The organism is Enterobacter sp. Ap-1006 (assembly GCF_011752835.1).
Lineage (GTDB): Bacteria > Pseudomonadota > Gammaproteobacteria > Enterobacterales > Enterobacteriaceae > Cedecea.
Genome location: NZ_VWWU01000005.1, coordinates 57,672 through 112,714, shown reverse-complemented (window position 1 = coordinate 112,714; position 55,043 = coordinate 57,672). Strand labels below are relative to the sequence as shown.

The 55,043-nt window shown below is 53.2% G+C and carries 62 protein-coding genes and 2 tRNA genes (1 of these 64 only partly in view); 26 read left to right on the top strand and 38 right to left on the bottom strand.

All coding sequences use genetic code 11. The features are described from left to right. Positions 1-104 precede the first annotated feature (104 nt). Entirely contained in the window at positions 105-635 is a 531-nt protein-coding gene (locus tag F3J28_RS16405; protein ID WP_008454730.1) for an NAD(P)H-dependent oxidoreductase, read from the bottom strand. A gap of 100 nt (positions 636-735) precedes the next feature. Between F3J28_RS16405 and F3J28_RS16400 the strand changes: the two genes are divergently transcribed. The 3 genes from F3J28_RS16400 (at position 736) to nrdG (ending at position 4,778) form a co-directional block, all read left to right on the top strand. After that, a complete protein-coding gene (locus F3J28_RS16400) occupies positions 736-1,617 on the top strand; it encodes a LysR family transcriptional regulator (RefSeq protein WP_166877821.1) in 882 nt (293 codons plus the stop codon). Positions 1,618-1,912: 295 nt separating this feature from the next. Next, a complete protein-coding gene (gene nrdD, locus F3J28_RS16395; RefSeq protein ID WP_166877819.1) occupies positions 1,913-4,048 on the top strand; it encodes an anaerobic ribonucleoside-triphosphate reductase in 2,136 nt (711 codons plus the stop codon). A 265-nt stretch (positions 4,049-4,313) separates the two neighbouring features. Further along, positions 4,314-4,778: an anaerobic ribonucleoside-triphosphate reductase-activating protein gene (gene nrdG / locus F3J28_RS16390; protein ID WP_166877817.1), complete on the top strand. Its 465-nt coding sequence runs from the start codon at positions 4,314-4,316 to the stop codon at positions 4,776-4,778. Positions 4,779-4,808: 30 nt separating this feature from the next. On the opposite strand, the gene F3J28_RS16385 is transcribed toward nrdG, so the two are convergent. Beyond that, entirely contained in the window at positions 4,809-5,162 is a 354-nt protein-coding gene (locus tag F3J28_RS16385; protein ID WP_166877814.1) for a winged helix-turn-helix transcriptional regulator, read from the bottom strand. 120 nt (positions 5,163-5,282) lie between these two features. Between F3J28_RS16385 and F3J28_RS16380 the strand changes: the two genes are divergently transcribed. After that, positions 5,283-5,813, top strand: a complete 531-nt coding sequence (locus tag F3J28_RS16380; RefSeq protein ID WP_166877812.1) for an NAD(P)H-dependent oxidoreductase — start codon at positions 5,283-5,285, stop codon at positions 5,811-5,813. A gap of 141 nt (positions 5,814-5,954) precedes the next feature. Here the strand turns inward: F3J28_RS16380 and F3J28_RS16375 are convergent, their stop codons facing one another. Further along, on the bottom strand, positions 5,955-6,608 hold the full coding sequence (locus tag F3J28_RS16375) for an NAD(P)H-binding protein (RefSeq protein WP_166877809.1): 654 nt from the start codon (positions 6,606-6,608) through the stop codon (positions 5,955-5,957). A 20-nt stretch (positions 6,609-6,628) separates the two neighbouring features. After that, positions 6,629-7,057: a YhbP family protein gene (locus F3J28_RS16370; protein ID WP_039298129.1), complete on the bottom strand. Its 429-nt coding sequence runs from the start codon at positions 7,055-7,057 to the stop codon at positions 6,629-6,631. Positions 7,058-7,110: 53 nt separating this feature from the next. On the opposite strand from F3J28_RS16370, the gene F3J28_RS16365 reads away from it, so the two are divergent. After that, the gene (locus F3J28_RS16365; protein WP_166877804.1) at positions 7,111-7,404 is read left to right on the top strand and encodes a GIY-YIG nuclease family protein; all 294 of its coding nucleotides are present in this window, start codon (positions 7,111-7,113) and stop codon (positions 7,402-7,404) included. Here F3J28_RS16365 and F3J28_RS16360 read toward each other — a convergent pair. Both F3J28_RS16360 and ubiT read right to left on the bottom strand, forming a co-directional pair. Continuing rightward, positions 7,401-7,904 (bottom strand): GNAT family N-acetyltransferase, encoded by a 504-nt coding sequence (locus F3J28_RS16360; RefSeq protein ID WP_008454760.1) that lies wholly within the window; start codon positions 7,902-7,904, stop codon positions 7,401-7,403. The two genes, F3J28_RS16365 and F3J28_RS16360, sit on opposite strands and share 4 nt — an antisense overlap. After that, positions 7,898-8,422 carry a ubiquinone anaerobic biosynthesis accessory factor UbiT gene (gene ubiT / locus F3J28_RS16355; RefSeq protein WP_039288056.1) on the bottom strand — a complete coding sequence of 175 codons (525 nt, stop codon included), beginning with the start codon at positions 8,420-8,422 and terminating at the stop codon, positions 7,898-7,900. Before ubiT ends, F3J28_RS16360 begins: the two co-directional genes overlap by 7 nt. A gap of 255 nt (positions 8,423-8,677) precedes the next feature. Here ubiT and ubiU point away from each other — a divergent pair, with 255 nt between their 5' ends. The 3 genes from ubiU to F3J28_RS16340 all read left to right on the top strand — a co-directional run bounded on the left by ubiU (position 8,678) and on the right by F3J28_RS16340 (position 11,711). Further along, on the top strand, positions 8,678-9,673 hold the full coding sequence (gene ubiU / locus F3J28_RS16350) for a ubiquinone anaerobic biosynthesis protein UbiU (protein WP_008454763.1): 996 nt from the start codon (positions 8,678-8,680) through the stop codon (positions 9,671-9,673). 8 nt (positions 9,674-9,681) lie between these two features. Continuing rightward, on the top strand, positions 9,682-10,560 hold the full coding sequence (locus tag F3J28_RS16345; RefSeq protein WP_502706910.1) for a U32 family peptidase: 879 nt from the start codon (positions 9,682-9,684) through the stop codon (positions 10,558-10,560). A gap of 143 nt (positions 10,561-10,703) precedes the next feature. Beyond that, positions 10,704-11,711, top strand: coding sequence for a luciferase-like monooxygenase (locus F3J28_RS16340; RefSeq protein ID WP_008454765.1), 1,008 nt, complete (start codon positions 10,704-10,706; stop codon positions 11,709-11,711). 41 nt (positions 11,712-11,752) lie between these two features. Here F3J28_RS16340 and mtr read toward each other — a convergent pair whose 3' ends face one another. The 14 genes from mtr to secG all read right to left on the bottom strand — a co-directional run bounded on the left by mtr (position 11,753) and on the right by secG (position 25,986). After that, positions 11,753-12,997: a tryptophan permease gene (mtr, locus tag F3J28_RS16335; protein WP_166877798.1), complete on the bottom strand. Its 1,245-nt coding sequence runs from the start codon at positions 12,995-12,997 to the stop codon at positions 11,753-11,755. Between the two features lie 153 nt (positions 12,998-13,150). Continuing rightward, complete coding sequence (locus tag F3J28_RS16330) at positions 13,151-15,079, bottom strand: DEAD/DEAH family ATP-dependent RNA helicase (RefSeq protein WP_008454769.1); 1,929 nt, start codon at positions 15,077-15,079, stop codon at positions 13,151-13,153. Then, the gene (gene yrbN, locus F3J28_RS16325; RefSeq protein ID WP_099458804.1) at positions 15,072-15,149 is read right to left on the bottom strand and encodes a protein YrbN; all 78 of its coding nucleotides are present in this window, start codon (positions 15,147-15,149) and stop codon (positions 15,072-15,074) included. The genes F3J28_RS16330 and yrbN overlap by 8 nt, the downstream gene beginning before the upstream one ends. Positions 15,150-15,259: 110 nt before the next feature. Continuing rightward, a complete protein-coding gene (nlpI, locus tag F3J28_RS16320; RefSeq protein ID WP_008454770.1) occupies positions 15,260-16,144 on the bottom strand; it encodes a lipoprotein NlpI in 885 nt (294 codons plus the stop codon). Between the two features lie 117 nt (positions 16,145-16,261). Then, complete coding sequence (gene pnp, locus F3J28_RS16315) at positions 16,262-18,391, bottom strand: polyribonucleotide nucleotidyltransferase (protein ID WP_008454773.1); 2,130 nt, start codon at positions 18,389-18,391, stop codon at positions 16,262-16,264. 247 nt (positions 18,392-18,638) lie between these two features. After that, a complete protein-coding gene (gene rpsO, locus F3J28_RS16310) occupies positions 18,639-18,908 on the bottom strand; it encodes a 30S ribosomal protein S15 (RefSeq protein ID WP_008454776.1) in 270 nt (89 codons plus the stop codon). Between the two features lie 154 nt (positions 18,909-19,062). After that, positions 19,063-20,007 carry a tRNA pseudouridine(55) synthase TruB gene (truB, locus tag F3J28_RS16305; RefSeq protein ID WP_008454781.1) on the bottom strand — a complete coding sequence of 315 codons (945 nt, stop codon included), beginning with the start codon at positions 20,005-20,007 and terminating at the stop codon, positions 19,063-19,065. Then, positions 20,007-20,408, bottom strand: coding sequence for a 30S ribosome-binding factor RbfA (gene rbfA, locus F3J28_RS16300; protein ID WP_008454782.1), 402 nt, complete (start codon positions 20,406-20,408; stop codon positions 20,007-20,009). Before rbfA ends, truB begins: the two co-directional genes overlap by 1 nt. A 65-nt stretch (positions 20,409-20,473) precedes the next feature. Continuing rightward, positions 20,474-23,161, bottom strand: coding sequence for a translation initiation factor IF-2 (gene infB, locus F3J28_RS16295; protein ID WP_166877795.1), 2,688 nt, complete (start codon positions 23,159-23,161; stop codon positions 20,474-20,476). A 24-nt stretch (positions 23,162-23,185) separates the two neighbouring features. After that, positions 23,186-24,688: a transcription termination factor NusA gene (gene nusA, locus F3J28_RS16290; RefSeq protein ID WP_008454785.1), complete on the bottom strand. Its 1,503-nt coding sequence runs from the start codon at positions 24,686-24,688 to the stop codon at positions 23,186-23,188. Between the two features lie 27 nt (positions 24,689-24,715). Further along, entirely contained in the window at positions 24,716-25,168 is a 453-nt protein-coding gene (rimP, locus tag F3J28_RS16285) for a ribosome maturation factor RimP (protein WP_008454786.1), read from the bottom strand. A 213-nt stretch (positions 25,169-25,381) separates the two neighbouring features. Next, positions 25,382-25,458, bottom strand: a tRNA-Met gene (locus F3J28_RS16280). Positions 25,459-25,517: 59 nt separating this feature from the next. After that, a tRNA-Leu gene (locus F3J28_RS16275) sits at positions 25,518-25,604 on the bottom strand. Positions 25,605-25,653: 49 nt separating this feature from the next. Next, positions 25,654-25,986: a preprotein translocase subunit SecG gene (gene secG / locus F3J28_RS16270; RefSeq protein WP_038478508.1), complete on the bottom strand. Its 333-nt coding sequence runs from the start codon at positions 25,984-25,986 to the stop codon at positions 25,654-25,656. Positions 25,987-26,050: 64 nt separating this feature from the next. Between secG and F3J28_RS16265 the strand changes: the two genes are divergently transcribed. Further along, the gene (locus F3J28_RS16265) at positions 26,051-26,224 is read left to right on the top strand and encodes a hypothetical protein (protein ID WP_166877791.1); all 174 of its coding nucleotides are present in this window, start codon (positions 26,051-26,053) and stop codon (positions 26,222-26,224) included. Here the strand turns inward: F3J28_RS16265 and glmM are convergent. The 4 genes from glmM to rlmE form a co-directional block, all read right to left on the bottom strand. Then, entirely contained in the window at positions 26,221-27,558 is a 1,338-nt protein-coding gene (gene glmM / locus F3J28_RS16260) for a phosphoglucosamine mutase (RefSeq protein WP_008454789.1), read from the bottom strand. The two genes, F3J28_RS16265 and glmM, sit on opposite strands and share 4 nt — an antisense overlap. Beyond that, positions 27,551-28,399 carry a dihydropteroate synthase gene (folP, locus tag F3J28_RS16255; RefSeq protein ID WP_166877787.1) on the bottom strand — a complete coding sequence of 283 codons (849 nt, stop codon included), beginning with the start codon at positions 28,397-28,399 and terminating at the stop codon, positions 27,551-27,553. The genes glmM and folP overlap by 8 nt, the downstream gene beginning before the upstream one ends. Positions 28,400-28,497: 98 nt before the next feature. After that, a complete protein-coding gene (ftsH, locus tag F3J28_RS16250; RefSeq protein WP_166877784.1) occupies positions 28,498-30,435 on the bottom strand; it encodes an ATP-dependent zinc metalloprotease FtsH in 1,938 nt (645 codons plus the stop codon). A gap of 56 nt (positions 30,436-30,491) precedes the next feature. Further along, on the bottom strand, positions 30,492-31,121 hold the full coding sequence (rlmE, locus tag F3J28_RS16245) for a 23S rRNA (uridine(2552)-2'-O)-methyltransferase RlmE (RefSeq protein WP_008454794.1): 630 nt from the start codon (positions 31,119-31,121) through the stop codon (positions 30,492-30,494). A 126-nt stretch (positions 31,122-31,247) separates the two neighbouring features. Between rlmE and yhbY the strand changes: the two genes are divergently transcribed. Continuing rightward, positions 31,248-31,541, top strand: a complete 294-nt coding sequence (gene yhbY / locus F3J28_RS16240; protein WP_008454796.1) for a ribosome assembly RNA-binding protein YhbY — start codon at positions 31,248-31,250, stop codon at positions 31,539-31,541. A gap of 105 nt (positions 31,542-31,646) precedes the next feature. Here yhbY and greA read toward each other — a convergent pair whose 3' ends face one another. Next, positions 31,647-32,123: a transcription elongation factor GreA gene (gene greA / locus F3J28_RS16235; protein WP_008454799.1), complete on the bottom strand. Its 477-nt coding sequence runs from the start codon at positions 32,121-32,123 to the stop codon at positions 31,647-31,649. Between the two features lie 250 nt (positions 32,124-32,373). Here greA and dacB point away from each other — a divergent pair, with 250 nt between their 5' ends. The 3 genes from dacB to pmrB are packed head-to-tail and all read left to right on the top strand — an operon-like array spanning position 32,374 to position 35,524. Continuing rightward, positions 32,374-33,807, top strand: coding sequence for a serine-type D-Ala-D-Ala carboxypeptidase (dacB, locus tag F3J28_RS16230; protein ID WP_039305873.1), 1,434 nt, complete (start codon positions 32,374-32,376; stop codon positions 33,805-33,807). Positions 33,808-33,809: 2 nt separating this feature from the next. Beyond that, complete coding sequence (gene pmrA / locus F3J28_RS16225) at positions 33,810-34,472, top strand: two-component system response regulator PmrA (protein WP_008454804.1); 663 nt, start codon at positions 33,810-33,812, stop codon at positions 34,470-34,472. Beyond that, the gene (pmrB, locus tag F3J28_RS16220) at positions 34,469-35,524 is read left to right on the top strand and encodes a two-component system sensor histidine kinase PmrB (protein ID WP_166877781.1); all 1,056 of its coding nucleotides are present in this window, start codon (positions 34,469-34,471) and stop codon (positions 35,522-35,524) included. The genes pmrA and pmrB overlap by 4 nt, the downstream gene beginning before the upstream one ends. A 35-nt stretch (positions 35,525-35,559) precedes the next feature. Here pmrB and cgtA read toward each other — a convergent pair whose 3' ends face one another. The 4 genes from cgtA to rplU form a co-directional block, all read right to left on the bottom strand. Next, positions 35,560-36,732 (bottom strand): Obg family GTPase CgtA, encoded by a 1,173-nt coding sequence (gene cgtA, locus F3J28_RS16215; RefSeq protein ID WP_039298163.1) that lies wholly within the window; start codon positions 36,730-36,732, stop codon positions 35,560-35,562. 16 nt (positions 36,733-36,748) lie between these two features. Continuing rightward, on the bottom strand, positions 36,749-37,714 hold the full coding sequence (locus tag F3J28_RS16210) for a DMT family transporter (RefSeq protein WP_166877779.1): 966 nt from the start codon (positions 37,712-37,714) through the stop codon (positions 36,749-36,751). Positions 37,715-37,805: 91 nt separating this feature from the next. Beyond that, complete coding sequence (gene rpmA / locus F3J28_RS16205) at positions 37,806-38,063, bottom strand: 50S ribosomal protein L27 (protein WP_007673187.1); 258 nt, start codon at positions 38,061-38,063, stop codon at positions 37,806-37,808. Between the two features lie 19 nt (positions 38,064-38,082). After that, positions 38,083-38,394: a 50S ribosomal protein L21 gene (rplU, locus tag F3J28_RS16200; protein ID WP_008454812.1), complete on the bottom strand. Its 312-nt coding sequence runs from the start codon at positions 38,392-38,394 to the stop codon at positions 38,083-38,085. A 260-nt stretch (positions 38,395-38,654) separates the two neighbouring features. Between rplU and ispB the strand changes: the two genes are divergently transcribed. Together ispB and sfsB are read left to right on the top strand one after the other, a co-directional pair. Beyond that, positions 38,655-39,626, top strand: a complete 972-nt coding sequence (ispB, locus tag F3J28_RS16195; RefSeq protein ID WP_166877776.1) for an octaprenyl diphosphate synthase — start codon at positions 38,655-38,657, stop codon at positions 39,624-39,626. A gap of 233 nt (positions 39,627-39,859) precedes the next feature. Continuing rightward, positions 39,860-40,123, top strand: a complete 264-nt coding sequence (gene sfsB, locus F3J28_RS16190; protein WP_166877773.1) for a DNA-binding transcriptional regulator SfsB — start codon at positions 39,860-39,862, stop codon at positions 40,121-40,123. Positions 40,124-40,168: 45 nt separating this feature from the next. Here sfsB and murA read toward each other — a convergent pair whose 3' ends face one another. The 7 genes from murA to mlaF form a co-directional block, all read right to left on the bottom strand. Continuing rightward, on the bottom strand, positions 40,169-41,431 hold the full coding sequence (gene murA, locus F3J28_RS16185) for a UDP-N-acetylglucosamine 1-carboxyvinyltransferase (RefSeq protein ID WP_166877771.1): 1,263 nt from the start codon (positions 41,429-41,431) through the stop codon (positions 40,169-40,171). Positions 41,432-41,484: 53 nt separating this feature from the next. Beyond that, on the bottom strand, positions 41,485-41,739 hold the full coding sequence (ibaG, locus tag F3J28_RS16180; RefSeq protein ID WP_008454819.1) for a BolA family iron metabolism protein IbaG: 255 nt from the start codon (positions 41,737-41,739) through the stop codon (positions 41,485-41,487). A gap of 133 nt (positions 41,740-41,872) precedes the next feature. Next, positions 41,873-42,175 (bottom strand): lipid asymmetry maintenance protein MlaB, encoded by a 303-nt coding sequence (gene mlaB / locus F3J28_RS16175; RefSeq protein WP_166877769.1) that lies wholly within the window; start codon positions 42,173-42,175, stop codon positions 41,873-41,875. Continuing rightward, entirely contained in the window at positions 42,175-42,804 is a 630-nt protein-coding gene (mlaC, locus tag F3J28_RS16170) for a phospholipid-binding protein MlaC (protein WP_166877767.1), read from the bottom strand. The genes mlaB and mlaC overlap by 1 nt, the downstream gene beginning before the upstream one ends. A 17-nt stretch (positions 42,805-42,821) precedes the next feature. Beyond that, entirely contained in the window at positions 42,822-43,373 is a 552-nt protein-coding gene (gene mlaD, locus F3J28_RS16165; RefSeq protein ID WP_039305875.1) for an outer membrane lipid asymmetry maintenance protein MlaD, read from the bottom strand. Between the two features lie 4 nt (positions 43,374-43,377). Next, positions 43,378-44,160, bottom strand: coding sequence for a lipid asymmetry maintenance ABC transporter permease subunit MlaE (mlaE, locus tag F3J28_RS16160; RefSeq protein WP_008454823.1), 783 nt, complete (start codon positions 44,158-44,160; stop codon positions 43,378-43,380). Positions 44,161-44,167: 7 nt separating this feature from the next. Next, the gene (mlaF, locus tag F3J28_RS16155; RefSeq protein ID WP_008454824.1) at positions 44,168-44,983 is read right to left on the bottom strand and encodes a phospholipid ABC transporter ATP-binding protein MlaF; all 816 of its coding nucleotides are present in this window, start codon (positions 44,981-44,983) and stop codon (positions 44,168-44,170) included. Positions 44,984-45,212: 229 nt separating this feature from the next. On the opposite strand from mlaF, the gene F3J28_RS16150 reads away from it, so the two are divergent. From F3J28_RS16150 to npr, 11 genes are all read left to right on the top strand, one after another. Beyond that, positions 45,213-46,190 (top strand): calcium/sodium antiporter, encoded by a 978-nt coding sequence (locus tag F3J28_RS16150; protein WP_166877765.1) that lies wholly within the window; start codon positions 45,213-45,215, stop codon positions 46,188-46,190. A gap of 16 nt (positions 46,191-46,206) precedes the next feature. Beyond that, complete coding sequence (gene kdsD, locus F3J28_RS16145) at positions 46,207-47,193, top strand: arabinose-5-phosphate isomerase KdsD (RefSeq protein WP_008454826.1); 987 nt, start codon at positions 46,207-46,209, stop codon at positions 47,191-47,193. Between the two features lie 16 nt (positions 47,194-47,209). After that, a complete protein-coding gene (gene kdsC / locus F3J28_RS16140) occupies positions 47,210-47,776 on the top strand; it encodes a 3-deoxy-manno-octulosonate-8-phosphatase KdsC (protein WP_166877763.1) in 567 nt (188 codons plus the stop codon). Beyond that, positions 47,773-48,345: an LPS export ABC transporter periplasmic protein LptC gene (gene lptC, locus F3J28_RS16135; RefSeq protein ID WP_166877761.1), complete on the top strand. Its 573-nt coding sequence runs from the start codon at positions 47,773-47,775 to the stop codon at positions 48,343-48,345. The genes kdsC and lptC overlap by 4 nt, the downstream gene beginning before the upstream one ends. Beyond that, positions 48,314-48,865, top strand: coding sequence for a lipopolysaccharide ABC transporter substrate-binding protein LptA (gene lptA / locus F3J28_RS16130; protein ID WP_008454829.1), 552 nt, complete (start codon positions 48,314-48,316; stop codon positions 48,863-48,865). The genes lptC and lptA overlap by 32 nt, the downstream gene beginning before the upstream one ends. A gap of 6 nt (positions 48,866-48,871) precedes the next feature. Continuing rightward, a complete protein-coding gene (lptB, locus tag F3J28_RS16125; RefSeq protein ID WP_045784120.1) occupies positions 48,872-49,597 on the top strand; it encodes an LPS export ABC transporter ATP-binding protein in 726 nt (241 codons plus the stop codon). 48 nt (positions 49,598-49,645) lie between these two features. Then, positions 49,646-51,079 (top strand): RNA polymerase factor sigma-54, encoded by a 1,434-nt coding sequence (gene rpoN / locus F3J28_RS16120; RefSeq protein WP_166877759.1) that lies wholly within the window; start codon positions 49,646-49,648, stop codon positions 51,077-51,079. Positions 51,080-51,101: 22 nt separating this feature from the next. Further along, complete coding sequence (gene hpf, locus F3J28_RS16115; protein WP_008454833.1) at positions 51,102-51,389, top strand: ribosome hibernation promoting factor; 288 nt, start codon at positions 51,102-51,104, stop codon at positions 51,387-51,389. An 81-nt stretch (positions 51,390-51,470) separates the two neighbouring features. Beyond that, entirely contained in the window at positions 51,471-51,968 is a 498-nt protein-coding gene (gene ptsN, locus F3J28_RS16110; RefSeq protein WP_008454834.1) for a PTS IIA-like nitrogen regulatory protein PtsN, read from the top strand. 46 nt (positions 51,969-52,014) lie between these two features. Then, positions 52,015-52,869: an RNase adapter RapZ gene (gene rapZ, locus F3J28_RS16105; protein ID WP_008454836.1), complete on the top strand. Its 855-nt coding sequence runs from the start codon at positions 52,015-52,017 to the stop codon at positions 52,867-52,869. Further along, on the top strand, positions 52,866-53,138 hold the full coding sequence (npr, locus tag F3J28_RS16100) for a PTS phosphocarrier protein NPr (RefSeq protein ID WP_008454837.1): 273 nt from the start codon (positions 52,866-52,868) through the stop codon (positions 53,136-53,138). Before rapZ ends, npr begins: the two co-directional genes overlap by 4 nt. 15 nt (positions 53,139-53,153) lie before the next feature. On the opposite strand, the gene F3J28_RS16095 is transcribed toward npr, so the two are convergent. Next, complete coding sequence (locus tag F3J28_RS16095) at positions 53,154-54,290, bottom strand: glycerate kinase (protein WP_166877757.1); 1,137 nt, start codon at positions 54,288-54,290, stop codon at positions 53,154-53,156. Positions 54,291-54,300: 10 nt separating this feature from the next. After that, positions 54,301-55,043, bottom strand: partial view of a GntP family permease gene (locus tag F3J28_RS16090; protein ID WP_166877755.1) — the 3' portion only. Its footprint extends 526 nt past the window's final position; the window shows 743 of its 1,269 coding nt (coding positions 527-1,269); its start codon lies off the right edge, out of view; its stop codon occupies positions 54,301-54,303.

The following is a 55,043-nucleotide window of genomic DNA, read 5'->3' as shown; positions in this document are numbered from 1 at the left end:
ACCCTACCCCTCTCCCTGAAAGGGAGAGGGGATAGATTGAATACTGCTTTACCCCGTTGTTTGCCCCCTCGCCCCTTTGGGGAGAGGGCCGGGGTGAGGGGAAATCACCCTTTTAGCGCCTGAACCCGGCTCAGCCAGCCGTTAACGCCTTCGTCGATCAGCGCTTCCGTAATCGTATTCGCCCCCTGAATAAGCGCAGGTGCCTGCCAGATCATACCGGTCTTATTCGCCATCGCGTGGAACGGCAGCAGCAGCTCTTCCACCGTGTAGCGGTTAGCACCTTCTGCACGATAAGCCTCCGCCTGGCCGCCCGTCGACGTCATGACCATCAGCTTTTTGCCGTGCAGCGCGGTGCCGTTAGTCCCGTAGGCAAAGCCAAAGGTTAGCACCTGATCCTGCCAGTCTTTGAGGATCGCCGGGGAGCTGTACCACCAGAACGGGAACATCAGCACAATCGCGTCATGTTCCACCAGCAGCGCCTGTTCACGCTCAACGTCAATCTGGTGATCCGGGTACTCACGCTTAAGTTCGTGCACGGTGACGCCTGCGATGCTTTTCAGGGCCGTAACACCAGCGCGGTTAATACGAGATTCTTCAGGGGCACGATGTGCCGCCAGCACTAATATTTTATTCATCTTTCAGACCTCATTTTTGGGATGAGGCTATCTTTTCAGATGACAGGGCTTACCTGTAGTCCATAACATGGCACATCTGTTTCAACCAAAGGTTACAAGTATGATGCTTTCCGCAGACGTTCATCGGCTCATTCCCGCTTTTTTGGCGGCGGCAGACTGCCAGAGTTTTTCCGAGGCAGCTCGTCAGCTGGGTATTACGCCCGCGGCGGTGAGCAAAAGCATACGTCAGCTTGAACTGCGGCTGGGCATCGTGCTCTTTGTGCGCAATACGCACTTTGTGGTGCTGACCGAAGAAGGGACTGCGCTGCGTGAAGAGGTCGCTCCGCTGTGGCAGGCGCTGAACCAGGCGCTGGTTAATCCGGGGGCGGAACCTTCGGGGCTGCTGCGCGTCAGCGTGATCCCTGGCTTTGGCCGCCACTGCCTGATGCCGATCCTGGCCGAATTCCAGCGGCGCTATCCGCTGATTCGCTTTGAGATGTCGATGGAAGCCCGCAGCGTCAACCTCATTGGCGAGCGCATTGACGTGGCCATCGGCCACCGCACGGTAAGAGATAGCCGCGTGGTGGCGCGCGAGCTGTATACCTCGAAAATGATTACGGCGGCGTCACCGGCCTATTTAGCTCAACACGGAACGCCACAAACGCCGGAAGATCTCGCGAAGCATCGCTGCCTCATCCACCGCAACTCCGGCACCGGGCGCCTTCAGCAATGGATGAATAACGAAACACTGTTTGATGAGCCTTCAGCCTGGTTTATCTCCACCTCGCCGGATTCTCTGATGGATGCCGCGCTGTCCGGCATGGGGATCGTTTATCTCGCCGACTGGTATCTCACCCGTCCCATCACCGAAGGCAAGTTAGTGCCGATTTTGCAGGGTTCAGCCCCCGAGCCGCAGCAGCTCTGGGTGAAGTATGCCGGAGGAAAAATCCCGCCAAAGACTCGGGTGTTTGTAGAATATTTATACGAAAAATTAATCGGATAATTTCCCTCCCATAGACAACGCCCGCCGTTTCTACCGCCCCCGATTTACTTTGTTCTGAATCAATAAAATCGCAAACATGTTTGATGCAAATCACTATATATAGAACTTAGAATGCATCCCGGCCCTACATGTTGTATTCATCGACTATTATAACGACAACGCCCTCAGGATAAGTTTGGGGATTATCTGTGGATAAAAAGGGCCAACTTTCGGGAAATTTTGACAGGACAACTGGCTACGAGCTCCCGGAGATCCCCCTACATTTGTGGATAACCTAAAAATAAACGGAGAAATCATGACACCGCATGTGATGAAAAGAGACGGGTGCAAGGTACCTTTCACTTCAGAGCGCATCAGAGAAGCCATTCTGCGTGCAGCTAAAGCAGCGGGAGTCGATGACGCGGGCTATTGCGCCACCGTCGCAGATATCGTCAGTCAGCAGATGGCCGGTCGCAGCCAGGTCGACATCGGCGAGATCCAGGTCGCCGTGGAAAACCAGCTCATGGCCGGAAACTACAAGCAGCTGGCGCGCGCCTATATTGAGTATCGCCATGACCGCGATATTGAGCGCGAGAAGCGTGGCCGCCTGAACCAGGAAATTCGTGGCCTGGTTGAGCAGACTAATTCCGCCCTGCTCAACGAAAACGCCAACAAAGACAGTAAAGTGATCCCCACCCAGCGCGACCTGCTGGCCGGGATCGTCGCCAAGCACTACGCCAAGCAGCACCTGCTGCCGCGCGACGTGGTGCTCGCGCACGAGCGCGGCGATATTCACTATCACGATCTAGACTACTCTCCGTTTTTCCCGATGTTCAACTGCATGCTTATCGATCTCAAAGGTATGCTGACCCACGGCTTTAAAATGGGTAACGCCGAGATCGAACCGCCAAAATCCATTTCTACCGCAACGGCGGTTACCGCGCAGATCATCGCCCAGGTTGCCAGCCATATTTACGGCGGAACCACCATCAACCGCATCGACGAAGTGCTGGCCCCGTTTGTGACCGAAAGCTTTAACAAGCACCGTAAAATTGCTGAAGAGTGGCAGATCCCTGACGCGGAGGGATATGCTCACTCCCGCACCGAGAAAGAGTGCTACGATGCCTTCCAGTCCCTTGAATACGAAGTGAATACCCTGCATACCGCCAACGGGCAGACGCCGTTTGTCACCTTTGGTTTTGGCCTCGGTACCAGCTGGGAGTCCCGCCTGATCCAGAAGTCTATTCTGCGCAATCGTATCGCCGGGCTGGGCAAAAACCGTAAAACCGCGGTGTTCCCAAAACTGGTCTTTGCGATCCGGGACGGCCTGAACCATAAGTTCGGCGACGCCAACTACGACATTAAGCAACTGGCGCTGGAATGCGCGTCCAAACGCATGTACCCGGACATTCTTAACTACGATCAGGTGGTGAAAGTCACCGGCTCGTTTAAAACGCCAATGGGCTGCCGCAGCTTCCTCGGCGTATACGAAGAAAACGGCGAGCAGATCCACGACGGGCGTAACAACCTCGGCGTGATCAGCCTGAACCTGCCGCGCATTGCGCTGGAAGCCAAAGGGGATGAAGCCACCTTCTGGAAACTGCTGGACGATCGCCTCCTGCTGGCACGTAAAGCGCTGATGACCCGCATTGCCCGCCTGGAAGGCGTCAAAGCCCGAGTGGCCCCGATCCTCTATATGGAAGGCGCCTGCGGCGTGCGCCTGAAGGCCGACGATGACGTGTCTGAGATCTTTAAAAATGGCCGGGCGTCTATTTCCCTGGGCTACATCGGCATCCACGAAACGGTGAACGCCCTGTTCGGTAACCAGCATGTGTACGACAGCGAAGCCCTGCGAGAAAAAGCCGTTGCTATCGTGGCTCGTCTGCGCGAGGCCACCGACAGCTGGAAGGCAGAAACCGGCTACGGCTTTAGCCTTTACAGCACGCCAAGTGAGAACCTGTGCGACCGCTTCTGTCGTCTGGATACCGCTGAGTTCGGCGTCGTGCCTGGCGTTACCGACAAAGGCTACTACACCAACAGCTTCCACCTGGACGTGGAGAAAAAGGTGAATCCTTACGACAAAATCGACTTCGAAGCACCTTACCCACCTCTGGCTAACGGCGGCTTCATTTGCTACGGCGAGTACCCGAACATCCAGCACAACCTGCGGGCGCTGGAAGATGTGTGGGATTACAGCTACAAGCACGTGCCTTACTACGGCACCAATACGCCAATCGATGAATGCTACGAGTGCGGCTACACCGGCGAGTTCGAATGTACCAGCAAGGGCTTTACCTGCCCGAAATGCGGTAACCACGATGCGGCGCGCGTGTCGGTTACCCGCCGCGTATGCGGTTATCTCGGCAGCCCGGACGCACGTCCGTTTAACGCCGGCAAGCAGGAAGAAGTTAAGCGTCGCGTTAAGCACCTGGGTAACGGGCAGATCGGTTAAGCCATAAAGCGAACTCCCCTCACCCTAACCCTCTCCCCTAAGGGGAGAAGGAACTGTCTGTGTAAATACTTAGGCCGCGCGCTGGTTTTCTCCCTTTCCCCTTAGGGGAGAGGGGACTGTCTATGTAAATACTTACGCCGCGAGCTGGTTTTCTCCCTCTCCCCTTAGGGGAGAGGGGACTGTCTATGTAAATACTTACGCCGCGAGCTGGTTTTCTCCCTCTCCTGTGGGAGAGGGCCGGGGTGAGGGCAATCAGGTCAGGCTTATGAATTATCATCAATACTACCCCGTCGACATCGTCAATGGCCCCGGCACTCGCTGCACGCTGTTTGTCTCAGGCTGCGTGCATGAATGCCCCGGCTGCTACAACAAAAGCACCTGGCGCGTGAATTCGGGCATGCCGTTTACCGCAGAAATGGCCGATCGCATTATTGCCGACCTGAACGACACCCGCGTTAAGCGCCAGGGAATCTCGCTTTCGGGCGGCGATCCGCTGCATCCGCAGAACGTGCCCGAGATTCTAAAGCTGGTGCAGCGCGTGCGTGCCGAATGCCCGGGCAAGGACATCTGGGTGTGGACGGGATATAAGATTGATGAACTGAACGCCGCACAGCAGGAAGTGGTAGCGTTAATCAACGTGCTGGTGGACGGCAAGTTTGTTCAGGATTTAAAAGACCCGGCGCTTATCTGGCGAGGCAGCAGTAACCAGGTCGTTCATCATCTGCGTTAAATCAGGCTTCCCGATAGCCGGCGGGAAGCTTCACTGCAGCACATCATAGCGGTGCACGTTTCCCCATTCACACATCATATCCAACACCGGGATCAGCGACTTACCACGCTCTGAAAGGCTGTACTCTACCTTGGGTGGAATTTGCGGATATTCGTTCCGGATAATCAACCCGTCATTCTCCAGTTCTTTCAGCGTCAGGCTCAGGGTTCTGAACGAAATAGTCTCAATGCTGCGCTTGAGCTCGTTGAAGCGAATCACCGGCTTATGCTCAGCCAGCGCATAGAGAATGATCATTTTATATTTCCCATTCACCAGCGACAGCGTGTAGGCAAAGCCCGTGTCGCCCATAAATGCGCAAGAATCCGGCACAGCCTTTTCGCTCATGACACTATCCTTTTGTATAGTACATATCAACAATGACAGTATTGTACTTTAATTTAAAGCTCCCTATGATGCAAACATCAAACAAACGATATTGGACAGCGACCTCAAGAGGAATTAACCATGAAGACGTTAATTGTTGTTATTCATCCGAATATTAATGAGTCTAAAATTAATAATCGCTGGGTAAGTGAATTAGAAAATCATCCAGCGTTATATACCGTCCACAATCTTTATCAGGCTTATCCAGATGGCGTTATTGATGTGGAGAGCGAGCAGAAACTGATTGAACAACACGATAAAATTATTCTGCAATTTCCGCTGTACTGGTTTAACAGCCCACCGTTGTTAAAGCAGTGGCTGGATGAGGTCTTTACCTATGGCTGGGCCTACGGCTCTACCAGCGGGCATAAGCTCAGAGGCCGTAAGTTCGCACTGGCGGTGAGTGCAGGCATCAAAGAGGAGGATTTTTCCCCTGACGGGCGTTATCAGCATTCGTTACAGGAAATACTTCTGCCGTTTGAAATGACCGCGAAATATGTCGAGGCGGATTATCAGCCCTTCTACGCATTTTATGGGGCTGAATATGAAGTTTCCGCGCAGCAGCTGGAAAATAGCGCCAAAGGATATATTGATTACCTGCAGTCCTTTTAATATTTAGCCTTTAATCCCTGGCAGTTATCTTCTCAAAAATTGTATTGAGCGGCATGCTTTAGCTATTAAAAAGCCACGTTACTACGTGGCTTTTATTTATAACAGCAACGTAAATAATGCCACATAAGCTGTCTGGAAAAATTACTCCACAGCAAAGTGCTGAGCCCGTTCTCGAAGTTCGGCAGAATTAACAATCGTTACTCCTTCACGAGCAGGGTTGAACGCTTCAAAAAGCAGGGCTTTTGCCACGTCCAGCGATTCAATGGCTTTGAGATTGCCGGGCAGCATTTTAAAAATCGGCAGCATGACGACTTCGTTTAAGCGACGGGTTTGGCGATGTCCCAGCAGCATTGAGGGGCGGGCAATAGTCAGACGCGGCCAGGTTTGCGCTATCAGCGTATCTTCCATTTCCCCCTTCACGCGGTTGTAGAAGTACGGCGAGCGGCTGTTCGCGCCCAGCGCGCTGACCACCAGCATCTGTTTTGCCCCAAGCCGCTGGCCCGTAAGAGCGGCGTCCACGACAAGTGTGTAATCGACCAGGATAAACGCCTCTTTGCTGCCGGCCTCGCGAAGCGTTGTACCCAGGCAGCAAAAGACCGTATCAACCGGTTCCGTGACCTGCGCGAACGCGTCTGACAGCTGTGGATCGTGTGGATTAACAACCTTGTTCAGCACTACCGGAAGCGGACGGCGGGTGGGTGCCACAATCGAGGTAACGCGCGAGTCCTGACTAAGCAGGCGGAGTAAATGGCCGCCCACAAGCCCCGTGGCGCCGACGATCAGAACACGACTCATACTGCCTCCTGAGAATGAATTTACTCGTCACGTAGCCAGTGTAGCTTTTTCCCGAAGCCGAGCGTGTTGTCCGTCATTTTTAGCTCATCCAGCCGAATTTCCCACATCGGGGCCGACATGACTTTGGCTATCGGGAAACGCTTCAGGTAGCGAATACGAAAGTCAGCCGCTTCTTCTGCCGCCAGCAGACGAATTTCCCCCCGGAACTGTACGCCCCGGATAAGCGCCACGGTTTTGGGCTGGCCGTTTATCGTCCCGGCGACCGGGGCCTGCTCCCCAATCAGCTCACCGTGGCGGGATGAAGTCTCGCTCAACAGATAAAAGGCCACGCGTTCAGGGTCGAAAATGTAAAACGCGTTCGCGCACCAAAGCGAGTGCCCACTGCCCACGCAGTAGCTGAGAACATGTTGTTTTGTCAGCCAGCGGCTGATGGCATTGAGTGATTCCATCGTCATCCTGAACAGTGTTACTCTGCGACAAATGTTAATTATGCGCCCGCCCTATGACTCCCTGGTATCTCTATTTAATTCGCTGCCCCGATAACCGCCTTTATACCGGCATCACCACCGACGTAGCTCGCCGCTTTGCCCAGCATCAGTCAGGGAAAGGAGCCAAGGCGCTGCGAGGCAAGGGGGAGCTGGATCTGGTATTTAGCCAGGTGGTGGGCAACCGGTCACTGGCGCTGCGGGCCGAATACCGAATTAAACAGTTGAGCAAGGCCGAGAAAGAGCGGCTGGTCGTGGGCAAGATAGCCCTTGAAGACCTGCTGACAAGCCTTCAAGGGGAAACTCGCTAAACGGTGTTGAAGTGGTCAGAATATTCTACCAGGCCACTGACGCCGTTCAGGGCATCATCCGCCAGCGGATGAACCTGGAATGCCGCTTCGGTGCCAGGCCAGCGGCAGCGCAGATCGTAACGGGCCGCAGGCTGGAAGCCAAGATGACCATACATCTCCGGCGAACCCAGCGTGACCACGGCGGCATAGCCAAACTCATTCAGAGAATCCAGCCCTTCGTATACCAGCTGTTTGGCAATGCCCTGCCCGCGAACCGACTCATCTACCGCCAGCGGTGCAAGCCCCACCCACTGCAGCTCTTCGCCTTCTACAGCGACCGGGCTAAAGGCCACGTAGCCAATCACCTGCCCTTCATCGTCGGTGGCGACGAGACCCAGCGTTAACAGCCCGTCTTCCCGCAGTGCTTTCACCAGCTCAGCTTCACCCTCACCTTCAAAGGAACGGCGCAGCAGCGCGTCGATGCCGGGTGCGTCAATGGGAATTTCTACACGAATTAACATGGCTCACCTATCGAATTACCTTCAGGGGCGGCGTTGTGTTTCAAACCCGCCTCAACAAAATCAGCCAGCTGTAATAGCAGGATGCGCAGCGGTTTAGGCATGGCGTCCAGCTCAATGGCATCCATTAGATTCTTCACATATAACCCGAGTTCCGTGTCGCCTTCAATGACCAGACGACGCTGGAAAAACAGGGTATCAGGATCCTGCTTGCGAGCGGCGATCAGCAACAGATCGTTGGCCTCAGCGCTAAAGCTCACATCTGCAGGTGCATCGTCGCACACCAGCAGCTTATTGTCCTCAACGGAAGTAAACCACTTCAGGCCCAGATCGCGCACTTCAATACTTAGCCAGCGGCCTGCCAGAAAGTCCAGCTCGCCATCCTGCAGCGCCTGACGGAACTGCCAGCCCAGCACCTGCTCCAGGACCTGACGCTTAACGGCAAAAGGGGTTAGCTTGACCGGAACCCGCAGCAAAGAAGGACCAGCCTGAACCAGGCGAGAACGCAGTTTATCGAACACGGGTTTAACTCCTTTAAAAGATTTGTCGCTATTTTGCCATAACGACAATTCCCGATGGCGCGCCAAATCAACAATTCCGCAGGTTGCTGCAGGGCCGAATTGGCGGCGGCTACACTAAGCAATACGCCTTTCTCTGCCCCAAATCAAAAATTGTCGCCGACAGGTTAACTAAAATCCCGGTTCGTTAACAATTATGCTGCCCGTCCCTGTGCAGCGCGGGCACGTATTCATGCCCCCTATGATTCAGGATAAAATATGGAGTTGCTTTGCCCGGCCGGAAACCTTCCGGCGTTGAAAGCGGCCATCGATAACGGTGCAGATGCGGTGTACATCGGCCTGAAAGATGATACCAATGCGCGTCATTTTGCCGGTCTTAATTTCACCGAGAAAAAGCTGCAGGAAGCCGTCAGCTACGTGCATCTTCGCGGCCGTAAGCTGCATATTGCCATCAATACTTTTGCCCACCCGGACGGCTACTCCCGCTGGCAGCGGGCAGTTGATATGGCCGCCCAACTGGGTGCCGATGCGCTGATCCTGGCAGATTTAGCCATGCTGGAATATGCCGCTGAGCGCTATCCACACATCGAGCGCCATGTATCGGTGCAGGCTTCGGCCACCAATGAAGAAGCGATCCGGTTCTATCATCGCCACTTCGATGTTGCCCGCGTGGTGCTCCCGCGCGTGCTTTCTATTCATCAGGTCAAACAGCTCGCTCGCGTCACGCCAGTACCGCTGGAAGTCTTCGCTTTTGGCAGCCTGTGCATTATGGCGGAAGGGCGTTGCTATCTTTCGTCTTACCTTACCGGCGAGTCGCCAAATACCGTGGGTGCCTGCTCCCCCGCTCGCTTTGTACGCTGGCAACAGACGTCCCAGGGCCTGGAGTCCCGTCTCAACGACGTGCTGATTGACCGCTATCAGGACGGCGAAAATGCGGGCTACCCCACTCTCTGCAAAGGGCGTTATCTGGTTGACGACAGGCCTTACCACGCGCTGGAAGAACCCACCAGCCTTAACACGCTCGAACTGCTGCCGGAGCTGCTCGCCGCCAATATTGCGTCGGTGAAAATCGAGGGCCGCCAGCGCAGTCCGGCTTATGTGACTCAGGTGGCAAAAGTCTGGCGCCAGGCTATCGATCGCTGTATGGCCGATCCCAAAGGCTACCAGGCCCAACCTACCTGGATGGAGACCCTGGGATCTATGGCCGAAGGCACGCAAACAACGCTTGGTGCCTATCACCGCAAATGGCAGTAGGGAAAAGCATGAAATATTCATTAGGGCCGGTGCTTTACTATTGGCCAAAAGAGACGCTGGAAAAGTTTTATCAGGCCGCGGCGAAAAGTCGGGCCGATGTGATTTACCTGGGCGAAGCGGTATGCAGCAAGCGCCGGGCAACCAAAGTTGGCGACTGGCTGGATATGGCGAAAATGCTCGCAGGCCAGGGCAAGCAGGTGGTGCTTTCCACGCTGGCGCTGGTGCAGGCTCCGTCAGAATTGGGGGAACTGAAGCGCTATGTAGAAAACGGCGACTTTCTGATTGAAGCCAATGATATCGGCAGCGTGAATATGGCCGCCGAACGCAAACTGCCGTTTGTCGCCGGGCATGCGCTCAACTGCTATAACGCCGTGACGCTGCGCCTGTTATTAAAACAGGGCATGACGCGCTGGTGTATGCCGGTCGAGCTTTCCCGCGACTGGCTAACCAATATGCTCCAGCAGTGCGATGAGCTCGGCATTCGTGACAAATTCGAAGTGGAAGTGCTGAGCTACGGCCATCTGCCGCTGGCTTATTCCGCCCGCTGCTTTACCGCCCGCTCCGAAGACCGCGCCAAGGACGAATGTGAAACTTGCTGCATTAAGTATCCGAACGGCCGGGATATGCGCTCTCAGGAGCAACAGCAGGTCTTTGTGCTGAACGGCATTCAAACCATGAGCGGCTATGTCTATAACCTCGGCAATGAGCTGACGTCGATGAAAGGGCTGGTGGATATTGTTCGCCTATCGCCGATGGGCTTAGGGACGCTGGATATTTTGAACGCTTTCCGCGCTAATGAAAACGGTAGCGCACCGCTGCCGCTGGCCAACCACAGCGACTGTAACGGCTACTGGCGACGCGTCGCCGGGCTGGAGCTCCAGGCCTGATAATAGCTCACTTTGTTAACAAATTTGGTCATCGTTTAATGCACTATTAAAGGTGCAGCTTTTCTGGCCGGCGCGGTATTCCTGCGCCAGGCTGGAAGAAGACCTTCAATCTGATGACTACGCTGTAACAAAAGTGAGCGGTTATGACTGACAAAAATGTTGCTTTCTCGGTGCTGGATTTAGCGCCGATCCCTCAAGGCTCCTCGGCGCAGGAGGCTTTTTCCCACTCTCTGGATCTCGCCCGGCTGGCTGAAAAGCGCGGCTACCACCGCTATTGGTTGGCGGAACACCACAATATGGTCGGTATTGCCAGCGCGGCAACCTCGGTACTGATTGGCTATCTGGCCGCGAATACTACCACCCTGCATTTAGGTTCCGGCGGCGTGATGCTGCCAAACCATTCCCCGCTGGTGATTGCCGAGCAGTTCGGTACCCTCAATGCGCTTTATCCGGGGCGTATCGATCTCGGGCTTGGCCGTGCGCCGGGCAGCGATCAGCCGACCATGAGGGCGCTGCGACGCCATATGAGCGGCGACGTGGATAACTTCCCCCGGGATGTTGCTGAGCTGGTGGACTGGTTTGACGCCCGCGATCCGAACCCGCATGTACGCCCCGTGCCGGGTTATGGCGAAAAGGTGCCGGTCTGGCTATTAGGCTCCAGCCTGTACGGCGCTCAACTGGCGGCACAGCTGGGCTTGCCGTTTGCTTTTGCCTCGCACTTTGCGCCAGACATGCTGTTCCGGGCGCTGCAGCTTTATCGCGAAAACTTCAAGCCGTCCGAGCGGCTGGCAAAACCTTACGCGATGGTCTGCATCAATATCGTGGCGGCAGACAGCACCCGCGATGCCGAGTTCCTGTTTACTTCCATGCAGCAGGCTTTTGTTCGCCTCCGTCGCGGTGAAACCGGGCAGCTTCCGCCACCGGTGGAGAATATGCATCAGCTTTGGTCTGCCTCTGAGCAATATGGGGTTCAGCAGGCACTGAGCATGTCTCTGGTGGGGGATAAAGCGAAGGTGCGCCACGGCCTGGAGTCCGTTCTGCGCGAAACTGAAGCGGATGAAATTATGGTTAACGGCCAGATTTTCGATCACCAGGCGCGCTTACATTCGTTCGATTTGGCCATGCAGGTGAAAGAAGAGCTTTTAGGCTAACGTGGTGTGGGGCCCTCTCAGCTCGGAGGGCCCGTTAGTATTTATTTATAAACCGGCAGGACGTCGAAGGTAGACAGGATGTGTACCAGCGCATTGCCCACGCCAAAGATCAGAATCAGGGCAATCATCGGCTTGCCACCCCAGACGCGGAATTTCGGGCTGCCAAAGCGTTTACGTGATTTTCTCGCCAGCAGCGCAGGGACAATGGCCGCCCAGATAGTCGCCGCCAGTCCCGCATAGCCAATCGCATACAGGAAGCCATTCGGCCATAGCAGGCCACCGACAATCGGCGGGACGAAAGTCAGCAGCGCCGTTTTCAAACGCCCCAGTGCGGAATCGTCAAACCCAAACAGGTCCGCCAGGTAATCGAACAACCCCAACGTGACGCCGAGGAATGAACTCGCCACCGCAAAGTTCGAGAACACCACCAGTAACAAATCCAGGCTTCGGCTGTTGAGCACGCCGCTCAGCGCCTGCACCAGCACGTCAATGTTGCCGCCCTTCTCCGCGATGCCAATAAACTCAGGGCGTGGAATATTCCCCATCGTTCCCAGCAGCCAGATGGTATACAGCCCCAGCGCCATCAGCGTGCCGTAAACCAGGCAGCGAATAATGGTGCGTGGATCTTTGCCGTAATACTTCATCAGGCTAGGTACATTGCCGTGATAGCCAAAAGAGGCCAGGCAGAACGGCAGCGTCATTAATAAATAGGGCGTGTAGGAGGCATTGCTCTCCGCCACATTAAATAGCGTTACTGGCGTGACGTGCCCAAGCAGGCTGCCGAAGGTCAGGAAGAAAGTAATGACTTTGGCACCAAGCACAATGGCCGTCATGCGGCTAACCGCTTTGGTACTCAGCCAGACGATAAACGCCACAGCCAGCGCAAAGGCCAGCCCCGCCAGACGAGCCGGCACATCCAGCGACATCTCTGAAAACGTATGATGCAGGATGGAGCCGCTGGCAGAAATATAGGCGTAAGTCAGGATATAAAGCACAAACGCAATCGACAGGCCGTTGATCGCGTTCCAGCCGCGCCCCAGCAGATCTTTAGTGATAGTGTCGAAGCTGGAGCCGATGCGGTAGTTTAGGTTCGCCTCCAGGATCATCAGCCCGGAATGCAGCATGCAGAACCAGGTGAAGACCAGCGCAGCCAGCGACCAAAAGAACCAGGCCCCCGACATCACCACCGGGAGCGAAAACATCCCTGCACCAATGATTGTCCCACCGATGATCATCACCCCGCCAATTAACGAAGGCTTTGTGCCGGGGGCGGTTAACGTTGTCATATCGAATCCCTGAAAAACTGAGCACGACGAAATTGTCTTATGTGGTTCATTGTACCAGTACATGAGTACAAAAGGGATAAAAAAAACCCCGATTGCAATAACCGGGGCTTTTATCACTGCCGTTTAAAAATAATACGGCAGATTATAGGTAAATTATGCATCACCGAAGCGACGGCGTGCGGTTGCAGCTCCGTCTTCGCGACGCGGGCCACGACCACCTTCACGGCGTTCACCGCTGAAGCTACGGCCAGCACCGGCACCAGCGCCTTCGCGACGTGGGCCACGACCGCCTTCACGACGCTCGCCGCCGAAGCCACGGCCACCGCCGTCACGACCGCCACGGCGTTCGCCACTGCGCTCTGGACGAGGCTGCGCGTCACCCAGCAGTTGCATATTCATCGGCTTGTTCAGAATACGAGTGCGGGTAAAGTGCTGCAGAACTTCACCCGGCATGCCTTTCGGCAGCTCAATGGTGGAGTGAGTCCCGAACAGTTTGATGTTACCGATGTAACGGCTGCTGATGTCGCCTTCGTTAGCGATAGCGCCAACGATGTGACGAACTTCAACCCCATCATCACGGCCCACTTCAATGCGGTACAGTTCCATATCGCCAGCATCACGACGTTCGCGACGCGGACGATCTTCACCACCACGCTCTGGACGGTCGCCACGCGGGCCACGGTCATTACGGTCGCCACGACGTTCGAAGCGATCGTCACGCTCTTTGAATTCGCGACGTGGGCGCATAGGTGCATCTGGTGGCAGAATCAGAGGACGTTCACCCTGAGCCATTTTCAGCAGTGCTGCAGCCAGCGTTTCGATGTCCAGCTCTTCTTCAGCGGAAGGCTGAATTTTTGCCAGCAGGCCACGGTACAGATCCAGATCGCTGCTTTCCAGCTGCTGCTGAACTTTAGCGGCGAATTTAGCCAGACGACGCTCACCCAGCAGATCTGCGTTTGGCAGTTCTACTTCAGGAATCGTCAGCTTCATGGTGCGTTCGATGTTGCGCAGCAGGCGACGCTCGCGGTTCTCAACGAACAGCAGCGCACGGCCAGCACGGCCAGCACGACCGGTACGGCCGATACGGTGAACGTAAGACTCGGAGTCCATCGGGATATCGTAGTTAACAACCAGGCTGATACGCTCCACGTCCAGGCCACGGGCCGCAACGTCGGTGGCGATCAGGATATCCAGACGACCATCTTTCAGGCGCTCCAGGGTCTGCTCACGCAGCGCCTGGTTCATGTCACCGTTCAGCGCGGCGCTGTTATAACCGCTACGCTCCAGCGCTTCAGCCACTTCCAGAGTAGCGTTTTTGGTACGAACGAAGATAATCGCCGCATCAAAGTCTTCTGCTTCCAGGAAACGAACCAGCGCTTCGTTTTTACGCATGCCATAAACAGACCAGAAGCTCTGGCTGATGTCCGGGCGAGTAGTCACGCTGGACTGAATGCGCACTTCCTGAGGATCTTTCATGAAGCGACGGGTAATACGACGAATCGCTTCCGGCATGGTGGCAGAGAACAGCGCGGTCTGATGTTCAGCCGGGATCTGCGCCATGATGGTTTCAACGTCTTCGATGAAGCCCATACGCAGCATTTCGTCCGCTTCGTCCAGGACCAGACCTTTCAGGCCGGACAGGTTCAGAGTGCCGCGTTTCAGGTGGTCAAGCAGACGCCCTGGGGTACCCACAACAATCTGTGGTCCCTGACGCAGAGCGCGCAGCTGCACGTCATAACGCTGACCGCCGTAAAGGGCAACAACGTTCACGCCGTGCATGTGTTTAGAGAAATCCGTCATGGCTTCAGCAACCTGAACCGCCAGTTCGCGGGTCGGGGCCAGCACCAGGATTTGCGGTGCTTTCAGCTCAGGATCGAGGTTGTTCAGCAGCGGCAGAGAGAACGCTGCGGTTTTACCACTACCGGTCTGGGCCATACCCAGAACGTCGCGGCCATTCAGCAGGTGTGGGATACACTCAGCCTGAATGGGTGATGGCTTTTCGTAGCCCAGATCGTTCAGGGCCTGAATGATGGAGGCGTGCAGCCCCAGATCAGAAAAAGTGGTTTCGATGATATCAGTCATGTAGTACATGTGCCTCGTTGATGGCGGCCAGTCTACGTAACTCATCGTGAAATTGATCTGCAATTTTCATTGAAAAGTGTGAACCGGCTCAAATTTGATTGATTAACGAACAAAAACGCCCTCACCCGTGAAGGTGATGACTTTAGTTAAAAAGTTTATGGGACGATCGTTGTTCGTCAGCTATTGCTGGTCCGATTCTGCCAGGTCGTCTTGCTCCTGGCCCAAGAGCGCTAATTCCAACAATGCATAACGATGCTCAACGTAGTTGTGTACGTTGTTAGCAACCGCTAACTTGAACAGTGCCTTGGCGCTGTCCTTATCCCCCAGACTTAGGTAGTACTTACCTAAATAGAAGTTGGTTTCACTGAGATGCTCAGCGAGCGAGGTGTTATCCGTTGCGTCCGCCTTGAGGCGTTCCATTAGCTCTTTTTCGCTAATGTTGCCCAGGTAGAACTCGACAATATTCCATCCCCATTGCTCTCTATCCGATTTCTCGAGACGCTGTTGTAGCGCCACTTTGGCCTGTTTTTCGTCCAAATTGCGTTCAGCAATATAGAGCCACAGGCTACGGAAAGGATCGTTGGGATCGTCTTGATAAAACGCCAGCAGATCATCTTGCGCTAAACGATAACGACCACCGTAATAGAGGGCGATACCGCGATTTAAGTGCGCGTAGTTGTAAGTTGGATCAAGCTCAAGTACAGAATCAAACGCTTCATAGGCAGCATCAAAATTGCCTGCCTGCGTTAAATAAATGCCTAAGTAATTGAATACTTCAGGCATATCGGGACGGATGGCCAGCGCTTGTGAAAAATCATTCCGCGCCAGAGCCCTCAGACCGAGGCTATCATACAACACTCCGCGCTCATATAAAAGCTGTGCGCGTTCGTCATCGGTTAAAGCCCGACTGGCAAGTATTTGTTCCATGCGTGCCAGAATCACTTCCTGCTGCAGCGTAGGCTGCAATGGCACCGCTAATACTTCGTTCTTACGCCAGGCAGAGTTGCTGCATCCGGCCAGCGTGATAGCTGTCGCAACGAAACACCAGCGCAAAAAAGGCTTCATTTCCTACTCCCGAAGACAACAAATGGATGAACGTCCTGTCCCCCGGCTGCAAACGAGACATCCTGTCCCGTAACAAACAGCTCTCCATGTCACCATGGAGAGCTTAATTGGCAAACCTTACTCAGCTTCTGGCGCGGCTGGTGCTGCACCTTCTGCCGGAGACTGCTCGGTTGCTTCTTTAATGCTTAAACGGACGCGGCCCTGACGGTCAACTTCCAGTACTTTCACCGGAACTTCCTGACCCATCTGCAGATAGTCAGTCACTTTCTCTACGCGCTTGTCGGCGATTTGAGAGATGTGAACCAGACCTTCTTTACCGCCGCCGATAGCAACAAACGCACCGAAATCAACGATACGAGTGACTTTACCGTTATAGATACGGCCCACTTCGATTTCCGCGGTGATCTCTTCGATACGACGGATAGCGTGTTTCGCTTTGTCGCCGTCGGTCGCTGCGATTTTAACGGTACCGTCATCTTCGATTTCGATGGTGGTGCCGGTTTCTTCAGTCAGCGCACGAATCACAGCCCCACCCTTACCGATCACGTCTTTGATCTTGTCTGGGTTGATTTTAATGGTGTGAATACGTGGTGCGAACTCAGAAATATCGCCACGCGGTGCGTCGATAGCCTGCTCCATAACGCCCAGAATGTGCAGACGCGCACCCTTAGCCTGGTTCAGAGCCACCTGCATGATTTCGCGGGTGATACCTTCGATTTTGATATCCATCTGCAGCGCAGAGATACCTTCACGGCTACCGGCTACTTTGAAGTCCATGTCACCCAGGTGATCTTCGTCACCCAGAATGTCGGACAGAACAACAAAGTTGTCGCCTTCTTTCACCAGGCCCATCGCGATGCCCGCAACGGCGGCTTTGATTGGCACACCAGCGTCCATCAGTGCCAGAGATGCACCGCACACAGAGGCCATGGAAGAAGAACCGTTAGATTCGGTGATTTCAGAAACCACACGAACGGTGTACGGGAATTTGTCAGCTTCTGGCATAACGGCCAGAACGCCACGCTTCGCCAGACGGCCGTGACCAATTTCACGACGCTTAGGCGAACCTACCATCCCGGTCTCGCCTACGGAGTACGGAGGGAAGTTGTAGTGGAACAGGAAGCTGTCAGTGCGCTCGCCCATCAGCTCGTCCAGCGTCTGTGCGTCACGTGCAGTACCCAGCGTGGCGGTAACCAGCGCCTGAGTTTCACCACGAGTGAACAGTGCAGAACCGTGAGTGCGCGGCAGAACACCAGTACGCACGTCCAGACCACGAATCATGTCTTTTTCGCGGCCATCGATGCGCAGTTCACCAGCCAGGATGCGGCTACGAACAACGTTTTTCTCGATAGCGTGCAGAATGTCAGACAGTTCAGCGGCATCCAGAGATTCGTCTTCTGCGGTCAGCGTTGCGATAACGTCAGCTTTGATGACGTCAACCTGTGCATAACGCTCTTGCTTCTCAGTGATGCGGTAAGCATCGCTCAGACGGGATTCAGCCAGCGCGGCAACGCGCGCATTCAGCGCTTCGTTCACGGCCTCAGGCTGCCAGTCCCAACGTGGTTTGCCGGCTTCGGCAACCAGCGCGTTGATTTCTTTGATAACAACCTGCTGCTGATCGTGACCGAAGACAACGGCACCCAGCATCTGGTCTTCGCTCAGCAGTTCAGCTTCGGATTCAACCATCAGCACTGCGCTTTCGGTACCGGCAACAACCAGATCCAGCTTGCTGGTTTTCAGTTCTTCAGCGGTCGGGTTCAGCACGTACTGGTCATTGATGTAACCCACACGAGCGGCACCGATTGGGCCGTTAAACGGAATACCGGACAGGCTCAGTGCTGCAGAAGCACCGATCATGGCTACGATATCAGGGTGAACCTGCGGGTTAACGGAGACAACGGTGGCGATAACCTGCACTTCGTTGACGAAACCTTCAGGGAACAGCGGGCGAACCGGGCGGTCAATCAGACGCGCAATCAGGGTTTCACCTTCGCTTGGACGGCCTTCACGACGGAAGAAGCTACCTGGGATACGACCAGCAGCGTAGGTACGCTCCTGATAGTTAACGGTCAGCGGGAAGAAGTCCTGGCCTGGCTTGGCTTTTTTCTGGCCAACAACGGTAACGAATACCGCGGTGTCATCCATGCTTACCATTACAGCAGCGGTAGCCTGGCGAGCCATCATGCCGGTTTCAAGCGTGACCGTATGCTGGCCATACTGGAATTTACGAACGATCGGATTCAGCAAAATAAGATCCTTTAAAATGACGGGCAGCACGTGGCTTCACGCGCCGCCGTTGGTACCCGACCTTCATCGCATCCTCGCGACTAATGACAATCCTAACCCGCTCTGACGGGTAAAGCCTCTCATTAGCCGCGCGAACCTCTGCAATAAAGATCACACTCAGCAACAATACATTAGTTTCCATAGAATTGCTGCCGTCTGGTTGAAAAAAGGGGCCCTTACAGGCCCCTTTTTCTGAAACTCGCAAGAACTAGCGACGCAGACCCAGGCGCTCGATCAGGCCAGTGTAACGTGCTACATCTTTACGTTTCAGGTAGTCGAGCAGTTTACGACGCTGAGAAACCATACGCAGCAGACCACGACGGCTGTGGTGATCTTTTTTGTGCTCTGCAAAGTGACCCTGCAGGTGGTTAATCTGTGCAGTCAGCAGTGCAACCTGAACTTCGGTAGAACCGCTGTCGTTAGTACCACGACCAAACTCGGAAACGATTTTAGCTTTAGCTTCAACGCTTAGAGACATTTTCAACTCCAACATTATAGATAAATAAACAGGGTGCCGATCTCTAATTCAGCAACCCCAGTGCACGCCTGAGCCGTTTGTTAAACAATCGGCCAGCCGTTAAGCCGCGCTATTTTACCTGTAGCGCCCTTTTACCGCAAGGTAGCGGCAAAAGTCAGACGGGATATTCGACGACCAGACGACGCGGAGCAACCCGGCCCTCGCCATCGATTTCACCCATACCGATGAATTTCTTCTCTTCGCCTTCGGTGACGCGCACCAACCCTTCGGCCTGAACGCCTGCCACCCGAACTGGATTACCGTTTTTAAAGTAGACGGCAACTTCAGGCAGCAAATTCACCAGCGGGAAATCGGAGGCTGGGCTGTCCATCGGCATCAGCAGCGGATCCAGCATTTCCGCTGGCTCGCGCTCCTGTCGATGTGCCTGTTCTACCAGCTCATTAAGCTGCTCCAGAGTGACCATCCGCTCAATCGGATATTTACTTACAGCCAGACGACGCAGGAAGATAACATGCGCCCCACAGCCAAGTTTTTCACCGAGATCGTCAACGATTGTACGAATGTACGTTCCCTTAGAGCAATGGACTTCCAGCTCCAGTTCATCCCCTTCATGGCGAATAAACAACAGCTCGTACACCGTGATTGGGCGAGCTTCACGTTCAACCTCAATCCCCGCGCGCGCATATTCGTACAGGGGCTTACCCTGATGCTTAAGCGCAGAGTACATCGATGGAACCTGCTCGGTATCCCCGCGGAAGCTCTCCAGCGCGGCAGCAAGCTGCTCGGTGCTAAAGTTAACCGGGCGCTCCTGAACCACAATGCCGTCGGCATCTGACGTGTCCGTGCGCTGCCCAAGTTTGGCAATCACGCGATAACGTTTGTCGGAGTCCAGCAGGTACTGGGAGAACTTCGTCGCTTCACCAAGGCAAATCGGCAGCATACCGGTCGCCAGCGGATCCAGCGCCCCGGTATGACCCGCGCGGTTCGCGTTATAAAGACGTTTTACTTTTTGCAGTGCGTCGTTGGACGAAAGGCCCTGAGGCTTATCGAGCAACAGTACACCATGAATATCACGACCGCGACGACGAGGACGACTCATCAATCCTCCTTGCTGTCGTCCGTATTCACGCGACGCTCGTCATCATGACGGATGACATTGGAAACCAGGTTAGACATGCGCATCCCTTCAACCAGCGAGTTATCGTAGAAGAAGGTCAGCTCAGGCACGATGCGCAGACGCATTGCCTTGCCAACTAAAGTTCGGATATAGCCCGACGCGTCCTGCAGAACTTTGATGCCTTCTTTGATGGCATCTTCGTCTTTGTCGTTCAGGAAGGTCACAAATACTTTGGCATACGCCAGGTCACGGGAGACTTCGACCCCAGAAACGGTGGTCATCATGCCCAGACGCGGGTCTTTAATTTCACGCTGCAGGATAATGGCAATTTCTTTCTGCAATTCCTGAGAAACGCGCTGCGGGCGACCAAATTCTTTCGCCATAATAATTTCTCCAGACAAAACGGGGGGCACACGGCCCCCCTAAGATAGTTGATGCGGTACGGCTATCAGGAGATGGTACGCTTGATCTCGATAATTTCGAAGACTTCGATCATATCGCCCACGCGCACGTCGTTGTAGTTCTTAACGCCGATACCACATTCCATACCGTTACGGACTTCGCTTGCGTCATCTTTGAAGCGGCGCAGGGATTCCAGCTCGCCTTCATAGATAACCACGTTGTCGCGCAGTACGCGGATTGGGTTGTGACGTTTCACCACACCTTCGGTAACCATACAGCCAGCAATCGCGCCAAACTTCGGTGATTTGAAGACATCACGAACTTCAGCCAGGCCGATGATCTGCTGTTTCAGCTCTGGAGACAGCATACCGCTCATTGCCGCTTTCACTTCGTCGATCAGGTTATAGATAACGGAGTAGTAACGCAGATCCAGACTTTCTGCTTCAATCACGCGGCGCGCAGACGCATCAGCACGGACGTTGAAGCCAACCAGAATGGCGTTGGATGCTGCAGCCAGCGTTGCGTCAGTTTCGGTGATCCCACCCACGCCGGAACCGATGATTTTAACTTTAACTTCATCGGTAGACAGTTTCAGCAGGGAGTCGCTGATTGCTTCCACAGAACCCTGAACGTCTGCCTTCAGCACGATGTTCACTTCGGACACTTCGCCTTCGGTCATGTTGGCGAACATGTTTTCCAGTTTGGATTTCTGCTGACGAGCCAGTTTCACTTCACGGAATTTACCCTGACGATACAGAGCAACTTCACGAGCTTTCTTCTCGTCACGAACAACGGTCACTTCGTCACCAGCGGCAGGCACGCCGGACAGGCCGAGGATTTCAACTGGAATAGAAGGACCCGCTTCGGTCACTTCACGCCCCATCTCGTCACGCATCGCACGTACACGGCCGTATTCGAAGCCACACAGAACGATATCGCCTTTGTTCAGGGTACCTTCACGCACCAGAACGGTAGCAACCGGACCACGGCCTTTATCCAGGAAGGATTCGATGACCACGCCGCTTGCCATACCTTTACGGACGGCTTTCAGCTCCAGAACCTCGGCCTGCAGCAGGATTGCATCCAGCAGGTCGTCGATACCGGTACCGGCTTTTGCAGAAACGTGGATGAACTGGCTTTCGCCGCCCCACTCTTCCGGCATGATGCCATACTGGGACAGTTCGTTTTTAACGCGATCCGGATCCGCTTCTGGCTTATCGATTTTGTTCACCGCGACAACTACCGGTACCTGCGCCGCTTTTGCGTGCTGGATAGCTTCGATAGTCTGTGGCATCACGCCATCATCGGCAGCAACAACCAGAACAACGATATCCGTTGCCTGAGCACCACGAGCACGCATAGAAGTAAATGCTGCGTGACCTGGGGTATCCAGGAAGGTAACCATTCCGTTGTCGGTTTCTACGTGGTAAGCACCGATGTGCTGGGTAATACCACCCGCTTCGCCGGAGGCAACTTTAGTAGAACGGATGTAGTCCAGCAGAGAAGTTTTACCGTGGTCAACGTGACCCATGATGGTCACAACCGGTGCACGGGTTTCTGCCGCAGCGCCGGTGTCACGGTCGCTCATTACCGCTTCTTCCAGCTCGTTCTCACGACGCAGGATAACTTTGTGGCCCATCTCTTCAGCAACCAGCTGAGCGGTTTCTTGATCGATAACCTGGTTGATGGTCGCCATTGCGCCCAGCTTCATCATCGCTTTGATGACCTGAGAGCCTTTAACGGCCATTTTGTTAGCCAGTTCAGCAACGCTGATGGTTTCACCAATCACAACGTCACGGTTAACGGCCTGTGCTGGCTTGGTGAAGCCCTGCTGCAGGCTGCTTGGCTTACGCTTACCTTTGCCACCGCGAACGGCTGCACGAGCTTCTTCACGGTCAGCTTTAGACTCGCCGTGCTTACCGCCAGCTTTTTTCTGACGCGGCGCTTTAGCTGCAGTACGACCACGACCACGGCCGCCTTCAACTTCACGATCGTTTTCGTCTTCTGCCTGACGAGCGTGCTGGGAAGTGGTGACGTGATAGTCAGACTTGTCGTCTTCCACCTTCTCCTGCTCTTCCCAAACGCCAGCGTTAGCTTCAGCCATTTTACGGGCTTCTTCCGCCACGCGACGGGCATCTTCTTCGAGTTTGCGACGGGCTTCTTCTTCAGCTTTACGCTTCAGTTCAGCAGCTTCCGCTTCACGGCGAGCCTTCTCGGCGTGGGCGGCTTTCGTCATTTCATCAGTTTGTTGATTGCTCACTTTGTCTTTTTCCGCAGCTTCACGTTTCGCTTTATCAGCGGCTTCGCGCTTAGCTTGTTCTTCAGCTTCACGCTTAGCTTTATCTTGTGCCGCACGTTTGGCAGCTTCCTCTGCCTCACGCTGGGCTTGCTCTTCCGCTTCACGCTGCGCCTGTTCTTCCGCAGCAAGGCGTTCTGCCTCTTGCGGATCACGTTTCACAAAGGTGCGCTTCTTGCGGACTTCGATTTGTACCGATTTACTTTTCCCACCGGTACCTGGAATGTTTAAAGTACTGCGCGTTTTGCGCTGTAAAGTCAACTTGTCTGGGCCTGAACCATGTTCGTGGTTCAGGTGAGCCAGCAGCGTTTGTTTCTCTTGCGCCGAAACGGAGTCATCAGCAGACTTCGGGATCCCTGCATCAGCAAATTGCTGTACCAGGCGGTCCACGGAGGTCTGAATCTCTGCGGCCAGCGCTTTTACGGTTACATCTGTCATGCTGTTCCTTCCTGCTACAGTTTATTACGCTTCGCCGCCAAACCAGCAAATGTTACGCGCTGCCATGATCAACTCGCCGGCTTTCTCATCCGTTAAGCCTTCGATATCAGACAGGTCGTCAACACCTTGCTCGGCAAGGTCTTCCAGCGAGCTAACACCACGAGCAGCCAGTTTAAAGGCCAGCGGGCGATCCATCCCTTCGAGGTTCAGCAGATCCTCAGTAGGTTTTTTATCGCCAAGGCTCTCTTCTTGTGCAAGAGCCAGTGTGGTGAGCGCGTTTTTAGCGCGATCGCGTAATGCTTCCACGGTATCTTCATCAAGGCCGTCGATTTCCAGCAGCTCTTTCATTGGCACATAGGCCAGTTCTTCAAGCGTGGAGAAACCTTCTTCGACCAACACGGTGGCGAAATCCTCGTCAATATCGAGGTATTTGGTAAAGGTATCAATAGCCGCATGCGCTTCAGCCTGATGTTTAGCCTGCAGGTCATCAACGGTCATAACGTTGAGTTCCCAGCCGCTCAGCTGTGATGCCAGGCGAACGTTCTGACCGTTACGGCCAATGGCCTGTGCCAGGTTGCCTGCCTCTACCGCGATATCCATCGTATGTTTGTCTTCGTCGACAACAATGGATGCTACGTCGGCCGGTGCCATTGCGTTGATAACAAACTGCGCCGGGTTGTCGTCCCACAGCACGATATCAATACGCTCACCGCCTAACTCAGTAGAAACCGCCTGAACGCGCGCACCGCGCATACCAACGCAAGCACCGACCGGATCGATACGTTTGTCGTTTGTTTTCACGGCGATTTTGGCGCGAGAGCCAGGATCGCGTGCGGCGGCTTTAATTTCGATAACTTCTTCACCGATTTCCGGCACTTCAATGCGGAACAGTTCGATCAGCATTTCAGGTTTGGAACGGCTAACGAACAACTGCGCACCGCGAGCTTCAGGACGTACTGCGTAAAGCACGCCGCGAATGCGGTCGCCCGGGCGGAAGTTTTCACGTGGCAGCATATCTTCACGCAGAATCACAGCTTCAGCGTTGCCGGACATGCCTTCCGATTTCAGTTCAAGGGAGATATTGTCGCGGTTAACTTTTTTCACTACACCGGTAACAATCTCACCTTCCTGATCGCGGAACTGATCTACTACCATCGCACGTTCGGCTTCGCGAACCTTCTGCACGATAACCTGCTTCGCAGTTTGAGTGGTGATACGGTCAAAGGTGACGGACTCAATTTCGTCTTCAACATAATCGCCGAGGCCGAGAGCCGGATCTTCAAACTGAGCCGCTTCGAGAGTGATTTCACGCGTAGGTTGAGTGACTTCTTCAACGATAACCCAGCGGCGGAAGGTATCGAAATCACCGCTTTTGCGGTCGATCTCAACGCGAACGTCAATTTCTTGCTCGTATTTTTTCTTGGTCGCCGTTGCCAGCGCACTTTCCAGCGCTTCGAAAATCTTCTCACGCGGCAGCGCTTTTTCGTTGGAAACTGCTTCAACAACAGCCAAAATTTCTTTGTTCATCCTGGGTTTTCACCTCAATCCAAACTATTAAAAGTGGGGTACCAGGTTCGCTTTCTGGATGTTGCTCAGCGCGAACACTTCGTCTTTTCCTTCGACCGTTACCGTGATCATCTCACCGTCTACGGCTTTAATAATACCCTGCCATTTGCGGCGGTTTTGTACAGCCATACGCAATACAATGCTCACTTCTTCGCCGGTAAAACGAACGTAGTGTTCTGCGGTGAACATTGGGCGATCGAGGCCAGGTGAGGACACTTCCAGGTTATAGGCCACGGTGATGGGATCTTCGACATCCAGTACGGCACTGACCTGGTGACTGACATCAGCACAATCATCAACATTGATGCCATCTTCACTATCAATATAGATGCGCAGCGTAGACGTGCGGCCCCGAACAAATTCGATGCCTACAAGTTCATAGCCCAGTGCTTCGACCGGTGCTGAAATCATCTCTGTTAATTTTTGCTCTAATGTGGACAAGCCCACCCCCAAGACATAAAAAAAGGGCATATAGCCCAGTTATTCTAAAGTCAGATAACAAAAAACCCCGATAAATCGGGGCTTTATATAACTGAACCCTGTATGCCGCAACTGCGGCCCGGACACCGTCCAGGAGAATTTTTTTCTAAATTCTTCGCGAAGGCACCGAAACTGGTGTTCACAGTATATTTGAAAAAGAACTCTCAGGGAAAGTGGTTGCGGGGGCCGGATTTGAACCGACGACCTTCGGGTTATGAGCCCGACGAGCTACCAGGCTGCTCCACCCCGCGTCCGAAAACGTGGCAAATACTACGCCAGAATTGCATTAAATGCAAGAATTGCTAGGATTTGGTACCGAGGACGGGACTTGAACCCGTAAGCCCAATCGGGCACTACCACCTCAAGGTAGCGTGTCTACCAATTCCACCACCTCGGCACTCTTTGAACACGGTAACCTTCATGTCACCGCATTGAAGCTGACAAACTTACTGCGGGATATCGCTGCTCGGCTTGGTAGGTGCCGCTGGCGCAGTCTGCTCAGTTTGTGCTGGCTGACTTAAATTTTCCCACTCGCTTCCTTTACTGGTTTTGTTGGTGCTGAGGTTACCCAGAACCAGGCTCAGAATAAAGAACAACGTTGCGAGCACACCGGTCATGCGGGTCATGAAGTTACCAGAACCACTTGAACCGAATAACGTAGCGGAAGCGCCTGCTCCGAAGGAGGCTCCCATATCAGCGCCTTTACCTTGCTGCAGCATGATAAGACCTACAAGGCCCAACGCTACAATAAGGAAAACAACCAAAAGAGCTTCGTACATAATCAACCTGTTCCTTGCGGGGTTACCGCACGCCAATTGCTTCAAACCAGTTAAGCGGATACGTTTGTCATTACCCACTGAAGCGGGTGAGAATACTAACCAAAGCCAGACTGGTGCGCAAGGGCAATTTATTAACAATGCACTGACTGCGGAAAAAAACAGCAAACAAGCGATTTCCACCAAAGAAACAGGCGGCAACTGCCGCCTTTTCAATCAGTTTGCGAAGAAAAAATATTAAACGGCCTTCACTGCGTCTGCGATCTGATGAGCAAACGCGGTAACCTGAGCTTCATCTTCACCCTCGACCATCACGCGAATGAGTGGCTCCGTTCCGGATTTACGCAGCAACACCCGGCCACGGCTGCCCAATGCAGCTTCCACTTCAGCCGTAACGCGCTTGACCTCTTCGTTTTCAAGCGGATCGCCGCTGCCTGCGGTAAAGCGAACGTTAACCAGAATCTGCGGGAACAATTTCATTCCGCTGCAGAGATCGTGCAGGCTCATATGGTTACGAACCATTGCGGTAAGCACTTGCAAACCTGCGACTATGCCGTCACCGGTGGTGGTTTGGTCCAGCAGAATGACGTGACCGGAGTTTTCAGCCCCAATTCGCCAGCCTTTCTCCTGCAGTTTTTCCAGAACATAGCGGTCGCCAACTTTCGCGCGGGCAAAAGGAATACCCAACTGCTTCAGCGCGACTTCAAGTCCCATATTACTCATTAGCGTACCCACGGCACCGCCGCGAAGCTGCCCCTGACGTAATCCTTCCCGGGCAACGATATAAAGGATCTGATCGCCATCGACTTTAAGTCCCTGGTTATCCACCATAATTACCCGGTCGCCGTCGCCGTCAAACGCGATGCCGAGATCGGCTTTTTCCGCCAGCACGCGCTCTTGCAGCATACGCACATCGGTCGCACCGCATTTTTCATTAATATTCACCCCATCCGGCTCACAGCCGATGGCAATGACTTTTGCACCCAGTTCACGCAATACATTCGGGGCAATGTGGTAAGTCGCGCCGTTGGCGCAGTCTACGACGATTTTAAGGCCATTAAGGCTCAGTTCGTTCGGGAACGTGCCTTTGCAGAATTCAATATACCGCCCTGCTGCATCGACAATACGGCTGGCTTTACCCAACTCCGCCGAATCCACGCAGGTGATCTCTTTTTCCATCTCCGCTTCAATAGCTTCTTCGACCTCATCCGGCAGTTTAGTCCCGTCGATCGAGAAGAATTTTATACCGTTGTCATAGAACGGGTTGTGTGAGGCGGAGATAACAATCCCGGCTTCAGCGCGGAATGTACGAGTTAAATAAGCAACCGCAGGCGTAGGCATTGGACCAGTAAACGAAGCAGACAACCCGGCTGCAGCCAGGCCTGCTTCCAGTGCAGATTCCAGCATGTAGCCGGAAATACGCGTGTCCTTACCGATAATAATCTTACGCGAACCATGACGAGCCAGGACTTTACCCGCAGCCCAGCCAAGCTTCAGAACAAAATCAGGGGTAATAGGTGCATCGCCCACGCGACCACGGATACCATCGGTGCCAAAATATTTACGGTTACTCATAGTATTTGTTTTCCTTCACTGAAAGCGTAGCTTCGACCACGCGCATAGCTTCAACAGTCTCTTTTACGTCATGAACGCGAAGAATTTGAGCCCCCTGCATCGCAGCAATCACCGCGCAGGCAAGGCTACCGCTCAGGCGCTGATCCGGGCCAACATTAAGCAGTTGCCCGACCATCGATTTACGGGACATTCCTACCAACAGCGGCATACCGTAGTGATGAAATTCCGAAAGGCGAGCCAATAACTGATAATTGTGGGAGAGATTCTTACCGAAACCAAAGCCCGGGTCGAGCAGCAATTTATCTTTTGAAATCCCTGCGGCTTCGCAGCGGGCAATGTGCTCCACAAAAAAGCGATTCACATCGACAAATACGTCATCGTACTGTGGTGCCTGTTGCATCGTTTTCGGTTGGCCCTGCATATGCATCAGGCAAACAGGGAGCCCCGTTTCCGCTGCGGCAGCTAGCGCACCTGGTTCCGTTAAGGAACGAATATCGTTGATAAGATGCGCCCCTACTCGTGCAGATTCGCGAATAACTTCGGCTTTTGATGTATCCACTGAGACCCAGACTTCAAACCGTTGAGCGATCGCTTCGACCACCGGAATAACGCGCTCAAGTTCTTCTTCTGTGCTCACCTCTGCCGCGCCAGGCCGGGTTGACTCTCCGCCAACGTCGATGATTGTCGCCCCGGCATTGATCATCGCATTTGCATGCTTGAGGGCCTCAACCAGGGAGTTGTGCTGACCACCGTCGGAAAAGGAGTCCGGCGTGACGTTTAAAATCCCCATGACGTGAGGATGCGAGAGATCCAGCGTGGAGCCTTGCGCGGTGAGTTTCATTCTTCTTCCTTTGCGTTCGTCTTAGGCTGTACAAAAACAAAAACCCCGGGGCAGGCCCGGGGTTTATAGATTACTGCAAAAACATCTGCGCGAGCGTCTTATTTGTCGCCCAGTTGCTCAGACATCGTGTTGCCCGGATTTGGCGTACGTGGTTCATCAACCGGACGTGGCGCATTCGGGGTACCGTTGTTGTCAGAGTTATTGTTGTTTTTGCTCGCATCTTCCCATCCTGCTGGCGGGCGAACTTCACGGCGCGCCATCAGGTCGTCAATCTGCGGGGCATCGATGGTTTCATACTTCATCAATGCGTCTTTCATGGTGTGCAGAATATCCATGTTTTCATTCAGCAACTGGCGTGCACGAGCATAGTTGCGTTCAATCAGGGATTTAACTTCCTGATCGATGATACGCGCAGTCTCATCAGACATATGCTTCGCTTTTGCCACTGAACGGCCCAGGAATACTTCACCGTCTTCTTCCGCATACAGCAGCGGGCCAAGTTTGTCGGAGAAGCCCCACTGGGTCACCATGTTACGAGCCAGGTTAGTCGCCACTTTAATGTCGTTCGACGCACCGGTAGAAACATGTTCTGCCCCGTAGATAATCTCTTCAGCCAGACGGCCGCCATACAGCGTGGAAATCTGACTTTCCAGTTTCTGACGGCTGGCGCTAATTGCGTCGCCTTCAGGCAGGAAGAAGGTCACACCCAGCGCGCGGCCACGAGGGATAATCGTCACCTTATGGACCGGATCGTGCTCCGGTACCAGGCGACCGATAATCGCATGGCCTGCTTCGTGATAAGCAGTCGATTCTTTCTGCGCTTCCGTCATCACCATGGAGCGGCGTTCTGCCCCCATCATGATTTTGTCTTTCGCTTTCTCGAATTCAACCATAGACACCACACGCTTGTTACCGCGAGCAGCAAACAGCGCAGCTTCGTTTACCAGGTTAGCCAAATCGGCACCGGAGAAGCCAGGTGTACCACGAGCGATAATCGCGGCATCGATGTCCGGTGCAAGCGGTACGCGACGCATATGAACTTTCAAGATTTGCTCACGGCCACGAACATCTGGCAGACCGACGACAACCTGACGGTCGAAACGACCAGGACGCAGCAGCGCAGGGTCAAGCACGTCAGGACGGTTAGTTGCCGCAATAACGATGATCCCTTCGTTACCTTCAAAGCCATCCATTTCAACCAGCATCTGGTTCAGGGTTTGTTCACGTTCGTCGTGACCGCCACCCAAGCCAGCGCCACGCTGACGACCTACGGCATCGATTTCATCGATGAAGATAATACAAGGTGCCGCTTTTTTGGCCTGTTCGAACATGTCACGCACACGGGATGCACCAACACCAACGAACATTTCAACAAAGTCAGAACCGGAAATTGTGAAGAACGGTACTTTCGCTTCGCCAGCAATCGCTTTTGCCAGCAGCGTTTTACCCGTACCCGGAGGGCCGACCATCAGGACGCCTTTCGGGATTTTACCGCCCAGTTTCTGGAAGCGGCTCGGCTCACGGAGGTATTCAACCAGCTCACCCACCTCTTCTTTCGCTTCATCACAGCCAGCGACGTCAGCAAAGGTGGTTTTGATTTGGTCTTCCGTTAGCATGCGCGCCTTGCTCTTACCGAACGACATGGCACCTTTGCCACCGCCGCCCTGCATTTGACGCATAAAGAAGATCCAGACCCCAATCAGCAGCAGCATTGGGAACCAGGAAATGAAGATAGTTGCCAGCAGACTCTGCTCTTCAGGCGGTTCGCCCACAACTTTCACGTTCTTGGTAATCAGATTATCAAGCAGCTTGGGATCATTAACGGGGATGTAAGTCGTGTATCGGTTACTATCTTTCTTGGTAACGTTGATTTCACGTCCGTTGATGCGCGCTTCGCGAACCTGGTCCTGATTAACTTCAGACAGGAAAGTGGAGTAATCCACCCTACGGCCATTTGACTCGCTGGGCCCAAAGCTCTGGAATACAGACATTAGCACAACGGCAATGACCAGCCAGAGTATTAGGTTTTTCGCCATGTCACTCAAGGGATTAACCTCATATTACAACTGTGTTAACAAACAGCGTCAGGGTACTATAGTTTGCGCCCGGTCGCTACAATGTACACTTCACGTGAGCGGGCACGAGAAGAGTCCGGTTTACGAACTTTAACCGTCGTAAACAGGGAGCGAATTTCTCGCAGGTATTCATCGAAACCTTCGCCCTGAAACACTTTCACTACAAAACTACCACCCGGCGCCAGCACGTCCCGACACATTTCCAGTGCCAGTTCAACCAAGTACATAGCGCGGGGAATATCGACTGCCGGTGTCCCGCTCATGTTTGGCGCCATATCTGACATGACAACCTGCACTTTACTGTCACCAACACGTTCCAGCAGGGCCTTGACGACTAATTCATCACGAAAATCGCCCTGAAGGAAGTCCACACCAACGATAGGATCCATTGGTAAAAGATCGCAAGCGATGATTCGCCCCTGATTCCCGATTTGCGTCACGACATATTGTGACCACCCGCCGGGTGCAGCACCAAGATCAACAATAGTCATTCCTGGCTTAAAAAGTTTGTCACTTTGCTGTATTTCATCAAGTTTAAACCAGGCACGGGACCGCAACCCCTTTTTCTGTGCCTGTTGAACATATTTATCGCTAAAGTGTTCCTGCAGCCAGCGACTGGAGCTGGCAGAACGCTTCTTACCTGTCATCTCAATATCCAACTTTGTTCATCGTGAATAGCAGGCTAACTAACAATCAGCACAGCCGATTTGGCGATACACTGGAGATGGCGGTAGAATGAACCGTTTTCAATCCCAACGTAAGCAAAAAATACGATGAATCTGAGTACTAAACAAAAACAGCACCTAAAAGGTCTGGCCCATCCGCTCAAGCCGGTGGTTATGCTTGGCAATAATGGTTTGACCGAAGGGGTACTGGCCGAGATTGAACAAGCGCTTGAGCACCATGAATTAATCAAGGTGAAGATCGCAACGGAAGATCGCGAAACCAAAACCTTAATTGTGGATGCCATCGTGCGGGAAACCGGCGCCTGTAATGTACAGGTCATCGGTAAAACGCTGGTGCTCTACCGCCCTTCTAAAGAGCGTAAGATTTCTCTGCCGAAATAAGCAGAGGTGTGCAAAATGCCACGCTATGTTCGTTGATAAAAGGCCGCTATGCGGCCTTTTTCTTTTCTTTACAATACGCCAACCCTTTAGCCAGCGTAGTAAAAATTACAAATATTCTACTTTTAAGATTTCGAATTCGACATCACCGCCCGGCGTGCGAATTACGACAACATCGTCGCATTCCTTGCCCACAAGACCGCGAGCAATAGGCGAGTTTACAGAAATAAGATTCTTTTTAAAATCAGCCTCATCGTCGCCAACGATGCGATAAGTAAGCTCTTCATCACTGTCCAGGTTCAATACTGTTACGGTAGTACCAAAGATCACACGGCCGTTATTTGGCATTCTTGTGACGTCGATCACCTGAGCATTAGAAAGCTTCGCTTCGATATCCTGGATGCGGCCTTCGCAAAAGCCCTGCTGCTCACGCGCGGCATGATATTCAGCGTTTTCTTTCAGATCGCCATGCTCGCGAGCTTCAGCAATCGCAGCAATGATTTCAGGGCGACGAACGGACTTCAGGAAATCCAGTTCTTCGCGGAGTTGTTCAGCGCCACGTAAGGTCATTGGAATAGGTTGCATTTGTTATACCTCTTAAAATCAGTCCTCTGCAGCAGGGTAAACACCGTGCTGGCTTAAGAGCATGGCCGGTAACGCAAGTCTCTCCGGCAACAAATAAAAGAAAACCAACCCGGGGTGATGACTCCAGGTCAGTAACAGTTTTCAAATTGACCGGTATTTTACCCTGGAGTTCCCTGAGGGTCATCGTTTACTTTGCACCATAATGCACCGTAGTATGGCGGTCACGTTTCCAGGCCGTTACCGCGAGATTATGCGATTTTTGAGATTTGTCATTGGGTTGACCGCTGCCGTAGCCATCAATGTTCAGGCTGCGAACGTTGAAGAGTACACCTCCCAGTTGCCTGACGGGGCGAACCTGGCGCTGATGGTACAAAAAGTCGGTGCGACAAGCCCGTTCATTGATTATCACAGCCAACAAATGGCTCTGCCTGCCAGTACGCAGAAAGTGATTACGGCGCTAGCGGCGCTCCTTCAGTTGGGCCCGGATTTTCGTTTTACCACCACGCTGGAAAGCCGTGCTCAAATCGATAATGGCGTACTTAACGGCGATCTTATCGCTCGTTTCGGCGGGGATCCTACGCTAAAGCGTCAGGATATTCGCAACATGGTTGCCGAATTAAAAAAAGCGGGCGTCCAACAGATTAAGGGCAACGTGCTGGTCGACACGTCTATTTTCGCCAGCCACGATAAAGCACCGGGCTGGCCGTGGAACGACATGACACAGTGCTTCAGCGCACCACCCGCCGCCGCCATCGTGGACCGTAACTGCTTCTCTATTTCCTTATACAGCGCCCCAAAAGCTGACGATTTAGCCTATATCCGCATTGCTTCGTACTATCCGGTCGTGATGTTTAGTCAGGTCAGAACGCTGGCCAAAGGTTCTCCTGACGCCCAATACTGCGAACTGGATGTTGTCCCGGGCGATCTCAACCGCTATACGCTTACCGGCTGCCTTACACAACGCGCCGATCCGCTGCCCTTAGCCTTTGCCATTCAGGATGGTGCAAGCTATGCAGGTGCCATCATTAAAGATGAACTGAAGCAGGCAGGGATCAGCTATAGCGGAACACTGCTGCGCCAGACTCAACCCAACGAACCGGGCACGGTGATAGCCAGCAAACAGTCAGCCCCGTTGCATGACCTGCTTAAAATCATGCTCAAGAAATCCGATAACATGATTGCCGATACCGTATTCAGGACCATCGGACATAACCGGCTGGGAGTTCCTGGCACCTGGCGGGCAGGTGCTGATGCTGTACGCCAGATATTGCGCCAAAAAGCAGGCGTAGATTTGGGGAACAGTATTGTCGTCGATGGTTCAGGCCTTTCGCGTCATAACCTGATTTCACCGGCCACAATGATGCAGGTGCTGCAATACATCGCGCAGAACGATAATCAGCTAAACTTTATCTCTATGCTGCCGCTCGCGGGCTACGATGGCTCTCTGCAGTATCGTGCCGGCCTACATCAGGCAGGCGTGGATGGGAAAGTGTCGGCGAAAACGGGTTCGTTACAGGGTGTTTATAATCTGGCTGGCTTCATTACCACGGCAAGCGGGCAGCGCATGGCCTTTGTGCAGTATCTCTCTGGTTATGCCGTTGAACCAGCGGACCAGCGTAATCGCCGCATCCCGTTAGTGCGCTTCGAAAGCCGGCTTTACAAAGACATTTACCAGAATAACTAGTTATGAAACTGCTTATTGTTGAAGACGATTTACTGTTACAGGAAGGTCTTGCGCTGGCATTAGGTGGGGAAGGCTACGCGCTGGACTGCGCCGCGACGGCTGCGGAGGCTGATGCCTTGCTGCAAAGCGGTGAATACAGCCTGATTATTCTCGACCTGGGGCTCCCGGACAAAGACGGTGCCACGCTGTTGAGTCAATGGCGTCGGCGTGGGGTAAAAAATCCGGTGCTTATCCTGACGGCTCGTGACGCACTTGAAGACAGAGTAAATGGTCTGGACTCCGGCGCGGATGATTATCTGGTTAAGCCTTTTGCGCTTGCAGAATTGCAGGCGCGTGCGAGAGCGCTGATCCGTCGCTACCAGGGACACAGCGACAATCTGCTTCAGGAAGACGATTTAACCCTCAACTTACAGACTCAGCAGGTGCTACTTGCCAATCAGGCCGTAGAAATTACGCCCAAAGAGTTCGCTCTTCTGACACGCCTGATGATGCGAATCGGCCAGACGGTCCACCGTGAAACGCTACAGCAGGATATTTACAGCTGGCAGGACGATCCTGGCTCCAACACCCTTGAAGTGCACATTCACAACCTACGCCGAAAATTAGGCAAAGACAGAATCAAAACCGTGCGCGGCGTTGGCTACCGGCTGGAAAGCCGCTCATGAGCAGCATGCGCCGGCGCCTGATGATCCTGCTGGCGCTTATTCTTCTTTTCTTCCAGTTGATTAGCGTTGTCTGGCTGTGGCATGAAAGCCGTGAGCAGATTGGTTTTTTGGTGAGTGAAACGCTCTCCGCAAAAGCCCGAAACCAGCAGGTCGAAAAAGAGATTCGTGAAGCGATTGCTTCCCTGTTGGTGCCTTCTCTGGTCATGGTTGCCTTTACGCTGTTTTTCTCTTTCTGGGCAATTACCTGGATAACCCGCCCGCTGAATCAGCTGCGTTCAAGCCTGGCTAACCGCTCAGCCGACAACCTCACTCCCCTGCCTATGTTTTCCGACATGGACGAAATGGTGGCCGTAACCAATTCCCTCAACCAGCTGCTTGGCCGGCTGGATCATACGATTCAACAGGAGCGCTTATTCACTGCCGATGCGGCCCATGAACTGAGAACACCGCTTGCTGGCCTCAGGTTACATCTGGAATTGATGGTAAAAAATGGGGTAGCGCAGGCCCCGATGCTGCTAACACGTATCGATCAGCTTATGCATACCATTGAACAGCTCCTGATGCTTTCGCGCGCCGGGCAAGCTCTGGCCAGCGGGCATTACAATACGCTGGTCTGGAGTGACGACATCATTGCGCCGCTTAAAATGGAAATGGAAGAGTTGGCGGCACAGCGCTCGCAAAAGCTAATCTGGCCTGCAGCATCCGCTCTGACCGTGCAAGGTGATGCCGTGCTGCTGCGTTTAATGTTGCGTAACCTGCTGGAAAATGCCTCCCGCTATAGCCCGGAAAAAGGCGAAATTCATGTGACATTGACGGGAAAAGAGGGTGGAACGCTCTTGAGCGTGGCCGACAGTGGCCCGGGCATTAAAAACGAATATCTTCAACAAATCACCGAGCCCTTCAGGCGTATGGATCAACGCTATGGCGGTAGCGGACTGGGTCTGAACATTGTGCAGCGGATTGTTCAACTTCACCATGGCCGCCTGGCGTTGGGCAATCGTGCGGAGGGCGGCTTGCAGGCTGACTGCTGGCTTCCGAACAACATCCAATAAAAAAGGCCGGGAGCACCGGCCTTCTTCGTTGAGACTTACTTCTGGTAGATAATTTCGACGCCTTCGTCGTCTTCATCATCCCAGTCGTCATCCCAGTCTTCTTCTGCTTCAGCTTCCATTTCATCGAGCTGTTGGCGATGGTAATCATCCCACATAAACTCGACTTTCTCTGGCTGCTTAGCGACCTCAGCCGCCGTAATGGGGTTCTCGATGATAAAGGTCATCACATCCCAGCAGAGATCTTTGACGCCCATCTGGCTGGCAGCAGAGATCAGGTAGTATTTACCTTCCCAACCAAGCGCTTCGGCAATGGCTTTCGCTTTTTCTTCTGCCTGCGCTTTATCCATCAGATCGATTTTGTTAAACACGAGCCAGCGAGGTTTTGACGCCAGGCTTTCGCTGTATTTCTCCAGTTCACCAACGATGATGCGGGCGTTTTCAACCGGGTCAGAGCCATCGATAGGTTCAATGTCAATGAGATGCAGCAATACGCGGCAGCGCTCAAGGTGCTTAAGGAAGCGAATGCCCAGACCAGCGCCGTCAGCTGCGCCCTCGATAAGCCCCGGGATATCCGCGACGACGAAGCTCTTTTCATTGTCCATACGAACAACGCCCAGGCTTGGCACTAGCGTAGTAAACGGATAATCAGCCACTTTTGGCTTCGCTGCAGATACCGCACGGATAAAGGTAGATTTACCCGCATTTGGCATACCCAGCATACCGACATCGGCCAGTAGCATCAGCTCTAGCTGCAGATCGCGTTTTTCACCCGGAGTACCCATCGTTTTCTGACGTGGGGTACGGTTTACGGAGGATTTAAAACGGGTATTACCCAGACCGTGCCAGCCGCCTTTGGCAACCATCAGCTTTTGACCATGCTGCGTCATATCGCCCATGGTTTCACCGGTGCCCTGATCGATCACTCGGGTCCCCACTGGTACCTTTACAGTGACGTCATGCCCACGTTTACCGGTACAATCGCGGCTTTGGCCGTTCTGGCCACGCTCTGCGCGGAAGGCCTTTTCAAAACGATAATCGATAAGCGTATTCAGGTTCTCGTCGGCTTCAAGCCATACGTCACCACCATCACCACCATCACCACCGTCCGGGCCGCCTCTCGGGATATATTTTTCACGACGGAAGCTAACGCAGCCGTTACCGCCATCACCTGCTACGACCAGGATCGTTGCTTCATCAACAAACTTCATCTTACTTCTCCGTAAATCATTCGCCCGAACGCTGCACCGGCGTGACCGTTTCGGTTTTATGCCAGCGCCCCCAAAGGCGGTGGCCAATCGCGGAATACATCGCACCAGCCACAACCACGAGAGCCCCGATATAACCCACAAGGTTAAGCATCGGTATGGCGAAATACTCGGGCCAGGCCTGAGACAGCAGGTCTGAGAACAGCAACGTAAATAACGGGGTTAGCGTAATGATGGCGCTAACCTGGGAGGCCTGCCAGCGCGCCATCGCCTCAGCGAGCGCGCCATAGCCTACCAGCGTATTCAGACCGCAAAAAACCAGACATGCCAGTTGCCAGCTACTGAGCTGGAAAATCACACCAGGTTTTGCCAGCGGCAAAAGTGCAATAGTACATAAAGTGTACAACAAAAAGAGGATCTGCTGTGAGGCTAACCGGCGTAATAACACTTTCTGCGCCACACCATAGCTGACCCAAACCGTTGCCGCCAGCACGCCGAAGATAACACCAAGGGTGTAGTCCGTCAGGCGGGTAAAAATCTCTACAAGACTGGTGTTGAAGAACATCACCAGACCACACAAGAGCATCATGGCACCAATAATCTGCGTGCCACGCATTCTCTCTTTTAGCACTACTACGCTCGCCACCATCATCCCGACAGGAGAAAGCTGGCCAATAACCTGAGACGCAGTAGGACTTAAATACTGCAGGGAAGAACTAAAGAGCAGAAAGTTGCCAAATAATCCCCCAGTGGCGATCGCTAACAACACTAGCCACCGGGGCTTACGGAACATTCTGAGCGGCGGTAATTTCCCCCGAATAGCAAGGAAAATACCCAGGCCAATACTGGCCATCAGAAATCGATAAAATACCACGGTCGGTGGCGCCATCACCGGAAGCACCTGCTTCATCGCTATGGGTAACGCCCCCCAGCACATCGCCGTGGTTAACGCTAAAAGAATACCGATTCCCGCCTGCTGCCCCATGCCCATTCCCTGTCTTAAATTTACCAGGCGTACAATGTAAAAAGCCCCGCAACACGTTGCGGGGCTTTCATCCGTTACCGGACCGAAAAACTTACTCAGCAACGATGCTGATGTATTTACGATTGTTCGGGCCTTTAACTTCGAATTTCACTTTACCGTCTGCTTTAGCAAACAGGGTGTGGTCACGACCACAACCTACATTGTTGCCAGCGTGGAATTTGGTACCACGTTGACGAACGATGATGCTACCAGCCAGTACAGTTTCACCACCAAAGCGTTTTACACCCAGGCGTTTTGCTTCTGAATCGCGACCGTTACGAGTTGAGCCGCCAGCCTTTTTATGTGCCATTTAATCTACTCCTCAGGTCTTAGGCGCTGATGCCAGTGATTTTCACATCAGTGAACCACTGACGGTGGCCCGCTTGCTTACGATAGTGTTTACGGCGACGGAACTTAACGATTTTAACTTTCTCGCCACGACCGTGAGCAACGACTTCAGCTTTAATAACGCCACCATCGACGAAAGGAACGCCGATTTTGACTTCTTCACCGTTTGCGATCATCAGAACTTCAGCGAACTCAACAGTTTCGCCAGTTGCGATGTCCAGCTTTTCCAGGCGAACGGTCTGACCTTCGCTTACTCGGTGTTGTTTACCACCACTTTGGAAAACCGCGTACATATAAAACTCCGCTTTCCGCGCTTACCTTACATAGGTTTCAGGTAGCGCTATAAATATTCACAATAGGGCGCGAATATTACGCAAATCGTGAGGGTTTGACAAGCCCGATCGTCAATTACCGTAGAAAAAAAACGCAACAGCACACACACCGTTTATCTGCCTCGTTTTTTCAGTACAATCTGTACTACAGTATCGAACCTCAACCCTCTCGTTATGCCATATGGATATGGAATAAACAGGACGAAAGCCAGACTTTTGCGATGAATTTAGAAAAAATTAATGAGTTAACCGCGCAAGATATGGCGGGTGTCAATGCGACAATCCTTGAGCAATTGAATTCCGATGTTCAACTGATCAACCAGTTGGGCTACTACATCGTCAGCGGTGGCGGTAAACGCATCCGCCCAATGATTGCCGTGCTTGCCGCGCGGGCGCTTGCTTACGATGGGCAAGCGCATGTCAGAATTGCAGCGTTGATCGAATTTATACATACCGCCACGCTACTTCATGATGACGTCGTGGACGAATCAGATATGCGTCGGGGTAAAGCCACAGCCAATGCCGCTTTCGGCAACGCAGCGAGCGTTTTGGTCGGTGATTTCATCTATACGCGAGCATTCCAGATGATGACCAGCCTCGGTTCGCTGAAAGTGCTGGAGGTGATGTCAGAGGCCGTAAACGTTATCGCTGAGGGCGAAGTGCTACAGCTGATGAACTGTAATGACCCAGACATTACTGAAGAAAGCTATATGCGGGTCATTTACAGCAAAACGGCCCGCCTGTTTGAAGCTGCGGCTCAATGCTCGGGAATTCTGGCAGGCGCAACGGAGATTCAGGAAAAAGCGCTGCAGGATTATGGGCGCTACCTGGGTACTGCGTTCCAGCTCATTGATGACCTGCTGGATTACAGCTCGGATGGGCAAACGCTGGGTAAAAATGTCGGCGATGATCTGAACGAAGGCAAACCGACGCTGCCGCTGTTACACGCCATGCGCAACGGCTCACCAGAGCAGGCTCAGATGATTCGTGAAGCGATCGAACAGGGAAATGGCCGTCATTTACTGGATCCTGTACTGAGAGCTATGTCGGATTGCGGTTCTCTGGAATGGACTCGTCAACGCGCCGAAGAAGAGGCAGATAAAGCGATCGATGCACTTTCAGTGCTGCCTGATACTCCTTACCGTGAAGCGCTAATTTCTTTGGCGCACATGTCCGTTCAACGCGACCACTAACATCGACTTTAGCGCGCCAGTTGGCGCGCTAAAGTTTCCAGTAAAACAGATCCTCATCCCTTCCCTCTTTCCTGAATATTTCATTCTCACTAGCTTTCATCATATTTGCGGATGAAAACACAGAATCTATTATTCCTTGCACTTACTGGAATCATTTGGAAATTTTTATGTTATAAATTTCCTGTGCCATCGCTCATCTCAGAGCAGGATTAGTAAGATCACAGGGAGAGATTATGGAAAATCAATTTGTGGACTGGCATCCGGCGGACATTATTGCCGGACTGCGAAAAAAGAAAACGTCGCTCGCCGCCTTATCACGCCAGTCAGGTTTAAGCTCATCAACGCTCGCCAATGCGTTGTCTCGCCCCTGGCCCAAAGGGGAGTTTATTATCGCTAAGGCTTTAGGTGTCGCACCGCAGGTTATCTGGCCTTCACGCTACCACGACCCGGTGACACATGAGTTTATCGACCGAACACGGAAGATCCGGCAGCTATAAAAAAGCCGGGGCATACCCCGGCTATCCGTCTTTAAGGGAAGATGTTTACTCGCTTCCCTTGACGCGGTCGATCTTAGCCCCCAGCGCCTGAAGCTTATCTTCAATGCGCTCATAGCCGCGATCAATGTGGTAAATACGATCCACTATCGTTGTCCCTTCTGCGATACAGCCCGCCAGAACCAGACTTGCAGACGCACGAAGATCGGTTGCCATTACCTGAGCGCCGGAAAGCTTTTCGACACCGTGGCAGATAACTGTATTGCTTTCGATCTCAGCATGCGCGCCCATACGGATTAATTCAGGCACATGCATGAAGCGGTTTTCGAAGATAGTTTCGGTGATAACGCCCGTCCCTTCCGCCACCAGGTTCAGCAGGGTGAATTGCGCCTGCATATCGGTAGGGAAGCCTGGGTGCGGAGCAGTACGCACCGTTACGCCTTTTGGACGTTGGCCATGCATATCAAGGCTGATCCAGTCTTTACCCGTTTCAACTTCCGCGCCAGCTTCACGCAGCTTTGCCAGAACAGCATCCAGAGTATCCGGCTGCGCGTTACGGCAAAGAATTTTACCGCCAGAGATTGCCGCAGCCACCAGGAACGTCCCGGTTTCAATACGGTCAGGCAGCACGCGATAAACGCCCCCGCCCAAACGAGCAACGCCTTCGATAATAATACGATCGGTGCCCGCACCGCTGATCTTCGCGCCCAGGGTGTTAAGGAAGTTCGCAGTATCGACGATCTCCGGTTCACGGGCAGCGTTTTCAATGATCGTTTTGCCTTCCGCAAGCGTGGCCGCACTCATGATGGTTACGGTTGCACCCACGCTGACCTTATCCATCACGATATGAGCACCTTTAAGGCGGCCATTTACCGACGCCTTAACGTAGCCTTCTTCGAGCTTAATCTCCGCACCCAACTGCTCCAGACCAGTAATGTGCAAATCCACCGGACGAGCGCCAATGGCACAACCACCAGGCAGAGAAACCTGCCCCTGGCCAAAGCGAGCAACCAGTGGCCCTAGCGCCCAAATAGATGCTCGCATGGTTTTCACCAGGTCATATGGCGCACAGAAAATATTTACGCCGCTGGCGTCAATGTAGACAGAACCGTTGCGCTCAACTTTGGTACCCAGCTGGCTCAGCAGCTTCATCGTGGTATCAATGTCTTTCAGTTTTGGAACGTTCTGAATCTCTACCGGCTCTTCCGCCAGAAGCGCGGCGAAGAGGATTGGCAGCGCGGCGTTTTTAGCCCCTGAGATTGTGACTTCTCCACTCAGGCGGGTAGGCCCCTGCACACGAAATTTATCCATTGAAACTGCTCTCTTTTAAATTCAAAACGTTATCACCAGCCTGAGCCGATGATTCAAAAACCATTCAGTTTGCGATCACGCGCCCACTCTTCCGGCGTATAGGTCTTAATAGACACAGCATGCATGCGATTATCCGCGATAAATTCCATCAGCGGGGCATACACGGTTTGCTGTTTTTTGACGCGACTTAACTCGGCGAATAACTCACCCACCGCTATAACCTGAAAGTGGCTGCCATCGCCTGAGACGTGGACTTCCTGGAGGGGCAGTGCGTTCATCAGCACTGTCTGAATTTCATGATTTTCCATGGGGTATCTATTCGTCGATTAATAAATGATGAAATAAGCCACACATCTTAGAGGAAAGTGGCGTCCGCTTAAATAAGCAAAAAGCCCCGGAACTTAACAGTTCGAGGGCTTTGAAAGTAACGTGCTGAAATCATTAGCCTGCCAGATGTGGCAATAGCGCCTCTGGCAGATTGTAGAGTTGAGCCAGCGTGCGCAAATTATCAGTAGCGCCCCTAAGCTCAATCTTGTTCCCCTGGCGAGCCGCGATGGCTGTCAGGTGAATAAGCAACGCCAGCCCGGCGGTATCAACGCGAGTTAAACCACTTAGCTCAAAGAGATTGATACCCGCGACCACTTTCTCACGCTGCTGCCAAAGCGAATTAACAGTGCCGCCATCCAGCTCTCCGAAGAAATGCAGCGTTGCACCGTCCTGCTTCCAGCTTAGTTCTTCCGCCATTACTTTTTACTGTCCAAGGTAATTGGCTGTTTCGAAATCGACTGCAGCTGCGCGGTCAAACCATCGATACCTTTCGTACGGAGCAGGTCGCTCCACTCGTTTTGTTTGGTGGTGATCATGCTGATCCCTTCAGCAATCATATCGTATGCCTGCCAGTTCCCGGTTTGGCTATTTTTACGCCATTGGAAATCAAGACGCACTGGTGGACGCCCATTTGGATCGATTATCGTCACACGGATCGCCACAATATCAGCATTGCCAAGAGGTTGCTCAGGGGCGATTTGATAAGTCTGACCATGATACAGCGCCAGCGCCTGACCATAGGCCTGCTTCAGGTACTCTTCAAAAGCCTTGAAGTAAGCGTCACGCTGCGCAGGCGTGGCATCTTTGTAGTAACGCCCTAACACCAGCGCGCCCGCGTATTTTACCTGAACATAAGGCAGCAGTTCCTGGCCAACGATATCCCGCAGATAATTCGGATTCTGTCGAATTTGAGGCTGCTCGTTTTTCAGGCGATCAAAGGTCTTCTGCGCCGCCTCATTCATTAATTTGTAAGGGTTGGTCTGGTCTGCCGCCATCGCAAATGGGGCGATAACCAGCATAACTACCATCATAAGACGCTTAAACATCGCTCGTTCCTCTTTAATTAATTCGTAGTACCTGACTGCGGTGCGGCATCAGTATGGCCTGCAGGATGTGCTTCGGCATCGCCAGAATTCTTATTGTCGCCGTTGCCGCTCTTGTAAAGGAACTGACCTATCAGATCCTCAAGAACCAAAGCAGATTTCGTATCCTGAATGGTACTGCCATCTTTCAGCATAGATGACCCCAATTCCGGGTCGTCAAAGCCGAGGTTAAGAGCAATATATTGCTCCCCCAACAGGCCAGACGTGCGAATCGCCAGAGAGCTGGTATCCGGAATCTGGTTGTAGCGCTGTTCAATGTCCAGCGTTACGCGAGGCAAATAGGTTTTCGGGTCAAGAGCGATACCATCAACTCGACCAATAACAACACCACCAAGACGAACCGGCGAACTCATTTTCAGGCCACCGATGTTGTCGAAGGTGGCATATACCCGATAAGTCGGTTCGCTGCGTAGAGAGGTAACATTCGCCACTTTCAGGCAGAGAAAAATAATAGCGACCAGCGCGACCAGCAGAAAAGCACCAACCCAAACTTCAAATTTCTTTGTTTGCATGAACTCAATTCCCAAACATCAGTGCTGTCAGCACAAAATCGAGGCCCAAAACGGCCAGAGAAGCGTGCACAACGGTGCGCGTGGTTGCCCGGCTAATCCCGGCAGAAGTCGGAATAGCATCGTACCCGTTGAATAACGCAATCCACGTTACGGTAATGGCGAAGACTACGCTTTTAATCACGCAGTTAACCAAATCCAGCCGCCATGAGACCGCATTTTGCATTGCTGACCAGAAGAAACCGGCATCAATACCTTTCCAGTTCACGCCCACCAGAGCACCACCCCAAACGCCCACGGCAACGAAGATAAGTGTCAGAAGCGGCAGCGAGATAACCCCAGCCCAAAATCGCGGTGAAACGACGCGGCGCAGCGGATCGACAGCCATCATCTCCATGCTGGACAGCTGTTCCGTCGCACGCATCAGGCCAATTTCAGCGGTTAAAGCAGAACCCGCACGCCCGGCAAACAGTAACGCGGCAACAACCGGGCCAAGTTCACGGAGCAGTGAAAGCGCCACCAGCATGCCTAGACTCGACTCAGCGCTGTAAGTCGTCAGCACAAGATAGCCCTGTAAGCCAAGCACCATCCCGATGAACAGGCCGGAAACCATAATGATCAACATCGACAGTACGCCGACATTATAAAGCTGACGAACCAGCAACGGCGCATGCTTGCGAAACTCCGGTTTCCCTACCAGCGCGTTGAATAACATCAGTCCGGCACGTCCAAACGAAGCGCAGGTTTTTATCCCGCGTCTCCCGAGAGATGCCAGTGCATTTAGCAGCATGAGCAGTTTAGCTCCTCGTTCCAGGTAATAAATCTTGTTGATAATCCCCGGCTGGATAACGGAATGGCACCGGGCCATCCGCGATCCCATCAAGGAACTGTCTAACGCGTGGATCGTGGTTTTCACGCAATTCCGCCGGGCTACCTTGAGCAACAATGTGCTGATCGGCAGCAATATAAGCGTAATCCGCGATGCTTAATACTTCTGGTACATCGTGTGATACCACAATGCAGGTGACGCCAAGAGCGCTGTTAAGTTCTGAAATAAGCTTAACCAGCACGCCCATGGTAATGGGATCCTGTCCGACGAAAGGTTCATCAAACATAATTAAGTCTGGCTCAAGCGCTATAGCACGGGCCAACGCCGCGCGGCGTGCCATCCCGCCAGATAATTCAGAAGGCATAAGATTAGCCGCCCCGCGAAGCCCCACGGCTTCCAGTTTCATCATCACCGTGCTGTGCAATAGCGGTTCTGGTAACTGAAGATGTTCACGCAGTGGATAAGCCACGTTTTCAAACACATTAAGATCGGTAAATAAGGCGCCGGATTGGAACAGCATACTCATGCGTTTACGCACGGTAAAAAGCCGTGAGCGCGACATCGACGGTACGTTCTCACCATCAAAAAGGATCTCGCCGCTGTCCGGCTGGATCTGCCCACCAATAAGCTTCAACAGCGTAGTTTTACCGATCCCCGATGGCCCCATGATCGCCGTCACCTTGCCGCGTGGTACCGTCAGCGAAATATTCTCGAAGATCTGGCGCTCGCCGCGAGAGAAACTCATCCCACGGATCTCAACCAGATTGGCTTCTGTCTGACTCATCGCCCTTCCTTTTTTATGTTTGCCGGCAAGCATGGCCTCAAAGGGATGCTAAAACCCAACATTTTTACAGAATATTACCTGTGCAGGTTAGCGAAAGCTGGCATTTGTTTTACTTTTTCGCCGCATAAAGTCAGAATTAAGACTTATCGCCAGGCTCAGGCTGCACTTCGTTTTGCCCGACCCTTCAGCCCCTCAGGATCGGCGATTATACCCTAATAAAGGATTTTTCATGCTGTTAGCTACGGCGCTATTAATTATTGGTTTACTCCTGGTGGTCTATGGCGCCGACCGTTTAGTTTTCGCCGCAGCGATACTTTGTCGCAGCATCGGGATCCCGCCGCTGATTATCGGCATGACGGTGGTCAGCATTGGCACTTCACTACCTGAAATTATCATCGCCAGTACGTCAGCGCTGCACGGCCAGTTGGATTTGGCCGTAGGGACAGCTATCGGCTCAAATATCACTAACATTATGCTGATCCTGGGGCTCGCCGCGCTGCTGCACCCATTTACCGTTAATTCCGATATTCTACGTCGTGAATTGCCTCTAATGTTGGCGGTGAGTGCCGCCGCAGGTCTGTTTCTCTATGACGGTGAACTGACGCAGGCCGAGGGCGTCATGCTGCTGACAATCGCAGTGTTATATCTACTCTTTATCATTAGAATAGGCCGCCTTGCGGAACGGCAGGGGATCGATAGTCTGACGCGGGAGCAACTGGCCGAACTCCCTCAAGAAGGCAGCCTGTCCGTCGCATTTTTATGGCTGGGAGTAGCGTTGGTTATTATGCCGATGGCAACGCGGATGGTCATCGATAATGCCTCGGTGCTTGCCCATTATTTTGGCGTAAGCGAACTGGTTATCGGTTTGACGATCATTGCGATTGGTACCAGTCTGCCGGAATTAGCGACCGCCATAGCCGGAGCGCGCAAGGGCGAAGATGACATTGCGATTGGTAATATCATCGGTTCGAACATTTTTAACGTTGTGTTTGTGCTTGGCATTCCTGCGTTGGTGGCACCGGGCCACCTCAACCCGTTAGCTTTTGCCCGGGATTATTGGTTGATGTTAGCGGTAAGTGCTGTTTTTGCCCTGCTCTGCTGGCGCAAACCTCGCCAAATCGGCAAGCTCGCGGGCGCTCTGTTAACATGTGGATTCATCATATGGATTGTGGTGCTGTGGTTCGTTGCGCCACCTGTCGTCGAATAAAGCGGAAACGGGAATTATGTCTCATATAGATTTAGCACCGGGTTTTGACTTTCAACAAGCGGGCAAAGACGTGCTCAATATTGAACGTGAAGGCCTGGCTCAACTCGACCAGTACATCAACGACGATTTCTCGCTGGCCTGTGAGAAGATATTCTATTGCCCCGGTAAAGTTGTTGTCATGGGGATGGGAAAATCGGGTCATATTGGGAAAAAAATCGCGGCAACCTTTGCCAGTACCGGCACGCCAGCCTTTTTTGTGCACCCAGGAGAAGCCAGCCACGGTGATTTAGGCATGGTCACGGCACAGGATATCGTCCTGGCGATTTCTAATTCCGGCGAGTCGAACGAAATTTTGGCGCTCATCCCGGTATTAAAGCGCCTTCAGGTGCCTTTGATTTGCATGACCGCCCGCCCGGAAAGCTCAATGGGTCGCGCAGCGGATATCCATCTGTGCATCAAAGTGCCTCAGGAAGCTTGCCCTCTCGGCCTCGCGCCAACCTCCAGCACAACGGCGACGCTGGTTATGGGCGATGCGCTGGCCGTGGCGTTACTGAAGGCTCGTGGTTTTACCGCTGAAGATTTTGCTCTGTCTCATCCTGGCGGCGCGCTGGGGCGTAAGCTATTACTGCGCGTGAACGATATCATGCACACGGGTGATGATATCCCGCACGTAAGCAAAGAAGCCTCTTTGCGCGATGCGCTGTTGGAGATTACCCGTAAGAATATGGGGATGACGGTCATCTGCAATGACCTGATGAAAATTGAGGGTATCTTTACCGATGGCGATTTACGTCGCGTGTTCGATATGGGTGTTGATTTACATACCTTACGTATTGCGGATGTCATGACAACGGGAGGCATTCGCGTACGCCCTGGCACATTAGCTGTGGACGCATTAAACCTGATGCAGTCACGCCATATTACTTCGGTTATGGTCGCGGATGGCGACCAGTTGCTGGGTGTGGTACATATGCATGACATGCTACGCGCGGGCGTAGTTTAAAAAAGGATTAGCCTTAATGAGTAACCATGATGCGCTGCTTAATACCTGCTACGGGCCGGTAAGCGCGCAGGTCATAGCGAAAGCGAAAGAGATTCGCCTGCTGATTCTGGACGTTGACGGCGTGATGTCTGACGGCCTTATTTACATGGGTAACAGCGGTGAAGAGCTGAAAGCCTTTAACGTACGCGATGGCTATGGCATTCGCTGCGCCCTGACCTCCGGAATTGAAGTCGCTATTATTACAGGCAGGAAAGCAAAACTGCTGGAAGATCGCTGCGAAACGTTGGGCATTACCCACCTTTATCAAGGGCAATCCGATAAACTTGTGGCGTTCCACGATCTGTTGTCAAAGGTTGCGCTTTCTCCCGATCAGGTTGCCTACATTGGCGATGACCTGATCGACTGGCCAGTCATGGAACGGGTCGGTTTAAGCGTTGCTGTTGCAGACGCCCACCCATTATTGACGCCAAAAGTGGATTACGTGACCAGAATCAGCGGCGGGCGAGGCGCAGTGCGGGAAATCTGCGATCTCCTGTTGATGGCGCAAGGCAGGCTTGATGAGGCGAAAGGGCAATCCATATGAGTAAGACCAGACGTTGGATTATTTTCCTGCTTGCCATTGCGGCATTAGTGCTTATCGGCCTGAATCTGACGGAGAAGGACGAGTCCGGCGTAACCGTTAACAGCGATACGCCAACTTATCAAAGCGAATTTTCCACGACAGTCGTATACAACCCACAGGGCGCGCTGAACTATAAGCTTATTGCTCAACACGTTGAATACTTCTCGGATACGGGTATTTCATGGTTCACCAAGCCCGTCATGACCCAGTACGATGAAAATAAAATCGCCACCTGGGAAATTCAGGCGGATCGCGCCAAACTTACCGATGACAAAATGCTTTATTTGTATGGCAACGTTGTCGTCACAGCGTTAACACCTGACTCTCAGTTACGCAGAATCACGACGGACAATGCGCAGGTGAATTTAATTACTCAGGATGTCGCTTCTGACGACCTGGTGACTTTGTACGGCACCACATTTAATTCCAGCGGCCTGAAAATGCGTGGCAACTTACGCAGCCAAACTGCACAGCTGATTGAAAAGGTTAAAACCTCATATGAAATCCAGAATAAACAAACTCAGCCTTAAACTTGTTCTGCTTGGTTCGCTTTTTGCCGTACCGCTGTCAGCCTGGGCACTGACCGGTGACACCGACCAACCTATTCATATCGAATCCGACCAACAGTCTCTCGATATGCAGGGCAACGTCGTTACCTTCACCGGCAATGTCGTTGTGACTCAGGGCACGATCAAAATCAACGCCGATAAAGTTGTTGTGACCCGCCCAGGCGGTGAACAAGGCAAAGAGGTGATTGATGGCTACGGTAACCCAGCTACTTTCTATCAAATGCAGGACAACGGTAAGCCGGTAAAAGGCCACGCGTCCACCATGCATTATGAATTGGCTAAAGATTTCGTTGTACTGACCGGCAACGCTTACCTTGAACAGCTGGACAGCAACATCACCGGCGACAAGATCACCTACCTGGTGAAAGAGCAAAAAATGCAGGCGTTTAGCGAGAAAGGCAAACGCGTGACCACCGTGCTGGTGCCGTCTCAGCTGCAAAACAAAAACGGCCAGCAACCAGCACCGAAAAAGAGTAACTGATTCGTTATGGCAACTTTAATTGCGAAAAACCTGGCCAAAGCCTACAAAGGCCGCCGCGTAGTCGAAGACGTCAGCCTGACCGTTAAATCAGGTGAAATCGTTGGGCTGCTCGGGCCAAACGGCGCCGGTAAAACCACGACGTTTTACATGGTAGTGGGGATCGTGCCACGCGATGCAGGTAACATCATTATTGATGAAGAAGACATCAGTCTGCTGCCGCTGCACGCTCGAGCACGTCGCGGCATCGGCTATTTGCCGCAGGAAGCGTCCATTTTCCGCCGCCTGAGCGTTTTTGATAATCTGATGGCGGTGCTGCAGATTCGTGACGATCTGACTTCAGAACAGCGTGAAGACCGCGCTAATGAACTGATGGAAGAGTTCCACATTTCGCACCTGCGTAATAACCTCGGGCAGTCACTGTCCGGCGGTGAACGCCGCCGCGTAGAAATTGCTCGCGCGCTTGCGGCAAACCCGAAGTTCATTTTGCTGGATGAACCCTTTGCCGGGGTTGATCCTATTTCCGTTATTGATATCAAACGCATCATCGAGCACCTGCGTGACAGCGGGCTCGGCGTATTGATTACAGACCATAACGTCCGCGAAACGCTGGCCGTCTGCGAACGCGCCTACATCGTTAGTCAGGGGCACCTGATTGCCCACGGTACACCGGAAGAAATCCTTGAAGACGAGCAAGTTAAGCGAGTCTATCTGGGCGAAGAGTTCAGACTCTGATAGGGTGGGAAGTCTTACACGACTTATTTGAGGACGTTTGCTCTGAACATGAAGCAAGGTTTGCAATTACGGCTTAGCCAACAACTTGCTATGACGCCCCAGCTGCAGCAGGCCATCCGTCTGCTTCAGCTCTCAACGTTAGAGCTTCAGCAAGAACTCCAGCAGGCACTGGACAGTAATCCATTGCTTGAGCAAACCGACCTGCATGATGAGATCGATACTCAGGAAGTGCCTGAGAGCGAAGCAATGGACACCCGTGAAGCCCTCGAGCAGAAAGAGATGCCCGATGAGCTGCCGCTTGATGCCAGTTGGGATGAAATTTACACCGCCGGAACTCCTTCAGGTACGGGAACTGACTATCTGGACGACGAGCTGCCTGTCTACCAGGGCGAGACCACCCAGTCCCTGCAGGACTACCTGATGTGGCAGGTCGATTTGACACCATTTTCCGATACGGACGCCGCTATCGCGACGTCTATTGTCGATGCAGTGGATGAAACCGGGTATCTCACCGTGCCGCTGGAAGACATTCTGGAAAGTCTGGGCCACGACGATGTAAGCCTTGACGAAGTAGAAGCCGTCCTCAAACGCATCCAACGTTTTGATCCCGTCGGCGTCGCAGCACGAGACTTACGCGATTGCCTGTTAATTCAGCTTTCTCAGTACGCCAAAGAGACCCCATGGCTGGCGGAAGCCCGGCTTATTGTTAGCGATCATTTAGATCTGCTGGCAAATCACGACTTCCGGACGTTGATGCGGGTCACGCGTATCAAAGAGGATGCGCTTAAAGAGGCCATGTGCCTGATTCAGTCCCTCGATCCTCGCCCCGGCCAGTCGATCCAAACGGGTGAACCTGAGTACGTTATTCCTGATGTACTGGTGCGTAAACACCTGGCTCGCTGGGTTGTAGAGCTTAACGCAGACAGCATCCCGCGCCTCAAAATCAATCAGCAATACGCAGCCATGAGCGGCAACACGCGCAATGACAGCGACTCGCAGTTCATCCGCAGCAACCTGCAGGAAGCGAAATGGTTGATTAAAAGCCTGGAAAGTCGCAATGATACGTTATTGCGCGTGAGCCGATGCATTGTCGAACAGCAGCAGGCTTTCTTTGAGCACGGTGAAGAGCATATGAAACCGATGGTGCTGGCCGATATTGCTCAGGCAGTGGACATGCACGAGTCGACAATTTCGAGGGTGACCACTCAGAAATATTTGCATAGCCCACGCGGCATCTTTGAATTGAAATATTTCTTCTCCAGCCACGTCAATACCGAAGGCGGCGGTGAAGCCTCCTCCACGGCAATTCGGGCGCTGGTGAAGAAGTTAATTGCTGCGGAAAACCCCGCCAAACCGCTGAGCGACAGTAAGTTAACCTCAATACTGTCGGATCAAGGTATTATGGTGGCGCGCCGCACAGTTGCGAAGTACCGAGAGTCTTTATCCATTCCACCGTCAAACCAGCGTAAACAGCTGGTGTGACTTCACCGATAAGGAAGACACTATGCAGCTCAACATTACGGGACAAAACGTCGAGATCACTGAAGCACTGCGTGAATTTCTGAACTCGAAGTTTGCCAAACTGGAGCAGTACTTCGAAAGAATCAACCAGGTCTATATTGTATTAAAGGTGGAAAAAGTCACCCATACAGCGGATGCTACGCTGCATGTGAACGGTGGAGAACTGCATGCCAGTGCCGAAGGCCAGGACATGTATGCGGCGATTGACGGCCTGATTGATAAACTGGCCCGACAGTTAACGAAACACAAAGATAAACTAAAACAACACTGATAATCCGGGCATCCGATGTGCATATGGCCGGCCCGCTGCTTAAGTCGCGGGCCGTTTGCACAAAAGTGCTTAGGTGAACTTATGATGAACAACGATTCCGCTCTACAACTGAGCAATGTCCTTAACCAGGAATGTACTCGCAGTGGCGTCCACTGCCAGAGTAAAAAACGTGCGCTGGAAATCATCAGCGAACTGGCCGCCAAACAGCTTGGCCTTCCACCGCAGGTCGTTTTCGAAGCCGTACTGACCCGTGAGCGTATGGGCAGTACCGGCATTGGCAACGGTATCGCTATTCCCCACGGCAAGCTGGAGGAAGATACACTTCGCGCCGTCGGTGTCTTTATTCAACTGGAAACGCCAATCGCTTTTGATGCCATCGACAATCAACCGGTTGACCTGTTATTTGCGTTACTGGTACCTGCTGACCAGACAAAAACCCACCTGCACACGCTTTCCCTGGTGGCCAAGCGTCTGGCGGATAAAACCATTTGTCGCAGGCTGCGCTCAGCCGGCAGTGACGAAGAGCTTTACCAGATAATTACTGAAACAGAAGTCGATCACGACAGCGAAAATGAATAATCGGCGCGTTTGATGTCTCAGACAGATAAATCGGGAGAATGATTACATGGTGCTGATGATTGTCAGCGGCCGCTCAGGTTCAGGGAAGTCTGTAGCCTTGCGCGCACTGGAAGATATGGGATTCTATTGCGTGGATAACCTGCCGGTTGTCCTGTTGCCAGAGCTGGCAAAAACGCTTGCCGATCGGCAAATCTCTGCTGCCGTCAGCATAGACGTGCGCAACATGCCGGAGTCGCCGGAAATCTTCGAGCACGCAATGGACAGCCTGCCGGACGCTTTTTCTCCGCAGCTACTGTTCCTTGATGCCGATCGTAATACGCTAATCCGCCGCTACAGTGACACGCGCCGCCTTCATCCGCTTTCCAGCAAAAATCTCTCTCTGGAAAGTGCGATTGACGAAGAAAGCGATCTCCTCGAACCGCTAAAATCCCGCGCGGACCTGATCATCGACACTTCCGAAATGTCGGTGCACGAATTGGCGGAGATGCTGCGTACTCGTCTGTTGGGTAAACGTGAACGCGAACTCACCATGGTGTTCGAGTCTTTTGGCTTTAAACACGGCATACCGATTGACGCCGATTATGTGTTCGACGTGCGTTTTCTTCCTAACCCGCACTGGGATCCAAAACTGCGTCCAATGACCGGCCTCGATCGCCCGGTCGCCGCCTTCCTCGACAGGCACACAGAAGTACACAATTTTATCTACCAGACCCGCAGCTATCTTGAGTTATGGTTACCGATGCTGGAAACCAACAACCGTAGCTACCTGACCGTGGCGATTGGCTGTACCGGCGGTAAACACCGTTCGGTTTATATTGCAGAGCAGCTGGCCGACTACTTCCGCTCACGCGGGAAGAACGTCCAGTCCCGTCACCGCACGCTGGAAAAACGTAAAACATGAGCGTAAAGCAGACCGTTGAAATCACCAACAAGCTGGGCATGCACGCGCGCCCGGCGATGAAACTGTTTGAGCTGGTACAAAGTTTTGACGCGGAAGTGATGCTGAGAAACGAAGCGGGCACCGAAGCTGAAGCCAGCAGCGTGATTGCCCTCCTGATGCTGGACTCCGCCAAAGGAGGCCACATAGAAATAGAAGTTACAGGCCCGGAAGAAGAGCAAGCCCTGGCGGCCGTGATTGCTCTATTCAATGCTGGATTTGACGAAGACTAACCGCTGTGCGCGGATCTAACCGCGCCCTATTTTCCATACTGCGGCAACGTTACGTGCTGTCACGCAAATATTCTCGCCCGCCTTTTCCAACGCCTCCGGCAGCGTCTGAACCCGATTAAGCACCGAAAATACAGCGTCGAGCCCGTGCTGATGGACTACACCGTAATCAGTCGTCATACCGCCAGCCAGCGCGATAACCGGCACCTGAAAACGCTTCGCCACTCTCGCCACGCCTATCGGCGTTTTGCCATAAATGGTCTGGCTGTCTATACGCCCTTCTCCTGTGATAACCAGGTCCGCCCCCTGAACAGCCTCGGCAAGCCGCAAAGCTTCGGTGACAATTTCCACACCGGGCTGCAGGCGGGCATGAAGCAAACCAAACAAAGACGCCCCCATGCCCCCTGCCGCTCCGGCACCCGCCACGGTAATCACATCCTTACCGCTGATGCGCTCCAGCTGTTCGCCATAATGCCTGAGTGCCGTATCAAGCTGCATAACCTGCTCGGGCGTAGCACCTTTCTGCGGCCCAAAGACCGCTGACGCACCGTGCTCACCGCACAGCGGATTATCGACATCACAGGCCACCAGAATGTCGCCCTGTGCCAGGCGGGCATCCAGTTGGCTAACATCAATCTCTGCAAGCTCAGCCAGAGCAGCACCGCCTGCGCAAAGCTCATTCCCCTGTGCATCACGGAGCCTGACGCCCAGCGCCTGCATCATGCCGGCCCCGCCGTCGTTGGTCGCGCTGCCACCGATACCAATAATGATTTTACGTGCGCCGCGATCCAGCGCTGCCAGAATAAGCTCCCCGGTGCCAAAAGTGCCGGTCAGCAGCGGATTTCGTTTTTCGGGCGGCACCAGATGCAGCCCTGAAGCGGCCGCCATTTCAATGATGGCTGTTTCGCCATCGCCCGTAATGCCAAAGAAAGCCTCAACAGGCAGCCCCAGCGGGCCGGTCACCGTTACAGGGATAATTTGCCCGTGCGTCGCGGCAACCATCGATTCAACGGTCCCTTCTCCTCCGTCGGCCATCGGCAGCTTGATATACTCTGCGTTCGGGTAAATCTCGCGAAAACCTTGCTCAATGGCCTCGGCGACCTGCATCGCGCTCAGGCTCTCTTTGAAAGAATCGGGGGCAATAACAATTTTCATGGCAACCTCATTAACCCGCTAAATTAAACACACCAAACATCAGGGTTGAAACAAAAGCGATGGCCAAACCAACGGCTGTTTCATAGGGAAGCAGTTTTAAGCGTTCATGAACCTGCATATTCACGCTGCCCCCGGTGGCATGGAAAAAGCTGCCGTGCGGCATATGGTCAAGCACCGTCGCCCCCGCATGGATCATTGCCGCTCCAGCGAGTGCAGAAATTCCCATATCGACAAGCGTTGAGCTAAACACCGCAGAAGCCACCGCCGTCCCTGCCGTTGTTGATGCGGTAGCCATGGACATCAGCGCCCCGGAAAAAGGTGCCAGAAGGTAGGACGGCATACCGGAGGCCGTTAAACCGTTAATCAGTACATCCTTCAAGCCGGAGTTGGCGATGATCCCGGCCAGCGTTCCGGTCCCCAGCAGCATAATCGCCACCGGAGACATACGCGCCAGACCCGACACCATAAAATGATTTGTCTGCCGCCACTGCCCCATCACTATAGCCCCAATCAGGCCGCCTATCGGCAACGCAACCAGCGGATCAATCGCAATGCCGACAATCGGGCGAAGTGCAAGCAGGCAGATAGCCACCAGCGGCGCCGCTATTGCCGCGCCAAACGCAGGCAAGGCCTTTTCTTTTTCCCCGGCAATCAACTCACTGCCGGCAACTTTGGAGCCCCGATGCTGCAACCGCTTCGCCAGGAAATAGGCGAGCACCAGCCCAAACAGACCCGGTACGACGCCCGCCATCA

Coding starts and splice junctions, on each gene's coding strand:
- greA (WP_008454799.1), bottom strand. CDS start 32,123: ATGCAACCTATTCCAATGACCTTACGTGGCGCTGAACAACTCCGCGAA.
- lptA (WP_008454829.1), top strand. CDS start 48,314: ATGAAATCCAGAATAAACAAACTCAGCCTTAAACTTGTTCTGCTTGGT.
- mlaF (WP_008454824.1), bottom strand. CDS start 44,983: ATGAGTCAGACAGAAGCCAATCTGGTTGAGATCCGTGGGATGAGTTTC.
- F3J28_RS16150 (WP_166877765.1), top strand. CDS start 45,213: ATGCTGTTAGCTACGGCGCTATTAATTATTGGTTTACTCCTGGTGGTC.
- mtr (WP_166877798.1), bottom strand. CDS start 12,997: ATGACAACGTTAACCGCCCCCGGCACAAAGCCTTCGTTAATTGGCGGG.
- F3J28_RS16095 (WP_166877757.1), bottom strand. CDS start 54,290: ATGAAAATTGTTATTGCCCCCGATTCTTTCAAAGAGAGCCTGAGCGCG.
- rpmA (WP_007673187.1), bottom strand. CDS start 38,063: ATGGCACATAAAAAGGCTGGCGGCTCAACTCGTAACGGTCGCGATTCA.
- truB (WP_008454781.1), bottom strand. CDS start 20,007: ATGAGTCGTCCTCGTCGTCGCGGTCGTGATATTCATGGTGTACTGTTG.
- ptsN (WP_008454834.1), top strand. CDS start 51,471: ATGATGAACAACGATTCCGCTCTACAACTGAGCAATGTCCTTAACCAG.
- kdsC (WP_166877763.1), top strand. CDS start 47,210: ATGAGTAACCATGATGCGCTGCTTAATACCTGCTACGGGCCGGTAAGC.
- pmrA (WP_008454804.1), top strand. CDS start 33,810: ATGAAACTGCTTATTGTTGAAGACGATTTACTGTTACAGGAAGGTCTT.
- mlaB (WP_166877769.1), bottom strand. CDS start 42,175: ATGGCGGAAGAACTAAGCTGGAAGCAGGACGGTGCAACGCTGCATTTC.
- rapZ (WP_008454836.1), top strand. CDS start 52,015: ATGGTGCTGATGATTGTCAGCGGCCGCTCAGGTTCAGGGAAGTCTGTA.
- F3J28_RS16370 (WP_039298129.1), bottom strand. CDS start 7,057: ATGGAATCACTCAATGCCATCAGCCGCTGGCTGACAAAACAACATGTT.
- nrdD (WP_166877819.1), top strand. CDS start 1,913: ATGACACCGCATGTGATGAAAAGAGACGGGTGCAAGGTACCTTTCACT.
- nusA (WP_008454785.1), bottom strand. CDS start 24,688: ATGAACAAAGAAATTTTGGCTGTTGTTGAAGCAGTTTCCAACGAAAAA.
- lptC (WP_166877761.1), top strand. CDS start 47,773: ATGAGTAAGACCAGACGTTGGATTATTTTCCTGCTTGCCATTGCGGCA.
- ubiU (WP_008454763.1), top strand. CDS start 8,678: ATGGAGTTGCTTTGCCCGGCCGGAAACCTTCCGGCGTTGAAAGCGGCC.
- rplU (WP_008454812.1), bottom strand. CDS start 38,394: ATGTACGCGGTTTTCCAAAGTGGTGGTAAACAACACCGAGTAAGCGAA.
- F3J28_RS16375 (WP_166877809.1), bottom strand. CDS start 6,608: ATGAGTCGTGTTCTGATCGTCGGCGCCACGGGGCTTGTGGGCGGCCAT.
- mlaE (WP_008454823.1), bottom strand. CDS start 44,160: ATGCTGCTAAATGCACTGGCATCTCTCGGGAGACGCGGGATAAAAACC.
- mlaC (WP_166877767.1), bottom strand. CDS start 42,804: ATGTTTAAGCGTCTTATGATGGTAGTTATGCTGGTTATCGCCCCATTT.
- sfsB (WP_166877773.1), top strand. CDS start 39,860: ATGGAAAATCAATTTGTGGACTGGCATCCGGCGGACATTATTGCCGGA.
- F3J28_RS16400 (WP_166877821.1), top strand. CDS start 736: ATGATGCTTTCCGCAGACGTTCATCGGCTCATTCCCGCTTTTTTGGCG.
- rbfA (WP_008454782.1), bottom strand. CDS start 20,408: ATGGCGAAAGAATTTGGTCGCCCGCAGCGCGTTTCTCAGGAATTGCAG.
- F3J28_RS16330 (WP_008454769.1), bottom strand. CDS start 15,079: ATGACTGATATCATCGAAACCACTTTTTCTGATCTGGGGCTGCACGCC.
- yhbY (WP_008454796.1), top strand. CDS start 31,248: ATGAATCTGAGTACTAAACAAAAACAGCACCTAAAAGGTCTGGCCCAT.
- F3J28_RS16345 (WP_502706910.1), top strand. CDS start 9,682: ATGAAATATTCATTAGGGCCGGTGCTTTACTATTGGCCAAAAGAGACG.
- ftsH (WP_166877784.1), bottom strand. CDS start 30,435: ATGGCGAAAAACCTAATACTCTGGCTGGTCATTGCCGTTGTGCTAATG.
- F3J28_RS16365 (WP_166877804.1), top strand. CDS start 7,111: ATGACTCCCTGGTATCTCTATTTAATTCGCTGCCCCGATAACCGCCTT.
- F3J28_RS16340 (WP_008454765.1), top strand. CDS start 10,704: ATGACTGACAAAAATGTTGCTTTCTCGGTGCTGGATTTAGCGCCGATC.
- ibaG (WP_008454819.1), bottom strand. CDS start 41,739: ATGGAAAATCATGAAATTCAGACAGTGCTGATGAACGCACTGCCCCTC.
- ispB (WP_166877776.1), top strand. CDS start 38,655: ATGAATTTAGAAAAAATTAATGAGTTAACCGCGCAAGATATGGCGGGT.
- pmrB (WP_166877781.1), top strand. CDS start 34,469: ATGAGCAGCATGCGCCGGCGCCTGATGATCCTGCTGGCGCTTATTCTT.
- infB (WP_166877795.1), bottom strand. CDS start 23,161: ATGACAGATGTAACCGTAAAAGCGCTGGCCGCAGAGATTCAGACCTCC.
- rpoN (WP_166877759.1), top strand. CDS start 49,646: ATGAAGCAAGGTTTGCAATTACGGCTTAGCCAACAACTTGCTATGACG.
- nrdG (WP_166877817.1), top strand. CDS start 4,314: ATGAATTATCATCAATACTACCCCGTCGACATCGTCAATGGCCCCGGC.
- rpsO (WP_008454776.1), bottom strand. CDS start 18,908: ATGTCTCTAAGCGTTGAAGCTAAAGCTAAAATCGTTTCCGAGTTTGGT.
- F3J28_RS16380 (WP_166877812.1), top strand. CDS start 5,283: ATGAAGACGTTAATTGTTGTTATTCATCCGAATATTAATGAGTCTAAA.
- F3J28_RS16360 (WP_008454760.1), bottom strand. CDS start 7,904: ATGTTAATTCGTGTAGAAATTCCCATTGACGCACCCGGCATCGACGCG.
- rlmE (WP_008454794.1), bottom strand. CDS start 31,121: ATGACAGGTAAGAAGCGTTCTGCCAGCTCCAGTCGCTGGCTGCAGGAA.
- cgtA (WP_039298163.1), bottom strand. CDS start 36,732: ATGAAGTTTGTTGATGAAGCAACGATCCTGGTCGTAGCAGGTGATGGC.
- yrbN (WP_099458804.1), bottom strand. CDS start 15,149: ATGAAAATTGCAGATCAATTTCACGATGAGTTACGTAGACTGGCCGCC.
- F3J28_RS16385 (WP_166877814.1), bottom strand. CDS start 5,162: ATGAGCGAAAAGGCTGTGCCGGATTCTTGCGCATTTATGGGCGACACG.
- mlaD (WP_039305875.1), bottom strand. CDS start 43,373: ATGCAAACAAAGAAATTTGAAGTTTGGGTTGGTGCTTTTCTGCTGGTC.
- npr (WP_008454837.1), top strand. CDS start 52,866: ATGAGCGTAAAGCAGACCGTTGAAATCACCAACAAGCTGGGCATGCAC.
- lptB (WP_045784120.1), top strand. CDS start 48,872: ATGGCAACTTTAATTGCGAAAAACCTGGCCAAAGCCTACAAAGGCCGC.
- folP (WP_166877787.1), bottom strand. CDS start 28,399: ATGAAACTCACCGCGCAAGGCTCCACGCTGGATCTCTCGCATCCTCAC.
- murA (WP_166877771.1), bottom strand. CDS start 41,431: ATGGATAAATTTCGTGTGCAGGGGCCTACCCGCCTGAGTGGAGAAGTC.
- F3J28_RS16210 (WP_166877779.1), bottom strand. CDS start 37,714: ATGGGGCAGCAGGCGGGAATCGGTATTCTTTTAGCGTTAACCACGGCG.
- dacB (WP_039305873.1), top strand. CDS start 32,374: ATGCGATTTTTGAGATTTGTCATTGGGTTGACCGCTGCCGTAGCCATC.
- secG (WP_038478508.1), bottom strand. CDS start 25,986: ATGTACGAAGCTCTTTTGGTTGTTTTCCTTATTGTAGCGTTGGGCCTT.
- glmM (WP_008454789.1), bottom strand. CDS start 27,558: ATGAGTAACCGTAAATATTTTGGCACCGATGGTATCCGTGGTCGCGTG.
- F3J28_RS16405 (WP_008454730.1), bottom strand. CDS start 635: ATGAATAAAATATTAGTGCTGGCGGCACATCGTGCCCCTGAAGAATCT.
- nlpI (WP_008454770.1), bottom strand. CDS start 16,144: ATGAAGCCTTTTTTGCGCTGGTGTTTCGTTGCGACAGCTATCACGCTG.
- kdsD (WP_008454826.1), top strand. CDS start 46,207: ATGTCTCATATAGATTTAGCACCGGGTTTTGACTTTCAACAAGCGGGC.
- hpf (WP_008454833.1), top strand. CDS start 51,102: ATGCAGCTCAACATTACGGGACAAAACGTCGAGATCACTGAAGCACTG.